Origin of the sequence: Aeromonas sanarellii (genome assembly GCF_000820085.1) — a bacterium.
GTDB lineage: Bacteria > Pseudomonadota > Gammaproteobacteria > Enterobacterales > Aeromonadaceae > Aeromonas > Aeromonas sanarellii.
The window spans coordinates 1-56,469 of record NZ_CDBN01000098.1 but is presented as its reverse complement, the minus strand read 5'-3'; the positions used below and the strand labels follow the sequence as shown (position 1 = coordinate 56,469).

Annotated in this window: 55 protein-coding genes (1 of these 55 only partly in view); 41 read left to right on the top strand and 14 right to left on the bottom strand. The window is 61.7% G+C overall.

Features of this window, described 5'->3' with window-relative positions:
- The 7 genes from ptsP to BN1132_RS18470 all read left to right on the top strand — a co-directional run.
- Positions 1–1,467, top strand: the 3' portion of a protein-coding gene (gene ptsP / locus BN1132_RS18500; RefSeq protein ID WP_042079292.1) for a phosphoenolpyruvate--protein phosphotransferase. It extends 813 nt beyond the left edge of the window; 1,467 of the gene's 2,280 nt are visible here — the last part of the coding sequence; its start codon lies off the left edge, out of view; its stop codon occupies positions 1,465–1,467.
- Between the two features lie 66 nt (positions 1,468–1,533).
- Positions 1,534–2,358, top strand: coding sequence for a prolipoprotein diacylglyceryl transferase (gene lgt, locus BN1132_RS18495; protein ID WP_042079291.1), 825 nt, complete (start codon positions 1,534–1,536; stop codon positions 2,356–2,358).
- On the top strand, positions 2,358–3,152 hold the full coding sequence (gene thyA, locus BN1132_RS18490; protein ID WP_042079290.1) for a thymidylate synthase: 795 nt from the start codon (positions 2,358–2,360) through the stop codon (positions 3,150–3,152). Before lgt ends, thyA begins: the two co-directional genes overlap by 1 nt.
- A 270-nt stretch (positions 3,153–3,422) precedes the next feature.
- Positions 3,423–4,613, top strand: a complete 1,191-nt coding sequence (gene nhaA / locus BN1132_RS18485) for a Na+/H+ antiporter NhaA (RefSeq protein WP_042079289.1) — start codon at positions 3,423–3,425, stop codon at positions 4,611–4,613.
- Positions 4,610–5,014: a Rossmann-fold NAD(P)-binding domain-containing protein gene (locus BN1132_RS18480; RefSeq protein WP_042079288.1), complete on the top strand. Its 405-nt coding sequence runs from the start codon at positions 4,610–4,612 to the stop codon at positions 5,012–5,014. The genes nhaA and BN1132_RS18480 overlap by 4 nt, the downstream gene beginning before the upstream one ends.
- Positions 5,001–5,933 carry a transcriptional activator NhaR gene (gene nhaR / locus BN1132_RS18475; protein ID WP_042079287.1) on the top strand — a complete coding sequence of 311 codons (933 nt, stop codon included), beginning with the start codon at positions 5,001–5,003 and terminating at the stop codon, positions 5,931–5,933. The genes BN1132_RS18480 and nhaR overlap by 14 nt, the downstream gene beginning before the upstream one ends.
- Positions 5,934–5,982: 49 nt before the next feature.
- Positions 5,983–6,285: an ArsR/SmtB family transcription factor gene (locus BN1132_RS18470; RefSeq protein ID WP_042079286.1), complete on the top strand. Its 303-nt coding sequence runs from the start codon at positions 5,983–5,985 to the stop codon at positions 6,283–6,285.
- Positions 6,286–6,334: 49 nt separating this feature from the next.
- On the opposite strand, the gene rpsT is transcribed toward BN1132_RS18470, so the two are convergent.
- Positions 6,335–6,598: a 30S ribosomal protein S20 gene (rpsT, locus tag BN1132_RS18465; protein WP_005308808.1), complete on the bottom strand. Its 264-nt coding sequence runs from the start codon at positions 6,596–6,598 to the stop codon at positions 6,335–6,337.
- Positions 6,599–6,789: 191 nt separating this feature from the next.
- On the opposite strand from rpsT, the gene murJ reads away from it, so the two are divergent.
- The 6 genes from murJ to ispH all read left to right on the top strand — a co-directional run bounded on the left by murJ (position 6,790) and on the right by ispH (position 14,218).
- A complete protein-coding gene (gene murJ / locus BN1132_RS18460; protein WP_042079285.1) occupies positions 6,790–8,352 on the top strand; it encodes a murein biosynthesis integral membrane protein MurJ in 1,563 nt (520 codons plus the stop codon).
- Positions 8,353–8,483: 131 nt separating this feature from the next.
- The gene (ribF, locus tag BN1132_RS18455) at positions 8,484–9,458 is read left to right on the top strand and encodes a bifunctional riboflavin kinase/FAD synthetase (protein ID WP_042079284.1); all 975 of its coding nucleotides are present in this window, start codon (positions 8,484–8,486) and stop codon (positions 9,456–9,458) included.
- Entirely contained in the window at positions 9,458–12,319 is a 2,862-nt protein-coding gene (gene ileS, locus BN1132_RS18450) for an isoleucine--tRNA ligase (protein ID WP_042079283.1), read from the top strand. The genes ribF and ileS overlap by 1 nt, the downstream gene beginning before the upstream one ends.
- The gene (gene lspA, locus BN1132_RS18445; protein WP_042079282.1) at positions 12,319–12,834 is read left to right on the top strand and encodes a signal peptidase II; all 516 of its coding nucleotides are present in this window, start codon (positions 12,319–12,321) and stop codon (positions 12,832–12,834) included. The genes ileS and lspA overlap by 1 nt, the downstream gene beginning before the upstream one ends.
- On the top strand, positions 12,831–13,283 hold the full coding sequence (gene fkpB, locus BN1132_RS18440; protein WP_042079281.1) for an FKBP-type peptidyl-prolyl cis-trans isomerase: 453 nt from the start codon (positions 12,831–12,833) through the stop codon (positions 13,281–13,283). Before lspA ends, fkpB begins: the two co-directional genes overlap by 4 nt.
- Positions 13,283–14,218, top strand: a complete 936-nt coding sequence (gene ispH / locus BN1132_RS18435) for a 4-hydroxy-3-methylbut-2-enyl diphosphate reductase (protein ID WP_042079280.1) — start codon at positions 13,283–13,285, stop codon at positions 14,216–14,218. Before fkpB ends, ispH begins: the two co-directional genes overlap by 1 nt.
- A 201-nt stretch (positions 14,219–14,419) precedes the next feature.
- Here the strand turns inward: ispH and BN1132_RS18430 are convergent, their stop codons facing one another.
- Positions 14,420–14,806, bottom strand: coding sequence for a type IV pilin protein (locus BN1132_RS18430; RefSeq protein WP_042079279.1), 387 nt, complete (start codon positions 14,804–14,806; stop codon positions 14,420–14,422).
- Between the two features lie 87 nt (positions 14,807–14,893).
- Here BN1132_RS18430 and BN1132_RS18425 point away from each other — a divergent pair, with 87 nt between their 5' ends.
- The 8 genes from BN1132_RS18425 (at position 14,894) to luxS (ending at position 22,587) form a co-directional block, all read left to right on the top strand.
- Positions 14,894–15,439: a pilus assembly FimT family protein gene (locus BN1132_RS18425; RefSeq protein WP_042079278.1), complete on the top strand. Its 546-nt coding sequence runs from the start codon at positions 14,894–14,896 to the stop codon at positions 15,437–15,439.
- Positions 15,430–16,041 carry a prepilin-type N-terminal cleavage/methylation domain-containing protein gene (locus tag BN1132_RS18420; protein ID WP_157005494.1) on the top strand — a complete coding sequence of 204 codons (612 nt, stop codon included), beginning with the start codon at positions 15,430–15,432 and terminating at the stop codon, positions 16,039–16,041. Before BN1132_RS18425 ends, BN1132_RS18420 begins: the two co-directional genes overlap by 10 nt.
- Before the next feature lie 4 nt (positions 16,042–16,045).
- Positions 16,046–17,161, top strand: coding sequence for a PilX N-terminal domain-containing pilus assembly protein (locus BN1132_RS18415; protein WP_042079277.1), 1,116 nt, complete (start codon positions 16,046–16,048; stop codon positions 17,159–17,161).
- 14 nt (positions 17,162–17,175) lie between these two features.
- The gene (locus tag BN1132_RS18410) at positions 17,176–19,278 is read left to right on the top strand and encodes a type IV pilus modification PilV family protein (RefSeq protein WP_052447053.1); all 2,103 of its coding nucleotides are present in this window, start codon (positions 17,176–17,178) and stop codon (positions 19,276–19,278) included.
- 156 nt (positions 19,279–19,434) lie between these two features.
- Positions 19,435–21,057 (top strand): NAD+ synthase, encoded by a 1,623-nt coding sequence (locus tag BN1132_RS18405; RefSeq protein ID WP_042079276.1) that lies wholly within the window; start codon positions 19,435–19,437, stop codon positions 21,055–21,057.
- Between the two features lie 9 nt (positions 21,058–21,066).
- Positions 21,067–21,405 (top strand): nitrogen regulatory protein P-II, encoded by a 339-nt coding sequence (gene glnB / locus BN1132_RS18400; RefSeq protein WP_005308848.1) that lies wholly within the window; start codon positions 21,067–21,069, stop codon positions 21,403–21,405.
- Between the two features lie 61 nt (positions 21,406–21,466).
- A complete protein-coding gene (locus tag BN1132_RS18395) occupies positions 21,467–22,060 on the top strand; it encodes a transglycosylase SLT domain-containing protein (RefSeq protein WP_167335726.1) in 594 nt (197 codons plus the stop codon).
- 17 nt (positions 22,061–22,077) lie between these two features.
- Positions 22,078–22,587, top strand: coding sequence for an S-ribosylhomocysteine lyase (luxS, locus tag BN1132_RS18390; RefSeq protein ID WP_042079274.1), 510 nt, complete (start codon positions 22,078–22,080; stop codon positions 22,585–22,587).
- 57 nt (positions 22,588–22,644) lie between these two features.
- On the opposite strand, the gene BN1132_RS18385 is transcribed toward luxS, so the two are convergent.
- Positions 22,645–23,667 carry a GGDEF domain-containing protein gene (locus tag BN1132_RS18385; RefSeq protein WP_042079273.1) on the bottom strand — a complete coding sequence of 341 codons (1,023 nt, stop codon included), beginning with the start codon at positions 23,665–23,667 and terminating at the stop codon, positions 22,645–22,647.
- Positions 23,668–23,800: 133 nt separating this feature from the next.
- Between BN1132_RS18385 and rnr the strand changes: the two genes are divergently transcribed.
- The 5 genes from rnr (at position 23,801) to BN1132_RS18360 (ending at position 29,104) form a co-directional block, all read left to right on the top strand.
- A complete protein-coding gene (rnr, locus tag BN1132_RS18380) occupies positions 23,801–26,194 on the top strand; it encodes a ribonuclease R (RefSeq protein ID WP_042079272.1) in 2,394 nt (797 codons plus the stop codon).
- Positions 26,191–26,940 carry a 23S rRNA (guanosine(2251)-2'-O)-methyltransferase RlmB gene (rlmB, locus tag BN1132_RS18375; protein ID WP_042079271.1) on the top strand — a complete coding sequence of 250 codons (750 nt, stop codon included), beginning with the start codon at positions 26,191–26,193 and terminating at the stop codon, positions 26,938–26,940. Before rnr ends, rlmB begins: the two co-directional genes overlap by 4 nt.
- A 7-nt stretch (positions 26,941–26,947) precedes the next feature.
- Positions 26,948–27,517, top strand: a complete 570-nt coding sequence (locus tag BN1132_RS18370; RefSeq protein WP_042079270.1) for a Crp/Fnr family transcriptional regulator — start codon at positions 26,948–26,950, stop codon at positions 27,515–27,517.
- Between the two features lie 193 nt (positions 27,518–27,710).
- Entirely contained in the window at positions 27,711–28,166 is a 456-nt protein-coding gene (locus BN1132_RS18365) for a GNAT family N-acetyltransferase (RefSeq protein WP_042079269.1), read from the top strand.
- A gap of 101 nt (positions 28,167–28,267) precedes the next feature.
- Positions 28,268–29,104, top strand: coding sequence for a DMT family transporter (locus BN1132_RS18360; protein WP_042079268.1), 837 nt, complete (start codon positions 28,268–28,270; stop codon positions 29,102–29,104).
- Positions 29,105–29,138: 34 nt separating this feature from the next.
- On the opposite strand, the gene BN1132_RS18355 is transcribed toward BN1132_RS18360, so the two are convergent.
- Positions 29,139–29,987, bottom strand: coding sequence for an alanyl-tRNA editing protein (locus BN1132_RS18355; protein WP_042079267.1), 849 nt, complete (start codon positions 29,985–29,987; stop codon positions 29,139–29,141).
- A gap of 113 nt (positions 29,988–30,100) precedes the next feature.
- Positions 30,101–31,324, bottom strand: a complete 1,224-nt coding sequence (locus BN1132_RS18350; RefSeq protein WP_042079266.1) for an Nramp family divalent metal transporter — start codon at positions 31,322–31,324, stop codon at positions 30,101–30,103.
- 236 nt (positions 31,325–31,560) lie between these two features.
- Between BN1132_RS18350 and rpsF the strand changes: the two genes are divergently transcribed.
- The 4 genes from rpsF (at position 31,561) to BN1132_RS18330 (ending at position 33,554) form a co-directional block, all read left to right on the top strand.
- Positions 31,561–31,947, top strand: coding sequence for a 30S ribosomal protein S6 (gene rpsF / locus BN1132_RS18345; protein ID WP_005331771.1), 387 nt, complete (start codon positions 31,561–31,563; stop codon positions 31,945–31,947).
- A 32-nt stretch (positions 31,948–31,979) separates the two neighbouring features.
- Positions 31,980–32,210, top strand: coding sequence for a 30S ribosomal protein S18 (gene rpsR / locus BN1132_RS18340; RefSeq protein WP_005313392.1), 231 nt, complete (start codon positions 31,980–31,982; stop codon positions 32,208–32,210).
- A gap of 52 nt (positions 32,211–32,262) precedes the next feature.
- A complete protein-coding gene (rplI, locus tag BN1132_RS18335; RefSeq protein WP_042079265.1) occupies positions 32,263–32,709 on the top strand; it encodes a 50S ribosomal protein L9 in 447 nt (148 codons plus the stop codon).
- A gap of 101 nt (positions 32,710–32,810) precedes the next feature.
- Entirely contained in the window at positions 32,811–33,554 is a 744-nt protein-coding gene (locus BN1132_RS18330; protein WP_042079264.1) for a ferredoxin--NADP reductase, read from the top strand.
- 12 nt (positions 33,555–33,566) lie between these two features.
- On the opposite strand, the gene BN1132_RS20090 is transcribed toward BN1132_RS18330, so the two are convergent.
- The 3 genes from BN1132_RS20090 to BN1132_RS18320 all read right to left on the bottom strand — a co-directional run bounded on the left by BN1132_RS20090 (position 33,567) and on the right by BN1132_RS18320 (position 34,708).
- Positions 33,567–33,764: a hypothetical protein gene (locus tag BN1132_RS20090; RefSeq protein WP_157005491.1), complete on the bottom strand. Its 198-nt coding sequence runs from the start codon at positions 33,762–33,764 to the stop codon at positions 33,567–33,569.
- 243 nt (positions 33,765–34,007) lie between these two features.
- Entirely contained in the window at positions 34,008–34,391 is a 384-nt protein-coding gene (locus BN1132_RS18325) for a hypothetical protein (protein ID WP_042079263.1), read from the bottom strand.
- Between the two features lie 26 nt (positions 34,392–34,417).
- The gene (locus BN1132_RS18320; RefSeq protein ID WP_052447052.1) at positions 34,418–34,708 is read right to left on the bottom strand and encodes a hypothetical protein; all 291 of its coding nucleotides are present in this window, start codon (positions 34,706–34,708) and stop codon (positions 34,418–34,420) included.
- Positions 34,709–34,951: 243 nt separating this feature from the next.
- Here BN1132_RS18320 and BN1132_RS18315 point away from each other — a divergent pair, with 243 nt between their 5' ends.
- Positions 34,952–35,947, top strand: a complete 996-nt coding sequence (locus BN1132_RS18315; RefSeq protein WP_042079261.1) for a hypothetical protein — start codon at positions 34,952–34,954, stop codon at positions 35,945–35,947.
- Between the two features lie 42 nt (positions 35,948–35,989).
- Here the strand turns inward: BN1132_RS18315 and BN1132_RS19815 are convergent, their stop codons facing one another.
- A complete protein-coding gene (locus BN1132_RS19815) occupies positions 35,990–36,148 on the bottom strand; it encodes a hypothetical protein (RefSeq protein ID WP_167335723.1) in 159 nt (52 codons plus the stop codon).
- Positions 36,149–36,213: 65 nt separating this feature from the next.
- On the opposite strand from BN1132_RS19815, the gene BN1132_RS18310 reads away from it, so the two are divergent.
- Genes BN1132_RS18310 through gshA form a run of 4 tightly spaced genes read left to right on the top strand, consistent with a single transcriptional unit; the run spans position 36,214 to position 42,120 of the window.
- Entirely contained in the window at positions 36,214–37,191 is a 978-nt protein-coding gene (locus tag BN1132_RS18310) for an NADP-dependent oxidoreductase (RefSeq protein ID WP_042079260.1), read from the top strand.
- On the top strand, positions 37,188–37,625 hold the full coding sequence (locus tag BN1132_RS18305) for a YqaA family protein (RefSeq protein ID WP_042079259.1): 438 nt from the start codon (positions 37,188–37,190) through the stop codon (positions 37,623–37,625). The genes BN1132_RS18310 and BN1132_RS18305 overlap by 4 nt, the downstream gene beginning before the upstream one ends.
- A gap of 27 nt (positions 37,626–37,652) precedes the next feature.
- Positions 37,653–40,466, top strand: coding sequence for a M16 family metallopeptidase (locus BN1132_RS18300; RefSeq protein ID WP_042079258.1), 2,814 nt, complete (start codon positions 37,653–37,655; stop codon positions 40,464–40,466).
- A gap of 58 nt (positions 40,467–40,524) precedes the next feature.
- On the top strand, positions 40,525–42,120 hold the full coding sequence (gene gshA, locus BN1132_RS18295; RefSeq protein WP_042079257.1) for a glutamate--cysteine ligase: 1,596 nt from the start codon (positions 40,525–40,527) through the stop codon (positions 42,118–42,120).
- Positions 42,121–42,250: 130 nt separating this feature from the next.
- Here gshA and BN1132_RS18290 read toward each other — a convergent pair whose 3' ends face one another.
- On the bottom strand, positions 42,251–43,570 hold the full coding sequence (locus BN1132_RS18290) for an anaerobic C4-dicarboxylate transporter (protein WP_042079256.1): 1,320 nt from the start codon (positions 43,568–43,570) through the stop codon (positions 42,251–42,253).
- A gap of 128 nt (positions 43,571–43,698) precedes the next feature.
- Positions 43,699–45,141, bottom strand: coding sequence for an aspartate ammonia-lyase (gene aspA / locus BN1132_RS18285; protein WP_042079255.1), 1,443 nt, complete (start codon positions 45,139–45,141; stop codon positions 43,699–43,701).
- Positions 45,142–45,587: 446 nt separating this feature from the next.
- Between aspA and BN1132_RS18280 the strand changes: the two genes are divergently transcribed.
- Complete coding sequence (locus BN1132_RS18280; protein WP_042079254.1) at positions 45,588–46,064, top strand: FxsA family protein; 477 nt, start codon at positions 45,588–45,590, stop codon at positions 46,062–46,064.
- 21 nt (positions 46,065–46,085) lie between these two features.
- Here the strand turns inward: BN1132_RS18280 and BN1132_RS18275 are convergent, their stop codons facing one another.
- Entirely contained in the window at positions 46,086–47,420 is a 1,335-nt protein-coding gene (locus BN1132_RS18275) for an MATE family efflux transporter (RefSeq protein WP_084203110.1), read from the bottom strand.
- A gap of 242 nt (positions 47,421–47,662) precedes the next feature.
- On the opposite strand from BN1132_RS18275, the gene BN1132_RS18270 reads away from it, so the two are divergent.
- The 5 genes from BN1132_RS18270 (at position 47,663) to BN1132_RS18250 (ending at position 52,431) form a co-directional block, all read left to right on the top strand.
- On the top strand, positions 47,663–47,956 hold the full coding sequence (locus BN1132_RS18270) for a co-chaperone GroES (protein WP_005309514.1): 294 nt from the start codon (positions 47,663–47,665) through the stop codon (positions 47,954–47,956).
- Positions 47,957–47,996: 40 nt separating this feature from the next.
- Complete coding sequence (groL, locus tag BN1132_RS18265) at positions 47,997–49,631, top strand: chaperonin GroEL (protein ID WP_042079252.1); 1,635 nt, start codon at positions 47,997–47,999, stop codon at positions 49,629–49,631.
- A 98-nt stretch (positions 49,632–49,729) separates the two neighbouring features.
- Positions 49,730–50,227, top strand: a complete 498-nt coding sequence (locus BN1132_RS18260; RefSeq protein ID WP_042079400.1) for a putative pterin-binding protein — start codon at positions 49,730–49,732, stop codon at positions 50,225–50,227.
- A gap of 25 nt (positions 50,228–50,252) precedes the next feature.
- Complete coding sequence (locus tag BN1132_RS18255) at positions 50,253–52,184, top strand: putative bifunctional diguanylate cyclase/phosphodiesterase (RefSeq protein ID WP_042079251.1); 1,932 nt, start codon at positions 50,253–50,255, stop codon at positions 52,182–52,184.
- A 58-nt stretch (positions 52,185–52,242) separates the two neighbouring features.
- On the top strand, positions 52,243–52,431 hold the full coding sequence (locus BN1132_RS18250; RefSeq protein WP_042079250.1) for a hypothetical protein: 189 nt from the start codon (positions 52,243–52,245) through the stop codon (positions 52,429–52,431).
- 86 nt (positions 52,432–52,517) lie between these two features.
- Here BN1132_RS18250 and rluA read toward each other — a convergent pair whose 3' ends face one another.
- Both rluA and rapA read right to left on the bottom strand, forming a co-directional pair.
- The gene (rluA, locus tag BN1132_RS18245; RefSeq protein WP_042079249.1) at positions 52,518–53,174 is read right to left on the bottom strand and encodes a bifunctional tRNA pseudouridine(32) synthase/23S rRNA pseudouridine(746) synthase RluA; all 657 of its coding nucleotides are present in this window, start codon (positions 53,172–53,174) and stop codon (positions 52,518–52,520) included.
- A gap of 114 nt (positions 53,175–53,288) precedes the next feature.
- Positions 53,289–56,156: an RNA polymerase-associated protein RapA gene (gene rapA / locus BN1132_RS18240; protein ID WP_042079248.1), complete on the bottom strand. Its 2,868-nt coding sequence runs from the start codon at positions 56,154–56,156 to the stop codon at positions 53,289–53,291.
- Between the last annotated feature and the right edge of the window lie 313 nt (positions 56,157–56,469).

The window sequence follows — 56,469 nt, the reverse complement described above, 5'->3', positions numbered from 1 at the left end:
TCCGCGGTCAAGCTCATCAGCGATCGCCTGATCGAACAGTTCAAGGGGATGAAGGATCCCTACCTGAGAGAGCGCTCCACCGATGTGAAGGACATCGCCCAGAGGCTCATCAGCCGTCTGGTGCAGGACGAGCCCGAGCAGCTCACCATAGGAGAGTCCGTGGTACTGGTGGCCGACGAGGTGACCGCCACCATACTCGCCGAGATCCCGCGGGAATTCCTGAGCGGCGTGGTGTCGCTCAAGGGGGGGACCAACTCCCACGCCGCCATCCTGGCCCGTGCCATGGGGGTGGCTGCCATCATGGGGGTGGATCTGCCCCTCGGCGACATCGGCGGGCGCACCCTGGTCATCGATGGCTACAGCGGCGATCTCTTCATCGAACCCAACCAGGTGATCCTGACCGAGTACCGGCAACTGCTGAGCGAGGAGCGGGCGCTGGATACCCTGGTGCGCAGCGTCGACAACCAGCCCTCCGAGACCGCCGACGGCACGCCTGTCTCCCTGCTGCTCAATGCCGGCCTCAGCGCCGATACCGAGATCTCCCTCAACCATCTGGCGGACGGCGTCGGACTCTATCGCACCGAGATCCCCTTCATGCTGCAGGACAGCTTCCCCTCGGAGTGGGAGCAGACGGCGCGCTATCGCGGGATCTTGGAGACCTACCGGGACAGACCGGTCTGCATGCGCACCCTGGACGTGGGAGGGGACAAGCAGCTGCCCTACTTCCCCATCGTGGAGGAAAATCCCTTCCTTGGCTGGCGGGGGATCCGGCTCACTCTGGATCACCCCGAGCTCTTCCTGGTTCAGCTCAAGGCCATGCTGCGGGCCAGCGAAGGGCTGGACAATCTGGCCATCATGCTGCCGATGATCAGTAGCGTCAGTGAGATCAAGGCCTCCCGCCGGTTGCTGGATCAGGCCTGGCGCGAGGTGTCGGAGGAGGCGGCGAGCCGCGATGCGGTGATCCGCTACCCCAGCCTCGGGGTGATGATTGAAGTCCCCTCCGCCCTCTATATCCTGCCTGAGATGGCACCCCTCATCGACTTCTGGTCGGTGGGCAGCAACGACCTGACCCAGTATCTGCTGGCTGTGGACCGTAACAACGCCCGGGTCGCCAGCATCTACGACGCCTTCCACCCCGCAGTGATCCGCGCTCTGCAGCTGCTGGTCGATGCCTCTCAGCGCTACCACAAGCCGGTCTCGGTCTGTGGCGAGCTGGCCGGCGATCCGGTCGGCGTGCTGCTGCTGCTGGCCATGGGCTATCGCCGCTTCAGCATGAATACCCACAATATTTCGCGCATCAAGTACGTGCTGCGTCAATCCGACCTCGGGGAGCTGAAGACGCTGCTGGCCGATGGCCTCAAGCACGACAATCCCCACGTGCTGCGCGGCCTGTTTGCCCGCTACCTGGAAGAACACGGGCTGGGCGGCTTGCTGCGGGCGGGCCACAAGGTCAGGCTGCCAGATTGATATTCAGTCTTGTTCCTGCTGGCGAATGATCGGAGAATGCGGCTTTTCCTATGACTGGGGCCGCTTATGCAGCACGACGGATATTGGATTTTCTCGCAGATTGATCCCGTAGCATTCAGTTTGGGACCACTATCGGTTCGCTGGTATGGTCTCATGTACCTGTTCGGCTTCGCCTTCGCCATGTGGCTGGCGGGCCGTCGCGCCGATGCGCCGAACAGCGGCTGGACCCGCAACGAGGTCTCCGACCTGCTGTTCTACGGCTTCCTCGGGGTCATTCTCGGTGGCCGCATCGGCTACGTGCTGTTCTACAACTTCGATCTCTTCCTCGCCGACCCGACCTACCTGTTCAAGATCTGGACCGGGGGCATGTCGTTCCACGGTGGTCTCATCGGGGTCATCACCGCCATGATCTGGTTTGCCCACAAGACCCAGCGCCACTTCTTCACCGTGGCCGACTTCGTGGCGCCGCTCATCCCCTTTGGCCTCGGCGTCGGTCGCATCGGCAACTTCATGAATGGCGAGCTGTGGGGGCGGGTCACCGATGTGCCCTGGGCCATCATCTTCCCGGAGGCGGGCCCCGAGCCGCGCCATCCGTCCCAGCTCTACCAGTTCGCCTTGGAAGGGGTGGTGCTCTTCATCATCCTGAACCTGTTCTGGCGCAAGCATCCACCCCGCGGCGCCATCTCAGGCCTGTTCCTGCTGTTCTACGGCCTGTTCCGCTTCCTGGTGGAGTTCGTCCGTCAGCCGGACAGCCAGTTGGGCCTCTACTTCAACGAAATCAGCATGGGCCAGATCCTCTCCACCCCGATGATAGTGGCGGGTGCGCTCATGGTCTGGGCCGCCTATAAACAGCCCCGTCTGTTCGGCAATGCGCCCAAGGAGGCCAAGTAATGCGTGCCTATCTCGATCTGATGCAGAAAATTCTGGACGAAGGGGCAGTCAAATCCGATCGCACCGGTACCGGTACCCTCTCCCTGTTCGGCCATCAGATGCGCTTCAATCTGGCGGAAGGATTCCCGCTGGTGACCACCAAGAAGTGTCACCTGCGCTCCATCATTCACGAGCTGCTCTGGTTCCTGAACGGTGACACCAATATCGCCTATCTGAAAGAGAACGGCGTCAGCATCTGGGACGAGTGGGCTGACGAGCACGGTGATCTGGGGCCCGTCTACGGTGCCCAGTGGCGTTCTTGGCCGACCGCGGACGGTGGCGTGGTGGATCAGATCCAGAAGGCGGTGGACGACATCAGGCAAAACCCGGATTCTCGCCGCATCATCGTCTCCGCTTGGAACGTGGGCGAGCTGGACAAGATGGCGCTCGCTCCCTGCCACGCCTTTTTCCAGTTCTATGTGGCGGACGGCAAGCTCTCCTGCCAGCTCTACCAGCGCAGTTGCGATGTCTTCCTCGGCCTGCCGTTCAACATCGCGAGCTACGCTCTGCTGACCCACATGATGGCCCAGCAGTGTGACCTCGAGGTGGGGGACTTCGTCTGGACCGGAGGCGACGTGCATCTCTATGCCAACCACATGGAGCAGACGGCGCTGCAGCTCAGCCGTGAGCCGCGGCCCTTGCCGCAGCTGGTGATCAAGCGCAAGCCGGACTCCATCTTCGACTACAGGTTCGAGGACTTCGAGATCCAGGGCTATGATCCCCATCCCGGCATCAAGGCCCCCGTCGCTATCTGAGGGGCCCCTTGCCCCCGGAGACGGACAGTGAAGACGGTTTGACACTCCTGTTCCATTGGCGCCTGCGGGCGCCTTTTTCATGCCTCATGTGAATTATTATGCAGTTTTTGGCGTAAGGAACTGGGGGAAGGGGAGGGGAAGATGGTGCTTATAGCAGACACAATTCATTTTGCCTTCGGTTTTCTCGTTGTTACTGGCTGTTAGAAACGATTTTTCATTGAACTACTCGACCCCTAGACTGAAAAGATGCAATTTTACGGGTAGTTAGACATGAGCGATGTATTCAAGCGTTTTCTCAAACTGGAGTCCGCTTCCGGAATAATTCTGATCCTGGCCGCCTTGTTGGCCATGGGCCTGGCGAACTCGGCCCTGGCGCAGCACTATCAGAGCTTCCTCAATACCGAGGTGCAGGTTCGTATCGCGGCTCTCGACATCAACAAGCCGCTGCTGCTCTGGATCAACGACGGCTTCATGGCGATCTTCTTCCTGCTGGTCGGCCTCGAAGTGAAGCGCGAGATGCTGGAGGGGGCGCTCTCCTCCCGGGTGCAGGCCACCTTCCCGGCCATTGCCGCCGTGGGCGGCATGCTGGCCCCCGCGATCATCTACAGCCTCTTCAACTACGGGGACGAGGCCACCCGGGCTGGCTGGGCCATCCCGGCCGCGACCGACATCGCCTTCGCCCTCGGGGTGATGGCATTGCTGGGCAAGCGGGTACCGACCAGCCTCAAGGTCTTCCTGCTGGCCTTGGCCATCATGGATGACCTGGGGGTCATCATCATCATCGCCTTGTTCTATACCCAGCAGTTGTCGCTGACCGCGCTGGCGATAGGTGTGGTGGCCACCTTGACCCTGCTCTGGATGAACCGCCGTGGTGAGGACAGAATTGGCCTCTACATGCTGGTGGGGCTGGTGCTCTGGGTCGCGGTGCTCAAGTCCGGCGTCCACGCGACGCTGGCCGGTGTGGTGGTGGGCTTTATGATCCCGCTGAACGGCAAGCGCTATGCGTCACCGCTCAAGCATCTGGAGCATGTGCTGCACCCCTGGAGCGCCTTCCTGATCCTGCCGCTGTTCGCCTTCGCGAATGCGGGGGTCTCTCTGGAGGGGATCTATCTCTCGGCCCTGCTCAACCCGCTTCCCATGGGCATCATACTGGGCCTCTTCGTCGGCAAGCCGCTCGGGATCTTCACCATCAGCTGGCTGGCGGTGAAAACCGGTGTCGCCCAGCTGCCGCAAGGAGTGAACTTCAGACAAATCTTTGCCGTCAGCATCCTGTGTGGCATCGGCTTCACCATGTCGATGTTCATCGCGTCGCTGGCGTTCGAGCATGGCGGACTGGACTACGGCAGCTACTCGCGCCTCGGGATCCTGGCGGGGTCCACCCTGGCGGCCGTGACCGGTTATATCGCCCTGCGGATGGCGCTGCCCAATCGGGAGGCGAATCAAAGCACGGAGGGGTTATGAAACGACTCGGATGGTTAGTCATGCTGGCGAGTCCTGTGGTCTGGGGGAACGGCCTGGCCGATTGCCAGCAGGATGCGGCCTCGGCCGGTTGTTCGGCCTATCTCAACGGGGTGGTCGACAGCGCCCTGATGCTGGGGGACAAGCAGGCCAAGGCCCGGTTTGGCGAGACCTTCGCCGAGCGGGCCCTGAGCAGCCGGGCCGGCGAGCGGGTCAAGCAGTCCAACAAGCGCTACTGCTCCGAGCGGATGCCGGATCCCGTTCGTCTCAAGGCCCATTTGCAGGCGCAGTTCGACGCGAACAAGGTTGACTCGATCAGCGACATGTATGACATTCTGGCGGTTGAACTCAGCTGCTACCGGAGCCCGCCTGGCGCGGGAACCCCATCGGATGTCACACCTTAATTACAATCACCTCTACTATTTTTGGATGACGCAGAAGAAGGGCTCCGTCACGCAGGCGGCGGAAGCCCTCTTCCTGACACCCCAGACCGTCACCGGCCAGATAAAGCTGCTCGAGCAGCGCCTCGGCGGCAAGTTGTTGATCAGAAAAGGGAGATCTCTCGAAGCCACCGAGCTTGGCCAGCTGGTGTTCCGCTATGCCGACAAGATGTTCAGCCTCTCCTACGAGATGCTGGATATCGTCAACTACCGCAAGGAGAGCCAGGTCCTGTTCGACGTCGGCATCGCCGATGCGCTCTCCAAGCGCCTCGCCAGCCGGGTGCTGCTCTCCGTCATCCCGAACGACGGCTCCATCCACCTACGCTGCTTCGAGTCGACCCACGAGCTGTTGCTGGAGCAGTTGAGTGAGCACAAGCTCGACATGATCCTCTCCGACTGCCCGGTGGACTCCAGCCAGCATGCCGGGCTGCTCTCCAAGCGGCTCGGAGGCTGTGGCGTCAGCTTCTTCTGCAAGGCGCCGCTGCCCGAAAAGCCTTTTCCCGCCTGTCTGGAGGAGCGCAAGCTGCTCATTCCCGGTCGCCGTACCGCCATGGGTCGCCAGTTGACCCAATGGTTCGAGCAACAGGGCATCTCTCCCAGCATCCTGGGGGAGTTCGATGATGCGGCCCTGATGAAGGCGTTCGGCTTCTTCAATCAGGGCATCTTCATGGCACCGACCATCTACCGGGAGGAGATCCTGGAGGGGGAGGAGGTGATGCTGCTGGGAGAGACCCAGGATCTGATGGAGGAGTACTACGTCATCTTCGCCGAACGGATGATCCAGCATCCTGCGGTGAAACGGGTGTGCGAGAGCGACTTCTCCTTCCTCTTTGCCGGGCAGGAGGATTTCACCGCCATTCAACCAGCGAGCCTGTCTTTTTAAATCGTCGAGGTCGGGGTTATGATGGCTGTCTTGCAGGAGAGGGGATGAGATGCAGTTGGAAGAGATGGAGGCGAATGCCGGGCGTGCCGTCACCCTGCTCAAGGCGCTGGCCAACGAGCGGCGACTGTTCATTCTGTGTCAGTTGCTGGAGCGGGAGTTGTCGGTGGGGGAACTCAATGAGCGGCTGGGGCTGAGTCAGTCGGCCCTGTCACAACATCTGGCCGTGTTGAGGCGCGATGAGCTGGTGGCGACGAGAAAGGAGGCCCAGACGGTCTACTATTCTCTGCGCAGCCTTGAGGTACGCGAGATGATCGGATTGTTGCACAGGCTGTATTGCAGCGAACCCAAATAAAAAACCGGCACTAAGGCCGGTTTTTTCAGCTTTCATCAGCGGATGCTGATTAAGCCATGGCTTTGATCTGAGCAGACAGGCGGCTCTTGTGACGAGCAGCTTTGTTCTTGTGGATCAGGCCTTTGGTCGCCATACGATCCATGATCGGCTGAGCAACAGCGAAAGCGGCAGTGGCAGCAGCCTTGTCGCCAGAGGCGATGGCAGCGATCACTTTCTTCAGGTAGGTACGGGTCATGGAACGACGGCTGGCGTTGTGCTGACGACGTTTCTCTGACTGAAGAGCACGCTTCTTAGCAGATTTGATGTTAGCCAAGGTAAAACTCCTAAAACTGTCTTAGCGAGTGTATTGAAAAGGCCCGGAAATATGCCTTCCCAACCACATATTGTCAAATGATTTGTGCAAATAAACACCGCCCCCCGGTGGTGTGTCAGATGGGAGACGGTTAAACTGTCGGCCGATTCTAACAGCATTCTTTTCTTTCCGACAGTTCCAGAGGCCTCGTCTTGAGTAAGAAATTGATCAAATCCGGCATGATAGTGTCCGGAATGACGCTGGCATCCCGTGTGATGGGCTTGGTGCGCGATGTGGTCATCGCGAATCTGCTCGGTGCCGGGGTGGCCGCAGACGTCTTCTTCTTCGCCAATCGCATTCCCAACTTCTTGCGCCGCCTGTTTGCCGAAGGGGCGTTCAACCAGGCCTTCGTCCCCGTGATGACGGAGTACAAGAAAAACGGTGACGAGCAGGCGCTGCGCGATCTGCTGGCCGCGGTGGCAGGTACCCTCGGCGGTATCGTCACCGTAGTGACCCTGCTCGGGGTGCTGGGTTCAGGCGTCCTGACGGCCCTGTTCGGCTGGGGCTGGTTCTGGGACTGGCTGCACGGTGGCCCGGCGGCGGAGAAGTTCGAGCTGGCCAGCCTGATGCTCAAGATCACCTTCCCCTATCTCTGGTTCATCACCTTTACCGCCATGGCGGGAGCCATCCTCAATACCTTCGGGCGCTTCGCGGTTTCGTCGTTCACGCCGGTGTTTCTCAACGTCACCATGATAGGGGCGGCATGGTGGATAGCGCCATTGCTGGATCGCCCCGAGATCTCGCTGGCCATCGGTGTCTTCCTCGGCGGTCTGGTACAGTTCCTGTTCCAGTACCCCTTCCTGCGCCAGCTCAACATGCTGGTCTGGCCCAAGTGGGGTTGGCACCATCCCGGGGTGGTGAAGATCCGCACCCTGATGATCCCCGCCCTGTTCGGTGTCTCGGTCAGCCAGATCAACCTGTTGATCAACACCATGCTGGCCTCCTTCCTGGCCACAGGTGCCATCAGCTACCTCTATTACTCGGACAGGCTGCTGGAGTTTCCCCTCGGCCTCTTTGCCGTGGCCATCAGCACGGTGATCCTGCCAGCCCTGGCCCGCAAGCATGTGGACGCGGATCCGGCGGATTTCTCCCGCACCATGGACTGGGGGGTGCGCATGGTGATGCTGCTGGGCCTGCCCGCCATGGTGGGAATCGCCGTGCTGCGCGAGCCCATACTGCGAGTGCTCTTCATGCGCGGCGAGTTCGGCCTGCACGAGGTGAGCATGTCGAGCGCCAGCTTGCTGGCGTCCACCACAGGCCTGCTCTCCCTGATGCTGATCAAGGTGCTGGCACCGGGCTACTACGCCCGTCAGGACACCAAGACCCCGGTGCGCATCGGCATCATGGCCATGGTGGCCAACATGGTGTGCAACCTCCTCTTCATCTATCCCCTGGGCTACGTGGGGTTGGCGCTGGCGACCGCCTGCTCCGGCACCCTGAACGCGGCCCTGCTGTTCAAGGGGCTCTATCAGCAGAACGTCTACCGCCCCTCCCGCAACACCGGGGTGTTCTGCCTCAAGCTCTTGGCGGCAACGGTATTGATGGGGGGGCTTCTGGCCTATCTGTCACCGGATCTCCCCCAGTGGGGCGCCTGGAGCATGGGCAAGGCCAGCCTGGAGCTGACCCTGCTGCTCTGCCTTGGCGGGGCGCTGTACGGGATAGTCCTGCTGGCGCTGGGCATCCGGCCAAGACACCTGAAATCAGATCGCCAATAGGGAGCAACCCCGTCTCCATGGCGTCGGACACGGCATCGGATAGCTGAAATCGGGTCAACGGCAGGGCTGACCCTGATTGCTGCCTGATATATAATCCGCCGATTTCCATGGCAGCAACGCACAAGGCACTGATGGAGCTCATTCGCGGCATTCACAATATCAAGCCCCGTCACCGGGGCTGTGTATTGACCATAGGCAACTTCGATGGGGTTCATCAGGGACACCATGCGGTGTTGGCCCGTTTGCAGGAGAAGGCCGCGCAGCTCGGCCTGCCGGCCTGCGTCATGCTGTTCGAGCCCCAGCCGCTGGAGTTGTTTGCCGGTGCCGCCGCGCCCGCCCGCCTCAGCCGTTGGCGGGAGAAGTACGAAGCGCTCAAGGCCATGCGGATCGACCGCATGCTCTGCGTGCGCTTCACCCACCGTTTCGCCGAGCAGGCGGCCAGCACCTTCATCGAGCAGCTGCTGGTGGAGAAGCTCGGGGTGCATTACTTGGTGGTGGGCGACGATTTTCGCTTCGGTAAGGGGCGGGAAGGGGACTTCCATCTGCTGGAAGAGGCGGGGCGACGCTTCGGGTTCGAGGTGATCAGCACCCAGAGCTTCCAGCTTTCCCGTCAGCGGGTCAGCAGCACCCTGGTGCGCGAGGCCCTCAGGGCCGGGCGCATGGCGGAGGTGGAGCTGATGCTCGGTCGCCCCTATGCCATCAGCGGTCGGGTGGCCCACGGCGACAAGCTGGGGCGCACTATAGGTTTTCCCACCGCCAATCTGGCCCTCAAACGCCAGGTTGTCCCGGTCGGTGGCGTGTTTGCGGTGGAAGTGATATGTTCCGGCAAGACCTTCCCCGGTGTCGCCAATGTGGGTGTACGGCCGACCTTGAGCGGTACACAAGCCAGATTGGAAGTACATCTATTTGATTTTTCTGGTGATCTATATGGTCAGCAGGTCAAGGTGCTGCTTCGCCACAAGCTGCGCGAAGAGCAGAAGTTTGACTCTTTCTCCGCCTTGAAAGAGCAGATCGAACGAGATGCCCTGGCGGCCCGAGCCTGGTTCGGGCTGCCACAATTTCATTTACCCAGCACTCTTTTAGAAAAGAAGGGAACCCAGGACTGATGAGCGACTATAAACACACCCTGAATCTGCCGGAAACAGAGTTTCCGATGCGTGGCGATCTGGCCAAGCGCGAACCCAACATGCTGAAACGTTGGTACGATCAGGATCTTTACGGCGCCATTCGCCGCGCCAAAGCGGGCAAGCCTTCTTTCATTCTGCACGATGGCCCCCCCTATGCGAACGGCAGTATTCACATCGGTCACTCGGTCAACAAGATCCTCAAAGACATCATCATCAAGTCCAAGGGCCTCTCCGGCTTCGATTCCCCCTATGTGCCGGGCTGGGATTGCCACGGTCTGCCCATCGAGCTGAAAGTGGAAGGCATGGTCGGCAAGCCGGGGGAGAAGGTTTCCGCCGCCGAGTTCCGCGCCGAGTGCCGCAAATACGCCAAGACCCAGATCGAAGCGCAGAAGACCGACTTCATCCGTCTGGGCGTGCTGGGTGACTGGGAACATCCCTACCTGACCATGGATTTCGGCACTGAAGCCAACATCATCCGCTCCATGGCGAAGATCGTGGCCAACGGCCACCTGCACAAGGGCTCCAAGCCGGTGCACTGGTGTACCGACTGCGGCTCCGCGCTGGCTGAGGCCGAAGTGGAGTACTACGACAAGAACTCCCCCTCCATCGACGTGCGCTTCAAGGCCGTCGACGAGGCTGCCGTCGCCGCCAAGTTTGACTGCGCCGAAGGCCACACCGGCAAGGGCGTGATCTCTGCCGTGATCTGGACCACCACCCCCTGGACCCTGCCGGCCAACCGCGCCATCGCCATGCACGCCGATCTGGACTACGCCCTGGTGCAGGTGGAGGGCGAGCATCCCGAGCGCCTGATCCTGGCCGCCGAGCTGGTCAAGGACGTGATGGACAGGGCCGGCATCGAGAAGTTCCACAACCTGGGCTACGCCAAGGGCGCGGCGCTCGAACTGCTGCGCTTCAACCACCCCTTCTACCACTTCGATGTGCCCGTGGTGCTGGGTGACCACGTCACCCTGGACGCAGGTACCGGCGCGGTGCACACCGCCCCTGGCCACGGTCAGGAAGACTTCGTGGTCGGTCAGAAGTACGGCCTGGAAGTGGCCAACCCGGTTGGCAGCAACGGCGTCTATCTGCCGGATACCGAGCTGTTTGCCGGCCAGCACGTGTTTAAGGCCAACGCCTCCGTGGTCGAGGTGCTGACCGAGCGCGGCGCCTTGCTTCACCACAAGGTGTTCAACCATTCCTACCCGCACTGCTGGCGCCACAAGACCCCGATCATCTTCCGTGCCACCCCGCAGTGGTTCATCAGCATGGAGCAGAAGGGTCTGCGCAAGCGTGCCCTCGAAGAGATCGAGCGCATCGAGAAAGAGGGCATTGCCCAGCACGGCCAGAGCGGCTGGGTGCCGGCCTGGGGCAAGAACCGCATTCAGGCCATGGTCGAGAACCGTCCCGACTGGTGCATCTCCCGTCAGCGTACCTGGGGCGTGCCCATCTCCCTGTTCGTTCACAAGGATACCCAGGAGCTGCACCCGGATTCCGTCCGCCTGATGGAAGAGGTGGCCAAGCGGGTCGAGCAGTCCGGCATCCAGGCCTGGTGGGATCTGGACAAGGCCGAACTGCTGGGAGCCGACGCCGACAACTACGAGAAGGTGCCCGACACCCTGGACGTCTGGTTCGACTCCGGCTCCACCCATGCCTCCGTGGTCGATGCCCGTCCCGAATTCAACGGCAAGCCAGCCGACATGTATCTGGAAGGTTCCGACCAGCACCGTGGCTGGTTCATGTCGTCGCTCATGATCGGCGTGGCCATGAAAGACAAGGCCCCCTACAACCAGGTGCTGACTCACGGTTTCACCGTGGATGGCCAGGGTCGCAAGATGTCCAAGTCCATCGGCAACGTGGTCAGCCCGCAGGACGTGATGAACAAGCTGGGTGCCGACATCCTGCGTCTGTGGGTCGCCAGCACCGACTACACCGGCGAGATGACCGTCTCCGACGAGATCCTCAAGCGCTCGGCCGACGCCTATCGTCGCATCCGCAACACCGCCCGCTTCCTGCTGGCCAACCTGAACGGCTTCAATCCGGCGACCGACATGGTGGCGCCTGCCGACATGGTGGTGGTGGATCGCTGGGCCGTGGGCCGTGCCAAGGCGGTACAGGCCGAGATCGTGACTGCGTTCGACGAGTACAACTTCCACGGCGTGACCCAGAAGCTGATGCAGTTCTGCTCCATCGAGATGGGTTCCTTCTATCTGGACGTCATCAAGGACCGTCAGTACACCGCCAAGGCTGACAGCCTGGCCCGTCGCTCCTGCCAGACCGCCCTCTATCATATCGCCGAGGCCATGGTGCGCTGGATGGCGCCCATCATGAGCTTCACCGCCGACGAGATCTGGGCTCTGCTGCCAGGTGAGCGTGGCGAATTCGTCTTCACCGAGGAGTGGTACGACGGCCTGTTCGGGCTGGAAGCGGGCGAAGTGCTGAACGACGAGTTCTGGGCCGAGATCCTCGCCGTGCGCGGTGAAGTGAACAAGGCGCTGGAAGTGGCTCGTGGGGAGAAGCGCATCGGTGGCTCCCTGCAGGCCGAGCTGACCCTGTTCGCCAAGCCGGAACTGGCTGCCCGCCTGAACGCCCTGGCCGATGAGCTGCGCTTCGTGCTGCTCACCTCCAAGGCCAGGGTGGTCAGCGCCGATGCCGCCCCGGCAGAGGCCGTGGCGACCGAGCGCGACGACCTGTGGCTGAGTGTTGCCCAGTCAGCCGCCGCCAAGTGCGACCGCTGCTGGCACCATGTGGAAGACGTGGGTACCATCGCGGGTCACGAAGAGATCTGTGGCCGCTGTGTCACCAACGTCGAGGGTGACGGCGAAACGCGTCAATTTGCCTGATGAACATGACTCAGAACGAGATGAACAACAAAACCGGCCTGCGTTGGCTGTGGCTGGCGGTGCTGGCCTTCGTACTGGACCAGGCGAGCAAGCTCGCCGTGGTCAAGCTGCTGCCGTTTGGCTATCCGGGGGTGGAGATCACCCCCTTCTTCAACCTGGTCCACGTCTACAACAAGGGGGCGGCCTTCAGCTTCCTGGCCGATCAGGGCGGCTGGCAGCGCTGGTTCTTCGCCCTGCTGGCGTTTGCCATCTGCGGCCTGCTGATCCACTGGTTGCGCAAGCAGTCGGTGACCCAGCGCTGGAGCGGTATCGCCTACAGCCTGATCATCGGCGGGGCGCTCGGCAACGTGTTTGACCGGCTGGTGCTGGGCCATGTGGTCGACTTCCTCGACTTCTACTGGCAGCGTGCCCACTGGCCGGCGTTCAACCTGGCGGACAGCTTCATCTTCATCGGTGCCGCCATGATCGTGCTGGATGGCTTCCGTGGCGAGAAAAAACAGGACGCGACCTCATGAGCCAGTCGATTGCTGCGGACAGCAGCGTGCTGTTCCATTTCTCTATCAAACTGGAAGACGGCTCGGTGGCCGACAGCACGGCGCTGCACGGCAAGCCGGCCCGTCTGCGGATGGGAGACGGCAGTCTGACGCCGAGCTTCGAGCAATGCCTGCTGGGGCTGCGCGCAGGGGAGAGCAAGAGCTTCACCCTGGTGCCGGAAGAGGCCTTCGGCCTCTCCAACCCCGATAACATCTACCATCTCGACCGCGCCAAGTTCGGTGCAGATGTAGAGCCCAAGGTAGGTACCATCATACTGTTCGACCAGCCCAACGGCAGCGAGCTGCCCGGGATCATCCGGGCGGTGGAAGGGATGTCGGTCACGGTCGATTTCAACCACCCCCTGGCCGGTCACACCGTCACCTTCGAGGTGGAGATCCTGGGGGTTGATGACGAGGAGAAGGTTCACTGATGGATATTCTGCTGGCTAACCCCCGTGGCTTCTGCGCCGGTGTCGACCGGGCCATCAGCATCGTCGAGAGCGCGCTGGAGAAGTTCGGTGCCCCCATCTATGTCCGCCACGAGGTGGTGCACAACCGCTACGTGGTGAACAAGCTGAAGGAGGCGGGCGCTGTCTTCGTCGAGGAGCTGGACGAGGTGCCGGACGACAGCATCGTCATCTTCTCCGCCCACGGCGTGGCCAAGACGGTGCGCGAGATGGCCAAGTCCCGCGCCCTCAAGGTGTTCGATGCGACCTGTCCGCTGGTGACCAAGGTGCACATGGAGGTCCATCGCGCCAGTCGCAAGGGCTCCGAGGCCGTGCTCATCGGGCATGCCGGCCACCCCGAGGTGATCGGCACCATGGGCCAGTACGAAAATCCCGAGGGGGGCATGTATCTGGTGGAGACGCCGGAGGATGTGGCGAAACTCCGGGTGAAGAATCCGGACGATCTCTGCTTCGTCACCCAGACCACCCTCAGCGTGGATGAGACTTCTGACGTCATCGATGCGCTGCGCCAGCACTTCCCGAAGATCCAGGGGCCGCGCAAGGACGACATCTGCTACGCCACCCAGAACCGTCAGGACGCGGTGCGGGAGATGGCCGGGCTGGTGGATGCCATGCTGGTGGTGGGGTCGCGCAACTCCTCCAACTCCAATCGCCTGCGGGAGCTGGCCGAGAAGGTGGGGGCTCGTGCCTACCTCATCGATGATGCCTCCATGATTGAGACACAGTGGCTGGACGGTGTGGAACGTATCGGGGTGACGGCAGGGGCTTCTGCACCCGATGTGCTGGTACAGAACGTCATCGGTCGCCTGCGCGAGCTGGGTGGCAAGATAGTGACCGAACATCCGGGTCGCGAGGAAAACGTGGTGTTTGAGGTCCCCCCCGAACTTCGTATCCTCTAATGGAAATGCCGGCCCAGCGCCGGCATTTTTGTAGGCAGAGCGAGCAACTCCAGCATCGAGGCTAAAGGCTCTTCCGGGGAAGGGCCATGATTGACACAGGCTTCACTTTCTTCTTATTTCTGTGTTTTGCCTATCCATGACCTAAGCATGAGAGGTATTCCTCTCAGGTATCTTCAACTGGGTGCTGATGGTTATGAAGGCTCACTTCCAGCAGTCGGCAGGCTCCTTCACATCGGCCTTGGTGATGGTGAGCAGGGTACAACCGGTATCATTGCTCTGAGCTCCGCTGGCCTGAGCTTGCAGCTTGTAGGTGGCGGCACTGGTCGAGGCTGCAACCACGGAAAAACTGTAATAGTTGCTGCTGGGGTTGCCAAGATCCGCTAGGTTCGTGCTGTAAGCGCTGCTGGTGATTCGATACTCCTCCTGTTTGAGTTGCATGGTCATCAGAGTCTTGAATGCATCGGCGCGTCGGGAGTGTAACAATCCATTCTGGAAAGAGGGATAGGCGATGGCGGCAATGATGGCCACGATGGCGACCACGACCATCAGTTCAATCAGCGTAATTCCTCTTGCGAAGCGTATTGGCATCGGCATGGTTCCATAAGTGAGTTGAGACTATCATAGGATAGTACTCGCCAGCCCAAGAACGGGCTATAGACAGGAGTCTGGGCAAACATGGAAATGCGGATCAGGCCGGTGTCCGGCTTTACCCTGATAGAGCTGATACTCGCCTTGGCACTGGTGGCGATCCTGGTTGCCGTCGCTCTCCCCAGTTATCAGTCATTACGACAGGAGCAGATGGTCAGAGCTGCGACACAGGCCATCTATACCGATGTCATGCTGCTCAAGTCCGAGGCGGTCAAGCGCGGTGTGCCGTTGACGCTCAAACTCTTCAATGTCGGTCAATCAAACTGGTGCTATCGCATTGCGATTGATGGGACATGCAATAGCTGTGCAGATCAATGTTCTAGTATTGAAGGGAGAAAAGGAGTCAATGCAGACGAATTTGGAAGCGTGATTCTGGACTCCAACTTTACCAAGTCGGGTACGGCTATCGCGCTCGAGTTCAATAACCGTCGCGGAGACTTTCGAAGTCTTTATGGTGGTGTCAGTAATGGTTCCATTTGCCTGAAGATTGGAGAACATGAATACGCGTTGATTGTCTCCAAGATTGGGCGTGTCCGGAGTGATGTTGTGACAGGAACATCGCCATGCGCTTAAGCAAATCTAAGGGCTTTAATTTGGTTGAGCTGATGGTTGCTATGGTGGCGGGCTTGCTGCTGGTTGCGGCTGCTTCGGCGCTCTTTGCTAGCATACTCAAGGCCAACAAGACGGCCATGCAGGTCAGTCGTCTCAATCAGGAACTTCAGTCGATTACGGACATGATGGCTCGTGATATTCAGCGTGCGGGCTATGACGGCAGTGCAGCTGCACATACGTTGGTTTCTGGTGCGACCTCCCCATTCTATTTTGATCCGGCCACAGATCTGGTGAGCGGCTGCATCAAGGTGAAATACGACGACAACGCGGATGGTGTGTTGGACAACACCTCTGCGGCCGGTGAGACACGGTTTTATAACTACAGCAGTGCCGATAAGGCGGTGAGGCTGGGGCAAGGTAGCACAGCTAATTGTTCGGCAGGTAGCAAGCTCAGTTCAGAAGATACGATAGCGGTCAGTGCGTTGAGCTTTAGCATGATCTCCGGTTCTGTCTCAACGGGGGTCAGAACCATCAGACTTACTATCACGGGCAACGATATTAAATCCCCGGCCCTGGCGCTCACTCTGCAGCGGGATATCAAGCTGCGCAACGACGGGTTTTAATGCCATGAAACGTCACGCCGGTTTCACCACCTTTACGGTTACCCTGCTGCTTATCCTTATCCTTGTTGGAGTTTCCCTGCTGGTGGGGAAATTGATGGTGGCCGATCGCAAGGTTAGCGTCAACGAGGTTCAATATCGGCAAGCCTTGGCGCTGGCTGAGCTGGGCATTACTGATGGTCTGAGTCGGCAGGACGCCGGTATTGCCATCCCCAGCGGCGGTTTGACGGTCAGCTCGGCACAAGGCACTTATCTGCTCACTACGACCAACACAACGCCGATCACGGTCGGCTCACCCCCCAATACTCTTGATGTGACCCCGGTGGAGTTGGTGTCCACCGCCACCTTGCCCAGCAATCTGGGAACAGCCACAGTGCGGGTTCAGGTGGCGGCCTATCATCTGCTTTCCGCAGCCAAAGCTGTACCTCTGATGGTCGCGGGAGGGGCCTCTATTGGGGGAAACTTCACTGTGGTTGCCAATCCAAACGGTGGGGGGCCAGGGGTACCGCTATCGGTCTGGTCTGATCAGGCTGTAGGGGGTAGTGGATCCTGGCAGACGTGTCACCAAGGGGATTTTAGCGGCGGCAGCTGCAGTACTAATCTCAGCGATGATAATGATATCGGGCCGGATATAAAGGCAAGTGATCCCACCTTCCCAGACGATCTGCTCTGGTATCTGTTTGGAGAGCCGGATACAGATGAAGGCTGGGCCAACATGTTCGATAACGGGGCGATTTCTATCCCCAATTGCAGCTCTCTGGGGGCGACATCGACCGGGATATTTATTGTCGATGTCGGCGTCGATTGTGACTTCACCGCGAGTCCGATTGGAAGTGCGGGGGCTCCCGTTGTGCTGATTGTCCGGGATGGTGACCTGACGATGAATGGCGGCTTGGTATTCAACGGCATCATTTTCGCGCATTCGGATGATCCGAGTAATCCTCCGCGGGTGAAAGCAAATGGTACGGCAACGGTGAATGGCTCCCTGATTGCCAATGCCCCTATCGATATCACGAGCGGTACTTTCAATGTCAAATACGATCAATCCGTGCTTGACGGTGTTCAACAGGGCGCCAGTTTTCAGACCACAAAGATGGTGCCCGGTAGTTGGCGGGATTGGTAGGGCGAGGAACGCATATGAAAAAGCAGAAAGGATTCGGTCTGCTGGAGATCCTGATTACCCTGGTGCTGCTCGGGGTGGGGGTGGCAGGGCTGGTCTCGCTGGCGCGTGGCATGTTGAGCACGGCCCGGGAAGGAGGGCGGTACGAGATAGCCATGCGATTGGCCGAGTCCAAGCTCGATGAGTTTCGCAACTTCAACGAAGTACGCACTGCGATCCCGCCACTCACCGCTTATAAGGATATTGCCACCGGTAGCGGCAGCCAGTCACTCTCGAACGACAGTTATGCTGTGAACTGGACGGTCACAAATCAGTATCTGAATGGTGGTGTCTGGTCGGCAACTCCGCCTGCCGCTTATCCTTACGACTACCCCGAGCGTAAGCAGATATTGGTTAGGGTAACTTGGGAGGATAACAGTGGCGATGACCGTTCATTAGAGCTAGTTGGCGCAATTTCCCCTACAGGTTCCTTCACCAGCGAAGAAACCGGAGACGGTCTGGTCAAACCTCGTGAAAGTCCCACGGTTGACTATACGCAGGGAAGCGTGCCGGACGTGGTTTCAGTCGCGCTGGGGAATGGCAGTAATAAAGAGACGAGCAAGCCTTTACCCCATATATCGGGAGGATCCAGTTCCAGCCGAACCATTCAATTTGATACGGCGACTTACCAGACTATAGGAACCGGCAGTCAGCGACAGTCGGTTCAGGATACTGCCACGGTTTATTGCAGCTGCACTTTTTCCGGTGGCACAGGAACGGCTTATTTGCCCACACGTCCCTATTATATCGAGTCCGATGATCTGCAATATTGGAAGTCAGGTATACAGTTGAGCAAGTCTGTCGGGGTGCTGAAAGGCAATGCCAATCAGCAGGAAACACTCTGCTCGACTTGTTGCAATGAACATTATGATGTAAGCGCCCAAGGATTTGCCGGCTATTACGCACCACTGAACACGAGCAGGGGCAGATACCAAGCAAGCGGGAGTAGCCTGGTGGCGGCCAGCACAGGTGATTATCTGGATGCCTGCCGGTTTATCCGTATCGATGGTTTCTACCGCCCCGCACCGGATTGGCGCCTTGCGAGCCTAACCAGTTTCTCCGCCAGCTTTCTGAACGATGCCACCAATCTGGCGAACTATCAGGCTTATGTGGTCTATGTGGTGACAGAGCATGCCAAATGGCAGAAAACGGCTTTCGCTGGGACAACTGACAGCAGTTGGTCTGCCCCCAACTCCTCCCCGGCGATCCAGTCATTCAATAGCTGGCTGGCGGCGAACCGGGCTGGTGACAGTACCACGGCCCTGTCGACTTCGATAGGCTCGAGGCAATTGATCAGCCGTGGCATCTACGTGGATATCATGCCCCCCAGCTATCTAAGCGATGAGGTCTTTAAAGGGGGAGTGAGCGAACCGATTCTGGCCAAAATCCCGTTTCAGGATGTGAACATGACGCTGCTAAGCGAATGGAGCAGCAGCGACACCAACAAGGGTACCGTGACGAGTCAGCCGATAGCCACTATCGTTGACCCGGACAACAACTATTACGGTACCTATAGCCGGGGGGTGCTGACGGCCAAGAGTACGACCTTCTCTGGCACTCCGCCAGCCGATAGCCCAATCACCATCACGGTGAAAAGTTATCAGGGTAATTCGGGGGTTGTGGGGTCACCCGTCCTACCTGAAGATGTCACTGCGGCCATGACATCCACCATGCTGGTCAGTATTCAAGATCAGCCGGTTGCCAGTATTCACGGGATTGTAGAATGTTTGCAGCTGAAGACGACGGGCAACGGTAACGGCTTGAAAAACACCTCAGTCTCTTGCGATGCCACCTCTATTGGCCTGACCGTTGGCGTCAACAATGCCAATGTAACCTGTCAAGTGTTGGACCTGGGCAAACCGGCAAAACCAAACTATTCGTGCAGTGGCGTACCAGGCAGCAGCTTTACGCTGACCCTCTCCAAGAGCGGTTACCAGATCACGCCGGCCTCCCAGACATTTACCCTGCCAGCCAGCGGTACCTCGGTGGGAGGGTGTGTGATGATGGTACAGGAGACGTTGCTGACCGCATCACCTGCACCGACGCCGACGCCGACGACGACGTGCACCACAGTGCCTTAGCCTGATGTGCTGTGATATGGAGGCATGTGTATATCCGTCATCCGTCATAGGTAGCGTGATGGAGTAATAACGGATGCCCTTCTCCCCAAGGCGCTGGCACAGCCAGCGCCTTTTCTTTATCATTCCCCATCATTTTCGAATTCAAGATGCATCGCCATGGCAAAAGCCCTCTCTCTGATGCTTGCCCAGTTGAATCTGACGGTAGGCGCCATCGAAGATAACTGTGACAAGGTGTTGGCGGCCGCCGCCGAGGCTGACCAACAAGGTGCCGACCTGCTGGTCTGCTCCGAGCTGGCCCTGACCGGCTATCCGCCGGAGGATCTGCTGCTGCGCGCCGACCTGATGATCCGGGTAGAGGCGGCCCTGGCCCGCATCGCTGCATGGCAGGGGGCTTGCGCCATCCTGGTGGGCCACCCCTGGCGCGAAGGGGAGGCTCTCTACAATGCCGCCTCTCTCTATGAGCATGGCCAGCTGGTGGAGCGCTACTTCAAACAGGATCTGCCCAACTACGGGGTGTTCGACGAGAAGCGTTATTTCACGGCGGCGAGCGAGACCTGCGTGGTGCCGTTCCGTGGCCATCGACTGGGGCTGCTCATCTGCGAGGACTTGTGGCAACCCGGCCCAGCGCTGGCCGCCAAGGCGGCGGGGGCCGATGTGCTGATCACCATCAACGCCTCTCCCTACGATCAGGAGAAACCCTGGATCCGCCGCGAGCTGATGACCGAGCGCTGCAATCAGACCGGGTTGCCGCTGGTCTACCTCAACCAGGTGTGCGGCCAGGACGAGCTGATTTTCGACGGCTGTTCCAAGGTGTTCAACAGCCGGGGCGAGCTGACCCACAAGCTGGCCCCGTTTGCCGAAGAGATGGCGCTGGTGCGCTTTGCCGATGGTCAGCCGGTGAAGGAGCGTGAGCCGGTCGCGCCGCTCGAGCCGCTGGCCGAAACCTATCAGGCGCTGGTGCTGGCGGTGCGCGACTATGTCACCAAGAACGGTTTCCTGGGGGCTGTGCTGGGGCTCTCCGGCGGCATCGACTCGGCGTTGACCCTGGCCATTGCAGCCGATGCCATCGGGGCGGACAAGGTGCAGGCGGTGATGATGCCGTTCCGCTACACCGCGCAGATGAGCGTGGAAGACGCCAAGGAGCAGGCCGAGCGCATGGGGGTGGAGTTCAACATCATCTCCATCGAGCCCATGTTCGAAGGCTTTATGGCTCAGCTGGCGCCGCTGTTTGAAGGCACTGCCCGCGACACCACCGAAGAGAACCTGCAGGCGCGCTGCCGCGGGGTGCTGTTGATGGCTCTCTCCAACAAGCGCCGCCGCATCGTGCTGACCACGGGCAACAAGAGCGAGATGGCGGTGGGTTATGCGACCCTCTATGGCGACATGGCCGGGGGTTTCGACGTGCTCAAGGATGTCCCCAAGACCCTGGTCTTCAAGCTGTGCGAGTATCGCAACAGCGTGGAATACGTGATCCCGCAGCGGGTCATCGATCGTCCCCCGTCGGCCGAATTGGCGCCGGATCAGGTGGATCAGGACAGCCTGCCTCCCTATGACATCCTGGATGCCATCCTCAAGCGCTACGTGGAAGAGGATGCGTCCGTGGCCGACATGGTGGCCGAGGGCTTCGAAGAGGCGGTGGTGCGCAAGGTGGTCCGTCTGGTGGATCTCAACGAATACAAACGCCGTCAGGCGGCGGTCGGCCCCCGCATCACGGCCCGCAACTTTGGTAAGGATCGCCGTTACCCCATCACGTCCGGGTTCGGCAAACAGAACTGGTAAGGAGTCACCATGAAGAAGATTGAAGCCATCATCAAACCGTTCAAGCTGGACGATGTGCGCGAGGCCCTGGCCGAGATCGGCATCAACGGCATGACTGTCTCCGAGGTCAAGGGGTTCGGCCGCCAGAAGGGCCATACCGAACTCTATCGCGGCGCCGAGTACATGGTCGATTTCCTGCCCAAGGTGAAGGTGGAGCTCGTGGTGCAGGACGAGGATCTCGACGCCTGCCTGGAGGCGATCCAGAACACCGCCCGCACCGGCAAGATCGGGGATGGCAAGATCTTCGTCTGCGAGGTGGAGCGCGTCATTCGTATCCGCACCGGTGAAGAGAACGAAGACGCAATCTGATGTGGTGGATGTATCTCGTGATGACAAACGACGCTGAGGGCCTGTCCCTCTGATGACCCGGATGCGTTTCAGGGTGGCGGCCGCTCTGTTGATGACGCTGAGCGCCTGCAGTACCCGGCCGCCCGCCCAGCCGGAAAACCTGTGCCAGATCTTTCGCGAAAAGCCGGACTGGCACAAGGCTGCGCTCAGGATGAACGAGCGGTGGGGCACGCCGGTGCACGTGGTGATGGCCATGATGTATCAGGAGTCCTCCTTCGTGCACGATGCCCAGCCGCCGATGCAGTACTTCCTCTTCATCCCGACCGGGCGGGCGAGCTCCGCCTACGGCTATGCCCAGGTGAAGGACGAAACCTGGGACGATTACCAGCGGGAAACCGGCAATGGCTGGAGTGATCGCGACGACTTTGCCGACGCCATCGATTTCATGGGCTGGTACACTCACAAGGCCCAGCGGCTCAACGGCACTTCCAAGTGGGATGCCTATGGCCAGTATCTCAATTATCACGAAGGCTGGGGTGGCTACCGGCGTGGCAGCTACCGCAGCAAGGGGTGGCTGATGAAGGTCTCCCGCAAGGTGGAGGCCCGCGCCCAGCGCTACGGTGCCCAATACAGACAATGCAAGGATCGGCTTCCCAGCGGGGGCTGGTTCTCCTAACCAATCAGGAGTCAGAAATGCCGTTATTGGACAGTTTTACCGTCGACCACACCCGCATGGCAGCCCCTGCAGTGCGGGTGGCCAAGACCATGCAGACCCCGAACAAGGACACCATCACGGTGTTTGACCTGCGTTTCTGCGTGCCGAACCAGGAGATCCTCTCCGAGCGTGGCATCCATACCCTCGAGCATCTGTTTGCGGGTTTCATGCGAGATCACCTCAACGGCAACGGGGTGGAGATCATCGACATCTCTCCCATGGGATGCCGGACCGGCTTCTACATGAGCCTGATCGGCGCGCCGGATGAGGCCCGTGTCGGTGCCGCCTGGCAGGCCGCCATGAGCGACGTGCTGGCCGTGCAGGAGCAGGGCAAGATCCCCGAGCTCAACGAATATCAGTGCGGCACCTACAGCATGCACTCCCTGGAAGAGGCGCACGCCATCGCCCGCCAGGTGCTGGAGCGCGGCATCGGCGTCAACCGCAACGACGAGCTGGCCCTGCCGGAAGAGAAGCTGAAAAGCCTCTAAGTCGAGATGGAAAAAGGAAGGCCGGTCATTGACCGGCCTTCTTGCGTTCTGGTGTCCTCAGGAGGGCAGGGGCATCACCCGGTTGCGCCCCAGCTCCTTGGCCTTGTAGAGCAGCTTGTCGGTTCGCTCTATCAGGGCATCCGCCGTCTCCTGGCCATTGTATTCCCCCACCCCGAACGAGGCGGTGATGTGATCGATGCGCCGGCCGGACTTGCGATCCAGAATCGACATCCGCTCGATGACGCGGCGCAGGCTCTCCGCCATCTGCCGGGTCAGTGCCAGGGCGCGGCTCGGCACCAGCAGGGCAAACTCCTCGCCTCCCAGGCGATAGGCCGTGATGCCCTCCTTGCTGGCCTCCCGCAGCCGCTTGCCGACGATGCGCAGCACCTGGTCGCCGAGCAGGTGGCCATATTCGTCGTTGAAGTTCTTGAAGCGATCGATATCGGTCATGATCAGCGAGAAGGGTTGCTTGCTGCGGATCAGGCTCTCCATCTCCAGGTCGAAGGCGCGGCGGTTGAGCAGGGAGGTCAGGGGGTCCTCGGTCGCCATCTTGCGGGTCTCGCTCAACGCCTGCTTCAGCTCCTTGATCTCCTTCTCGGCGCTGCTGAGCTGGTTGCGAAAGTGCAGGGTGGACATGCGCACTTCCCTGGATTCGCGCACCAGTTCCCGCAGGATCCCCATGGTGTCCTCCAGGCTCAGCCCCTCGTCATCGATGAGGCTCAGCTTGTCGAAGCTCTTGTCGAGCATGGCCTGGAACTGGCCAGTATCCATCAGGGCGTCCTGCATGGAGTTGCCGAGCTCGTTGGCCATGGCCGCCAGATTGAGTTTCATCGCCTCGAGCTGCTGCTCGTCCTGGCTGGCGAGGTGTTGATGATAGAGGCGCTCGCAGGTGGTGAGGGAGAAGGTGCCCTGCAGTTTTATCGCCTGATCGACGGCCTGATTCAGCTCCGGCATGCCTCCGGAGACGTAGCTGTACCAGAGGTGGTAATTGTTCGGTGTGGTGGGGATTTGATACTTGATCATCAGGGGGACCGCCTGTTTCAAATAGGCGGCCGATTGGGCGAACGAGTCCTTGCTCATGAGTTCCGAGTCTCACATACCTGCAAACTGTGGCCAGTATGACAGAGAGATTGGCCAAAAGGCAGTCGATGGATGCCATTAGCTCCCCCCTTCGATATAATGTCTGCGTTACTACCTACCCTAAGGCCTGCTTATGTCTCAAAAAGATCCTTTCCTCCAACGCGAGGCCGAAAAATACGAAAACCCCATTGCCAGCCGCGAGATGCTGCTGGAGCTCATCAAGGGCCATGAAAAACCCATGTCCCGTGAAGAGCTGGCCAAGGTCCTCAAGCTGACCGAAGAAGAGCCGTTGGAAGCCCTTCGCCGCCGCCTGCGCGCCATGGAGCGCGATGGACAGCTGGTATTCACGCGCAACCAATGTTACGCCCTGCCGGATCGCCTGAATCTGGTCAAAGGCTATGTGCTTGGCCACAAGGATGGATTCGGTTTTCTGCGCCCCGAAGGTGGTGGACCGGATCTGTTCCTGAACAACCGCGAGATGCAGCGCCTGATGCACGGCGACTATGCCCTGGTGCAGCCCACCGAGATCGACCGCAAGGGGCGCCAGGAGGCGCGCCTGGTGCGCCTGCTCAAGGCCCGCGAGGCGGACATCGTCGGCCGCTACTTCGTCGAGAACGGCGTCGGTTTCGTGGTGCCCGATGACAGCCGCATCGGCCAGGACATCATCATCCCGGAAGGGGAGAACAAGGGCGCTCGCCAGAGCCAGGTGGTGGTCGTGCGCATCAACCAGCGTGCCACCGCCCGCTTCAACGCGGTCGGCACCGTGTTGGAAGTGCTGGGCGAGAACATGGCGCCGGGCATGGAGATCGAAATCGCCCTGCGTACCCACGGCATCCCGCACACCTGGCCGGAGGAGGTGACCAAGGAGGTCGCCGGCCTGGGCGAACAGGTGCCGGAGAAGGCCAAAGAGGGGCGCATCGACCTGCGTGCCCTGCCGCTGGTCACCATCGACGGGGAAGACGCCCGCGACTTCGATGACGCCGTCTTCTGTGAAGCCAAGCGCGGCGGCGGTTGGCGCCTCTGGGTCGCCATCGCGGACGTCTCCGCCTATGTGAAACCGGGCACGGCCCTCGACACCGAAGCCTACCAGCGCGGCAACTCCGTCTATTTCCCCGAGTTCGTGGTGCCCATGCTGCCTGAGGTGCTCTCCAACGGCCTCTGCTCGCTCAACCCCCAGGTCGACCGCCTCTGCATGGTTTGCGAGATGACCATCTCGGCCGCCGGCCGCATGTCCGGCTACAAGTTCTACGAAGCCGTGATGAACTCCCACGCTCGCCTGACCTACACCAAGGTGGCCGCCATTCTTGACGGGGATCCCAAGCTGCGTCAGCAGTATGACCCCCTGGTGGGCCATATCGAGGAGCTCAACAACCTCTACAAGGCGCTCAAGCATGCCCGCCATCAGCGTGGCGCGGTGGAGTTCGAGAGCGAGGAGACCCGCTTCATCTTCAACGCCCAGCGCAAGATCGACCGCATCGTGCCGCTGGTGCGCAACGACGCCCACAAGATCATCGAAGAGTGCATGATCCAGGCGAACGTGGCTGCCGCCCGCTACATCGAGAAGAACGAAGCCTCAGCCTTGTTCCGGGTGCACGACCGTCCGGGTGAGGAGCGGTTGACCGGCTTCCGCGACTTCCTGGCCGAGCTGGGCCTGGAGCTCAAGGGCGGGCTCGAGCCCGAGCCGAAGGACTTCGCCGAGCTCGCCGCCAAGTTCGAAGGGCGCCCGGATGCGGAGCTGCTCTCCACCATGCTGCTGCGCTCCATGCGTCAGGCCATCTATCAGGCCGACAACATAGGTCACTTCGGGCTGGCGCTGAAGTCCTATGCCCACTTCACCTCGCCGATCCGTCGCTACCCCGATCTCATCCTGCATCGCGCCATCAAGTACCAGACGGCCAAGGAGCAGCAGGGCAACCTGCGCCACAAGTGGACCCCGAGCGGTGGTTACCACTACCAGCTGGACGAAGTGGATCCCATGGGCGAACACTGCTCCATGACCGAGCGCCGGGCCGACGACGCCACCCGCGACGTGGCCGACTGGCTCAAGTGCGAGTACATGCTGGATCACGTGGGTGACGAGTTCGACGGCGTCATCGCCAGCGTCACCGGCTTCGGCTTCTTCGTGCGCCTGGCCGAGATCCACATCGACGGTCTGGTGCACGTCAGCACCCTCACCAACGACTACTACCAATTCGACCCGCTGCACCAGCAACTGATCGGCGAGAACTTCCGCCGTCGCTACCGCCTGGGTGACAAGGTGAGGGTCAAGGTGATGGGCGTGAATCTGGATGATCGCAAGATCGACTTCGTGATGGTGGAGGAGCCCCTCCAGATCTCCGGCAAGAATGCCAAGCAGGCGGTGCGCAAGATGGCCGAGATCAAGAAGGAGAAGGCCAAGAGCGCCGAGCGCCACGAAAAACGCAAAGAGGACAAGGACCACGGCAAATCCGCCAAGGGCGGCCGTGCCAAGTCCAGCAACAGAAGACCGAGCAAGAAGGCTCGCGACAAGGCCAAGAGCACTAAATGAGTACTGAACTGATCTACGGCATTCACGCTGTCTCCGCGCTGCTGGAGCGTACCCCGGAGCGTTTCATCGAGGTGTGGGCCCTCAAGGGCCGCGAGGACGAGCGGCTGCAGCCCCTGCTGGCGGAGCTGGAGTCCCTCGGCATCAGAGTGCAGAGCGTGAACCGCAAGACGCTGGATGACAAGGCGGAAGGCAATAATCACCAGGGCATCATGGCCAAGGTGATCGAAGCGCCCAAGCTGGCCGAGCACGACCTGGCCAGCCTGCTGGACGGTCTGGCCGAGCAGAAGGCTGAGCCTTTCCTGCTGGTACTGGACGGGGTGACCGATCCGCACAACCTCGGCGCCTGCCTGCGCAGCGCCGATGCGGCCGGGGTGCACGGGGTGATAGTGCCGCGGGACAAGGCCACAGGCCTCACGTCCGTGGTGCGCAAGGTCGCCTGCGGCGCCGCCGAAGTGGTGCCGCTCATCCAGGTCACCAACCTGGCCCGCACCCTGCGCGAACTGCAGGAGCGCGGGGTCTGGATCGTCGGGACTGCCGGCGAGGCGGATCACGACCTCTATCAGGCGAAACTCACCGGCCCCCTGGCGCTGGTGATGGGGGCCGAGGGCAAGGGCATGCGCCGGCTGACCCGCGAGCACTGCGACGAGCTGGTGAGCATCCCCATGGCGGGGGCGGTCTCCAGCCTCAACGTCTCGGTGGCGAGCGGTGTCTGCCTGTTCGAAGCCGTGCGCCAGCGCCGCGGCTGACAAGGCGATGACCGACAGACCCCCCTTTGTCTGGGAACGGGTCACAGATGAGCAGGAGGCCGAGCGCCTCCTCTCTTTTGCCCGGCCGTTGACCCTCGCTTCCAAATCTTGTCTCTGGCATTCCGGCGACAGTCCGGCACTTCTGGTCAGGGTGGAGGAGGGGTTGCTGCGGGCCAAGGTGGTGCTGGCGGATGGCCGCGAGTACATCAAGGAGTTCTACTGGGAGGGGGACGAGTTTCTCGACTTCCACCACCTGCTCAGTGGTGAGCCCGCCCGCTACAGCGTGGAGGCGCTGGAGCCTTGCCGACTGCAGCTTTTCCCGCTGGCGGATCTGCGCCGACTCCCTTGCTGGCCCGCCTGGTATCACCACCTCCTTGAAGTGCAACTGCGCATCAAGGAGGAGAAAGAGCTGTTGCTGCTGACCGGGAGCCCAGAGGCGCGCTATCAGCATTTTCTGCGAAGCTTCCCCGCGCTGGAGGCCAGGGTACCGGATCACCAGATCGCCGCCTACCTCGGCATCACCCCTATCAGCTTGAGCCGCATCCGCAGGCGATTGAAGGCGCGTGACCAGGGGTAATCCCTGCTCGAAGTGGCGCGTGCAGGCTGGCAGATGCAGAGCGTGATGCCGGCGCCAGGCTCTAGGTTCTGTGCACGCCTGTGCGCCAGCCTGAGCCGTATCTGCAGGCCGCTCAAGCCTCTCTTAACCAAGGTTAATGCCGGCGCCGGTTCGAGAGTCTATGCTGGCGGACCGGATCCATGAGGAGTGATCGATGAACTGGAGTCTCAAGCCCTGGTGTGAACTCACCACGGACGAATTGTATGAGCTGCTCGCCCTGCGCGCCGAGGTGTTCGTGGTGGAGCAGACCTGCCCCTTCCAGGATCTGGACGGGCTGGATCGCCGGGACGGCGTACTGCACCTGCTCGGTTATGAGGAGGAGCAGCTGGTGGCCTATGCCCGTATCATGGCCCCCGGCATAGGCGACGAGCAGGGCGCCGCCATCGGCCGGGTGGTCACTTCACCTCGGTCGCGAGGGGGCGGGCTGGGCCACAGGTTGCTCGATGAGGCGGTGACCGCCTGCACGGTCCGCTGGCCGGCGCACAGCATCTGGCTCGGCGCACAAGCTCACCTGCAGGGTTTCTACGGTAAGCACGGCTTCGTGGCCGAAGGGGAAGGGTATCTGGAAGATGACATTCCCCACATGGGCATGCGCAGACAGCCTGCCTGATCAGCCACATGGCCGGGGAAGCGGACGGCCATGAGCGGGCTCTCGCACCACAGTGACGCAAACGGGTATGATGGCGCTCCCTTGCTGATCGGAATCCCGTCGTGACACTCTCCATCTTCGCCGCCATTCTGCTGGCCGCCCTGCTTCACGCCCTGTGGAATGCGCTGGCCAAGCGTCAGGCCGCGGGGCGGGTCAGCGTGCTGCTGGTCTCGCTCTGCTCCGGGTTGTTCTGCCTGCCCTTCCTGCCCCTGGTGGGGCTGCCCGCATCGGCCGAATATCCCTGGCTGGCGCTCTCCATTCTGCTGCACAGCGGATATTGTCTCTTCCTGGGCCGTGCCTATCGGCTGGGGGAGTTTGGCCAGGTCTATCCGCTGGCCCGGGGCTGTGCTCCCCTGATGACCCTGTTGTTCGGTGCCCTGCTGCTCGGCGAGGTGCCAGGGGGGGTGGCAGTGATCGGGGCTCTGGTGCTGGTGGGCGGAGTGCTGTTGATGGCGTGGCGCGGCGGCATCCGGCTGGCACCGGCCGCCCTGCAGGCGGTGCTCATCACGGCGCTGTTTACCGCCGCCTATACCCTGTCTGACGGCATGGGGGCCCGCTCGGCCGGGGAGCCGGTGCGCTACACCCTCTGGCTCTTTACCCTGACCGCGCTGGTGATGCCGCTGCTGATGAGATGGCAGAGCCGCACCGCCTTGCGCACCCTGACCCGGGCCGACTGGTACTCGGGGGCGTTGGGCGGCGCCCTCTCGCTGTTGGCGTACGGTATCGTCATCTGGGCCATGACCCGGGCCCCCATCGGACTGGTGGCGGCGCTGCGCGAGAGCAGCGTGTTGTTTGCGGTGCTGCTCTCCTGGGGCTGGCTGGGGGAGCGGTTGGGGCGGATCCGGCTGGTGGCCGCCCTGGTGATCCTCTGCGGCGTGCTGCTGATCCGCCTCGGCTAGGGCGAGGCGGCAGCAGAGCGCAGGGCTCGGTGGGTCAGGGGCTGACCCGGGTGGTGAGGATGAACCCCTCTTCCCAGGGGGCCAGTTGCACCCGCACCCGGCCCAGTTCGGCCAGGCTGGCGGCATGGGTGCCGCCACAGGGGATGGTGACCTCCCGGCCGTCCAGGGTGCAGTGCCAGTAACGGGAGTCGATGATGGCCTCGCCGGCCCGGCTGCGGCGGATCTCGTCCCCTGCGGCCAGCCAGTCGGCCAGCTGCCGGTTGATCCGCTCTTCTACCTGCGCCAGTTCCGCCAGCAGGGCCTCGGCGTTCACTCCCTTCTTGCGCAGACTCTTGCCGATGCGGTACTGCTCCCGCGAACCACGGGGCTCGACCCGGGAGCGCTGGATGGCGAGGCGATCGAAGTCGGGTTGATCCAGGGCATCCCGCTCGCCGACCTCCTTGCGCCAGTAAGGCATCAATGTCCGGTTCAGGGCCAGGGCCACCAGATGGCAGGCGCTGTGACCCAGGCTCAGGGCGTGGCGCGCCTCGGCGTCCACCCTGAGCTCCACCGGCGTGCCCGCGGCCAGGTCGAACGCACCGGCGAGAGGATGGACCACCACGAAGGCCCAGCCCTCGGCGCCTCGCTTGACCGGGATGGCCAGATCCACGAACAGCGCCCCCTCCGGGCTGATGGCCCCCATGGCGCAGGGCCCGACCACCGCCTCGCCGCCCTCCCAGCGTACCCAGCCCACATCACCGGGCTGATCGGGCCAGAGGTGACTCTGGGGATGGAAGGGGGTGAGATCTGTGACCAGCAGGGTGGGGTCTCCCCGCTCGCAATAGAGGACGCTGGCCGCTTCCTGATGTTGGCCCAGCACGAAGCTGACCCGGGTATGTTCCATGGCAGGGCTCCTGCAACGAGAAAAGGAGAAGGAAAAGCGGCAGCATACGCGAAAGTGCGAAGAGGCTCATCAACCTGGGTTAATGAGCCTCTCTGTTTTGTTGCGGCAGCTCGCTAGATCAAGGCGACCAGCAGGTAGGCGTTGAGGCCGATCACCAGGGCGACGATGAGGCGGCCGGCGGCCTGAGTCACGGGGTGGTTGCGATGCGCCCCCATCAGGGCGCGATCGCCGGTCAGCATCAGCAGGGGAATGAGCGCGAGCGCGATGCCGAAGCTCAGGATCACCTGGCTCAGCACCAGGATCTCCGTGGTGTTGAGGCCCATGGCGATCACCACGAAGGCGGGGGCCATGGTGATGACCCGGCGCAGCCAGAGCGGAATGGTGAAGCGCACGAAGCCCTGCATCACCACTTGCCCGGCGAGGGTGCCCACCACGGTGGAGGAGATGCCGGAGGCGACCAGGGAGAGGCCGAACAGGGTGGCGGCCCCTTGGCCGAGCAAGGGGGTCAGGGTCTGGTAGGCCGACTCCAGCTCGGCCACCTGTGAGTTGCCGGTGCCGTGGAAGGCTGCCGCGGCCATGGCCATCATGGCCAGGTTGACAAAACCGGCGATGGTCATGGCGATGGCCACATCCACCCGGGTGCCGTGCAGCCGCTGGGACACTGTGCCCTGATCCTGGGTGTGCTGGGTCAGCGCCGAGTGCAGATAGATGACGTGAGGCATCACGGTCGCCCCCAGCACGCCGGCCGCGAGGTAAACCGCGTCGCCGTTGGGCAGACCGGGGAAGAGGGCGCCCTCCAGCAGGCTCGGCAGGTGAGGGCGGGAGAACACCAGCTCGACGAGGTAGGCCGCCGCCACGAACAGCAGGAGGCCGCCCACCGCGAATTCCAGTGGCTTCTGGCCGCGGGATTGCAGCATGAGGATGCCCCAGGTGAGCACGGCAGTGATGCAGGCGCCTTCCAGCAGGGTGACCCCCAGCAGCAGCTTGAAGCCCACCGCCGCGCCGATAAATTCGGCGAGATCCGTGGCCATGGCGATGATCTCCGCCTGTACCCAGTAGGCCCAGACCGCCGGCTTGGGCAGCTTGTCCCGGATATGTTCCGCCAGATTCTTGCCGGTGACGATGCCGAGCTTGGCGGACAGGGTCTGTACCAGCATGGCCATCAGGTTGGCCCAGACCACCACCCACAGCAGCTGGTAGCCGAAGGTGGAACCCGCCTGGATATTGGTGGCGAAGTTGCCCGGATCTATGTAGCCGATGGCGGCGATGAAGGCGGGGCCGAGCAGGCTCAGCTTGAATTTGCGGGCCGGGATGGCCGTGGTCAGCGCGGGTTGCATGTCGTCATCCTCCATGGGGATATGACGAGAGCATAGATCTAAATGATAATTGTTATCAATTGAAGTTTTGTATCAAGCCCATCGACAAAAACATCTGCTGACGCCGGTTGCAGTGGCAGGGGGGATTTCGTACAATACGCCGCCCTAGAAAGCAGCGTCAAAACACCACTATGTTCCTTGCCTCCGAGGTCTGGCTGCACCTGGGCAGAGGCTGAATTAATCCGTAAGGAGCTAAAATGCGTCATTACGAAATCGTCTTCATGGTTCATCCGGACCAGAGCGAGCAAGTACCTGGCATGATCGAGCGTTACACCGGCGCTATCACCACCGCTGGTGGCACCATCCATCGCCTGGAAGATTGGGGCCGTCGTCAGCTGGCTTACCCGATCGACAAGCTGCACAAGGCTCACTACGTTCTGATGAACGTTGAAGCCGAGCAGGCCGTTATCGATGAGCTGGAAACCAACTTCCGCTTCAACGATGCCGTTATCCGCAACATGATCATGCGCACCAAGCACGCCGTGACTGAAGTTTCTCCGATGGCCAAGGCCAAGGAAGAGCGCTTCACCCGTCGTGACGACGAGCGCCGCGAAGATGCTGTTGAAGCGTCTTCCGAAGAGTAATTCTTAAGATCATTCCATAGAGGATAAAGGCCATGGCACGTTATTTCCGTCGTCGTAAGTTCTGCCGCTTCACCGCCGAGAACGTTACCGAGATCGACTACAAAGATATCGTTACTCTGAAAAACTACGTCACTGAATCTGGCAAGATCGTACCGAGCCGTATCACCGGTACCCGCGCCAAGTATCAGCGTCAGCTGGCACGCGCCATCAAGCGTGCTCGTTACCTGGCTCTGCTGCCGTACACCGATCTGCACAACAAGTAAGAATCGGTCCGGCGCTTACGCCTAACTCAACGAAATTTATAGAGGAAAGGTAATGCAAGTTATCCTGCTCGATAAGATCGCCAAACTGGGCGGTCTGGGTGACCAAGTTTCCGTTAAAGCTGGTTATGCCCGTAACTACCTGATCCCGCAAGGCAAAGCTGTGATGGCCACCAAGGCCAACATCGAAGCCTTCGGTGCTCGTCGCGCCGAACTGGAAGCCAAGCTGGCTGCCAACAAGGCCGCTGCCGAAGAGCGCGCTGCCAAGCTGGCCGAACTGGCTGCCGTGGTCATCGCCTCCAAGTCTGGCGACGAAGGCAAGCTGTTCGGTTCCATCGGTACCCGTGACGTGGCTGAAGCCATCACTGCTGCCGGCGTAGCCGTTGCCAAGAGCGAAGTCCGCATGGGCAACGTTCTGCGTAACACCGGTGAGTACGAAGTTGTTGTTCAGCTACACGCTGACGTCAAGGCAACCGTACAAATCCAGGTTGTTGCTCTGTAATAGCGTTTCGCTTTGCAGAAAAAACCCGCGCACATGCGCGGGTTTTTTATTTTCAGATCAAGGGGTAAATTGAAGGTCTGTTCCTCTGGAGGAGAACCTTTATGGCTGCCTGGGTTGAAGGTCGGGTCATCGAGCGCATCGAGTGGACGCCCACTCTGCTCTCCCTGCGCGTGGAGGCGGAGCTTGCCCCCTACAAGGCGGGACAATTCACCAAGCTGGCCCTGCAACGGGGCGAACAGCGGATCCAGCGGGCCTACTCCTTCGTCAATCCTCCCGGCACGCCCTATCACGAATTCTATCTGGTCGAGATCCCGAACGGGGAGCTGAGCCCCTCCCTCGGCGCCCTGCGGCCCGGGGATGCCGTGCTGGTGCAGTCCCAGCCCACAGGTTTTCTGACCCTGGACGAAGTCCCGCCGGGACGGGATCTCTGGCTGCTCTCCACCGGCACCGCCATCGGTCCCTTCCTCGCCATGCTGGCGGAGGGCGAGGCCTTCGAGCGCTTCGAGACGCTGGTGCTGGTGCACGGGGTGCGCAGGGGGGAAGAGCTGACTTATCAGGCCCTGATTACCAGCCTGGTCGAGCAGTATGGTCCCCGCTTTCACTATGTGCCCTTCGTCAGCCGGGAACCCTGGCCCGGCGCCATGGCCGGGCGGATCCCGGCCGCCATCGCCAGCGGCCAGCTGCAGGCGCGGGTGGGGCTCGCATTTTCACCCGAACACAGTCAGGTGATGATCTGCGGCAACCCGGCCATGGTGAAGGAGACCCAGCAGACCCTGCTGGAGCTGGGGCTGGCCAAGAACCTGCGCCGGGCCCCCGGCAACATCAGCATGGAGAATTACTGGTAAGCAGGGGGGAGGCTAGCGGCCGTCATCTCGCCGCTTGCCGTCATCCGATGGCGCCTCGTCATGGGGGGCACCAGGGCGCGGCCATCCCGCTGCCTGCACCGTTTGAGAAGCCGCTGCCTGACGATCCGTGCCGTTGTGGTGGGTGGGGGCGTCGAACGCGGCGCCACTGTTGAGCAGTCGGGAGAGCAAGTGGGAAACGGGTTTGTGCATGGGGGCCTCGATGACAGCAGGACGCTCATTTTATGGTCGCCAGGCTGAACGAGAACGGAACCCCGGCGCCATTTCACCGACCTGGCTGTGGTCTACGCACCGGACTCGATCCTGTGACTGACAGCCTGGCTGCGAGGGGAAAGGCGACCCGGATTGCCAGGGTGAGGTGCCATGCTCTGCTCTCCATTGTGCATGCTCCCCACTTGGGCCGAGACAATTCAGGGGCCCCTGGCCCCTGAATTGTCACTTGTTCTTGCCCTTCCCGTTGCCGTTTCCTTTCTCCTTGCTCTTGGCGTTGTCATTGTCCCAGCCGCCCTTGTCGTGGCCCTTGCCCGGGTTGTTGCCACTGTGAATGCTGCGGTTGTAGTGGTCGCGGTATTTGCCATCCATGTTGTCGCAGTTGAGCTGGATGCGGCTGGTCCGGGTGCTGACATCCAGGCAGTTGTCCTGCCACCATTCGTACTCCTTGTCGTCCCAGTCCAGGCTGATCTGGCCCCGGTCGGTGGAGATCTGGATGTCGTCGCTGTGCTTGGAAGGGGGCGCGGCGAAGGCCACCCCCTGCACCAGGAGCAGGGGGAGCAGCAGGAGGCCGCGGTGGGTCATGGTATTGCGCTTGGGATGGGTCATGGCAAGGATGCTCCTGTCGTGGTGGATTATTGCTCTGGTTGCGTGCGGATCTGGTTGGTGCTGGGAGGCTGGTTGCGGTGCACCTCCTCCTCCGGCTCGATATCGATGCCCTTGCAGTCGGCGGACATGCCCTCACCGACCCCCAGATCGAGACAGTGGTTCTGTGACCAGTCAAATTGGGTGTCATTCCAGTCCAGATTGAAGGTGACTTCATCGACGGAGAAGGTCTGCTCCCCCTCCTCCTGGGCCTCGGCGGTGGAGAGAGATGTGCCGGTAATCAGACAAAGAGAGAGCAGCAAAGCAGTCGTTCTGTTCATGATGGCCTCAAGTATGGCAATGGGAAACAGTGTAGTGCCGCGGGCTGAACCCGGGCATAACCGTGGATGTCCTTCAGGTCTGGGTGGATTGTAGTGTTTTTTTGCTGCCGATTTGCGCGTTTTGGTCGCACTCTGGGCAGCCGATCGCCCATCTGCAGGAATTCGGGGGATGCCCCTTCTCTCCGATGCCCCGGTGACTATAATCGGCAGCCAACTTTTCCTGCATATCACGCCCTCTTCATCATGACCACACAGGCTTTCGCCACATTGCGCTACCCCAAGGGGTGGTTCGCCCTGACCACGGTATACAGTTTTACCGGGCTGGCCATCCTGGCGTCCATCGTCTTCTCCCTGCTGCTGTTTCTCTCCATCGACGAGAATCCTCTGATGAAGTGGCTGTTCGGCGGGCTCGCCATCATCTTCGAGCTGGGCAAGTTCTACGTCTGGTATGAATACGGGGAGTGCAAGGCACGCCGCGATCTGGCTGGCGCCTTCTGGTCGTTGTTGTTCTACGGCGTGCTGGCCGCCATCTCCATCGGCGGCAGCATAGGCGGTATCAACAGCGCCACCAATACCATCCTCAATCAGCAGGCACGCCATGAGCGGGAAATCGCCCGCTTCGACGAGCAGATCGCCAGCATAGAACGGCAGATCCAACTCAACGAGGAGGCGGCCCGCAAGTACATCGAGATGGCGCGCATCTCCAGCGGCGTCAGCGGCCTGCAGCAGGCCAACACCAAGCTGAGGCTGCGCCAGGACGAGCTGCGTCAGGAGCGGGACGCCAGGCCCCTGGGGGAGCAGTCCTCCATGCTGGGGTTGATGAGCAGCCTGGCGGACGGGGTGGGGATGAGCATCGGCCAGGTGCAGTTCCTGCTGGTCTGCTTCCTCTCCGTGCTGCTCGATGCGTTTGGCGCCTATTTCGTCAGCCTGATCGGCGAGGAGAACCGCTTTCGCCGCAGCTGGCAGTGGCAGCGGGAGAGGGAGCAGGCCGAGAGCGAGCGGGTCCAGCCAGCCCCGGCGCCCGCGGTAGCGAGCAGGCCGGAACCCGAGCCGGCGGTAGTGGCTCAGGTGCGCAGTGCACTGGAGCGCGGCGAGCTCAAGTGCAGCAAGCGCGGGGTGGCGGAGGCATTGTCACTGTCGCTGGAGGAGGTAGACCGGGTGTTCCAGCATCTGCTGGCCCAGGGGGTACTGGGGCAGGGCAGCAACCGCCACTACCATCTCAGCGCGCAGGGGAATTGATCTTCAGGCCACCTCTGGGTGGCCTTTTTGTTGCCGGCAGCGTCAATGGGTGAGCACCATCATCAGGCTGAGGAAGGCGGCGATCCCGCCACCGATGCCGATGATCCAGTAAAACCCCTTGGCCCCCTGCTTGAGCGGGATGCGGAAGTAGAGCAGAAACGCCCACCACCCCAGGGCCAGCAACAGAGGAATAAGAAACATTCGAGCCATGGTGTCCTCGCTGTTATTCTGTTGACCCTTGATCAATCAACAGGATGGATTGTGCAATGACGCAGCTACAGATTACCGCATTCGGTGACCCCTCGGTACTTCGGCTCAACCCTTCCCAGGACAAGGTGCCCGCAGAGGGGGAGGTCCGGGTGCGCATCTGCTTTGCGGGGGTCAACCCCATCGATGCCAAGACCCGGGCTGGCCTCGGTTGGGCGGCGGCCCAGAACAAGGACAAGCTGCCCTGGACGCCGGGCTACGACGTGGCCGGGGTGGTGGAGAAGATAGGCCCCAATGTCACCTTGCTGGCCGAGGGGGACAGGGTATGCGGCATGGTGGGTTTCCCGCTCTCGGCTGGCGGCTATGGCGAAACCGTGGTGGTGGCCGAGGGAGAGCTGGTCAGGCTCGACGGGATCGGCCTCAGACAGGGGGCGGCGCTGCCGCTGGCGGGGTTGACCGCCTGGCAGGGGCTGTTCGAGCACGGAGCCCTCAAGGCCGGGCAGCGGGTGCTGATCCTGGCCGCGGCTGGCGGGGTGGGCCACCTGGCGGTGCAGTTTGCCAGCGCCTATGGCGCCGAGGTGGTGGTCACGGCGAGTCGCGACAACCACAGCTTCCTGCACGGGCTGGGGGCCAGCCAGATGGTGGACTATCACGACGCCGACTGGCCTGCCCAGATCCTGGCTGAGGGCGGCCCGGTGGATCTGGTGCTGGATCTGGTGGGGGGCGAGAGCGGCAAGGCGGCGCTTGCCTGTGTCAGGCCCGGTGGCCGGCTGGTGACTGTCCCCACCATCACGGCCCAGCAGATCAAGGAGGCGGGGGCTGCGCTGGGGGTCGAGGTGCTCGGCATGCTGGTGCACCCCGATCACAAGCAGCTGACCCAGATGCTGATGCTGCTGCGCCAGGGGGAGGTGCAGATCACCGTCTCCGGCGAGTTCCCCCTGGCGGAAGGCGCCCTGGCCCACAGGGCCGTCGAGGGCGGTCATGTGCGGGGCAAGCTGCTGCTGCGCATGCCCGCCGCCGATGGCCAGCCTGGATGAACGGCATCGCCGAGATGGGGCTCGGCTGGCTGTTTCTGAGCGCCTTCACCTCCGCCACCCTGCTGCCCGGCAGCTCCGAGGTGCTGCTGGGGGCCATGGCGACCCGGGGGGAGTGGAGCATGACCAGCCTGTTGCTCTGGGCGACGCTCGGCAATACCCTGGGCTCCATGACCACCTGGTGGCTCGGCCGGCTCGCCACGCACAAGAAAAAACCGGAAGATTTTCAAGGCCGTGGGGAACAAAAGGCGCTCGCCTGGCTCAAACTCCATGGCCACTGGTGTCTGCTGCTCGCCTGGACGCCTGTGGTCGGCGATGGTCTCTGCCTGCTGGCCGGCTGGCTGCGCCTCTCCTTCTGGCGCTCCCTCATCTTGATCGGGCTCGGCAAATTGCTTCGTTATGCCCTGGTGTTTCTGCTGGCCAGTCAGGTCTTCTAGCCCTTTTTTGTCACTCACGAGGTAAGCGTGAACAAACTCATTCCATTAAGCCTTCTCCTGGGCTTCACCCTGCCCGCACTGGCGGCCCCGACCCTGGTGTCCGAGCAGGTCAGGCAGGAGGGCAGGCTCGGCATTCCCTACCAGATGTACAGGCTGGACAACGGCCTGACCGTGATCCTGGCGCCCGACCGCTCCGATCCTTTGGTGCACCTCGACGTGACCTATCACGTGGGTTCGTCCCGGGAGACGGTGGGCAAGTCCGGCTTCGCCCACTTCTTCGAACACATGATGTTCCAGGGCTCCAAGCACGTCGGCGATCAGGAACACATGCGGATCATCAACGAGGCGGGTGGCGAGATGAACGGCACCACCAACAAGGACAGGACCAACTATTTCGAAACCGTGCCGGCCAACCAGCTGGAGAAGGTGCTCTGGCTGGAGGCGGATCGCATGGGCTTCCTGCTCGACGCTGTGAGCCAGAAGAAGTTCGAGATCCAGCGCGCCACCGTCAAGAACGAGCGGGCCCAGCGCATCGACAACCAGCCCTATGGCCTGGTCGGAGAGAAGGTGGGGGAGGCGCTCTATCCGCGCACTCATCCCTACTCCTGGCAGCCCATCGGCTATGTGGAGGATCTCGACCGGGTCGACGTGAACGACCTCAAGCAGTTCTTCCTGCGCTGGTACGGGCCGAACAATGCCACCCTGACCCTGGGCGGCGACTTCGACAGCAAGCAGGCGCTGGCCTGGATCGAGCAGTACTTCGGCCCCATCCCGCGCGGGCCGGACGTGGCCGAGCCGACCCCTGAGCCGGTGACCCTGTCCGAGACCCGCTATGTGACGCTGGAGGACAAGGTCCACCTGCCGCTGCTCTATGTCAGCTACCCCACGGTGTCGCTTGGCGACCCCCGGGAACCGGCGCTGGACATCTTTGCCGACGTGCTCGGCGGCTCCGCCAGCTCCATGCTCTACCAGGCCCTGGTCAAGACCGGCAAGGCCGTCGAGGTCGGTGCTTCCCACTCCTGCGAGGAGCTGGCCTGTACCCTGGCGATCTACGCCTACCCCAATCCGGCGGTGGACGGCAGCCTCAAGACCCTCAAGGGGGAAGTGGACAAGGTGATCGGCGACTTTGCCCAACGTGGCATCAAGCCGGCGGATCTGGAGAAGGCCATCAGCAGCTATCGCGCCGCCGCCATCTGGGGGCTCGACAGCATTGAGGGCAAGGTGAGCCAGCTCGCCATGGGCCAGGTGCTGGCCCGGGATCCCGACTATGTGTTCAAGAACCTGGATGCCATCGGCGCGGTCAAGGCGTCGGACGTCAAGGCCGCCTACGACCAGTTCATCGCGAACAAGCCAGCCGTGGTGCTGAGCGTGGTGCCCAAGGGCAAGGTGGACTGGCAGGCGGGCACACCGAACTTCACCCCCGCCGAGCGGGAGCTGCCGGACTACAGCAAGCACGGGGAGGTACTGGCCGAGCGACCGGTGAAAGACCACTTCGATCGCAGCGTGCAGCCCAAGTCCGGTGAGGCGGTCAGCGTCAAGGTGCCGGCCATCTGGCACGGCAAGCTGGACAAGGGGATCGAGATCATCGGCACCCACAGCGACGAGATCCCCGCGGTCTCCATCATGATCGCCCTGCCGGGCGGCATCCGTGCCGAAGGCAAGGGAGAGCTGGGGCTCGCCAGCCTCACCGCCGCCATGCTGGAACAGGGCACGGTGCGCCTCTCCGAGGCCGAGCTCAGCGACGAGCTGCAAAAACTCGGTGCCAGCATCAGCGTCTCCACCGCCCAGTACAACAACCTGATCACCATCAGCAGCCTGACCGACAAGCTGCCCCAGACCCTGGCGCTGGTGCGCGAGGTGTTGATGCGCCCCGGCCTGCGGGAGGCGGACTTCGAGCGGCTCAAGGCGCAGATGCTGCAAGGGATGAAGCAGAACGAGCAGCAGCCCGAGTGGCTGGCGGGTCAGGCGTTCCGTCAGCTGGTGTATGGCAAGGACAATCGCCTCGGCCAGCCCACCGACGGGGTGCTCACCGACGTGGAGAAGCTGACCCTGGCGGACGTGAAACGCTTCTACCAGGACTACTACAACCCGACCAATGCCAAGGTGGTGGTGGTGGGTGACGTGACCCAGACACAAGTGGAGGATCAGCTCGGCTTCCTGACCCAGTGGAAGGGCGCCGCCCCGACCCTGGGGGATCTCAAGCCCAGGGGGGATCAGGCCAAGCCGGGCATCTACCTGGTGGACAAGCCGGGGGCGCCCCAGTCGGTGATCCGCATCGGTCGGCGCGCCATGGCGTTCGACACCACGGGAGACTACTTCGTCGCCAACCTGATGAACTTCAACCTGGGGGGCAACTTCAACAGCCGCATCAACCTCAACCTGCGGGAAGACAAGGGCTACACCTATGGCGCCAGCTCGGGCTTCCAGGCCAACCGCGAGGCGGGCGTGTTCGCCACCGGCGCCAATGTGCGGGCCGATGCGACCGTGGACGCCATCCGCCAGTTCCTCAAGGAGATGGACGGCTACCGTGCGAGCGGACCGACCCCGGTGGAGCTGGCCTACATGCGCAGCGCCGTCTCCCAGCAGGATGCCCTCTCCTACGAGACCCTGGGGCAGAAGGCGGGCTTCCTGCTGCAGATGATCATGTACGACCTGAAGCCGGACTATGTGCAGGCCCAGAGCAACCTGATCAAGACGGTGTCGTCCGAGACGCTCAAGGCGAGCGCGGCCCGCTGGCTCGACCCGGCCGACATGGTGATTGTGGTGGTGGGGGACAAGCAAAAGCTTGAAAAACCCCTGAGCGAGCTTCATCTTCCCATCTATCCACTGCAACTGCCCTGAGGGGCGCTGCAAAAATGAGTGCCGCCCCAGGTGGGGCGGCCATACATGAGCCGTGAATATGACCACTACTAGCTTGTCGCTCACCGAGTTGCTGGCTGCGCTGGGAACCCCGGAGCGCGTGACAGCCCTCAAGGGGATCCGGCGCGGGATCGAGCGTGAATGTCTGCGCATCACCCCGCAAGGGACCCTGGCCCAGACCGATCACCCCAGAAGCCTGGGGTCGGCCCTGACCCATGCCAACATCACCACCGACTACGCCGAGAGCCTGCTGGAGTTCATCACCCCGGCCACCGACTCCATCGAGAGCCTGATCGAGCAGCTCGGAGACATCCACCGCCACACCATTCACCACCTGGGGGAGGAGCGGATCTGGCCGCTCTCCATGCCCTGCTTCGTCGGCGACGAGGAGAGCATCCGCCTGGCCCAGTACGGCAGCTCCAACATAGGCCGGATGAAGACCCTGTACCGTCAGGGGCTGAAGAACCGCTACGGCAGCCTGATGCAGGTGATCGCCGGGGTGCACTTCAACTTCTCCATGCCCGACAGCTTCTGGTGCGAGTGGCAGGATCTGGTGTGCGAGGGTTGCTGCAGCCAGCGTTTCATCTCCGACAAATACATGGGGCTGATCCGTAACGTCTACCGCTTCGGCTGGCTGGTGCCCTATCTGTTTGGCGCCTCGCCGGCCATCTGCGACTCCTTCCTCAAGGGGCGCAAGAGCGACCTGCCGTTCCAGAAGACCGGCAAGGGCACCCTCTACCTGCCCTATGCCACGGCGCTGCGGCTGTCCGATCTCGGCTACACCAACAGCGCCCAGGCGGGGCTCAAGATCAGCCACGACAACCTGCCGGCCTATGTCAGTAGCCTGCGCCGCGCCATCAACACCCATGACCCCGAGTTTGCCAAGATCGGCGTCAAGGTGAACGGCGAGTACCGCCAGCTCAACGACAATGTGCTGCAGCTGGAAAACGAGCTGTACGCCCCGATCCGGCCCAAGCGCACCCCACGCAGCGGCGAGAAGCCGTCGGATGCGCTGGAGCAGCGCGGCATCGAATACATAGAGCTGCGCACCGTGGATGTGAACCCCTTCACCCCGTTCGGCATCGAGGTGGATCAGATCCGCTTCTTCGATCTCTTCCTGGTCTGGTGCCTGCTGCGCCCGTCCCCCGTGCTGGGCGACGAGGAAATCGCCCGCAATCGCCGCAACCAGAACAAGGTGGTGCTGGAGGGGCGCCGCCCCGGCCTCGAGCTGGAGGACGAGCAGGGCAACCCCATCGGCCTCAAGGAGTACGGCCTCAAGCTGTTCGACGAGCTGGGCCAGGTGGCCGAGCTGCTGGATCGCTGCTGCGGTCGCAACCGCTACCGCGAGACGCTGGCCATGCACCGCGAGAAGCTGCTCGACCCCGAGCTGACCTACTCCGCCCGCCTGCTCAAGCAGTTGCTGGAAAGCGGTCAGGACAACGGCTGCTTCGGCGACGAGCTGGCGAGCCGCTACCGGGAAGAGATGCTGGCCGGCGAACTGCAGTACTGGGACCAGGCCTACTTCGCCGGCGAGGCGCGGGAGTCGCTGGCCAAGCAGCGGGAGCGTGAGCGCAGCGACAGCCTGTCGTTCGACGACTTCCTGGCCGACTATTTCGGTACCCGGCAGACCACCTGAGGATCCACCCCCCGTTGACGCGAGCCGCTCCCTTGAGCGGCTTTTTCATGGGGGCTCAGAGGGATGGCCGCGGTGGCCGGAGATAAAAAAACGGCCCCGAAGGGCCGTTTTGCATGGGGCGTTTCCTCGGTCAGAGGATGAGGCCGCCGAAGAAGAAGCCCAGGGCAACTGCCATGGCGATGGTGGCCACACCCGGGATGAAGAAGGGGTGGTTGAACACGGCCTTGCCGATGCGGGTGGAGCCGGTGTCGTCCATCTCGACCGCGGCCAGCAGGGTCGGGTAGGTCGGCAGCACGAACAGGGCGCTCACGGCGGCGAAGGAGGCGATGGCGGCCAGCGGGCTGACGCCGAGCGCCAGGGCGGCGGGCATCAGCGCCTTGGTGGTGGCACCCTGGGAGTAGAGCAGCATGGAGGAGAAGAACAGCACCACGGCCAGCAGCCAGCTGTACTGGCTCAGCAGATCGCCGGCGAAGGCCTGGATCTCGACCATGTTGCCCTTCACGAAGACGTTGCCGAGCCAGGCCACGCCCAGCACGCAGATACAGGCGGACATGCCGGACTTGAAGGTGGGCATGTTGGTGATCTGGGCGGCGTCCAGCTTGCAGAACAGCACCATCAGGGTGGCGGCGGCGAGCATGATGCCCATGATGGCGCCGTCACGGGGGATGGGCGGGCTGGTGATCAGGCCCACGTTGCCGGAGATGGCGGTGGCATAGGCCATCACGGCCACGATGGCGGCGACGAAGATGCCGACGGAGAGCTTGGCATAGGGCTTGATTTCAATCTGGCTGGTACCGCGCAGCTTGATCAGACCCTTGGCCTTGCGCTCCAGATAGACCTCGTCCTGCTCCAGCGGCTTGCCCAGCAGGTTGGCGATGAAGGCCCCCAGCAGACAGGCGATGAAGCTGGACGGGATGCAGATGGCCAGCAGGGTCAGGTAATCCACCCCGAGCGGCTCCAGCATGCCGGAGAAGGCGACCACGGCCGCCGAGATGGGGGATGCGGTGATGGCGATCTGGGAGGCGACGACCGCGATGGAGAGCGGACGGGAGGGGCGTATGCCCTGCTCCTTGGCCACCTCGGCGATCACCGGCAGGGTGGAGAAGGCGGTGTGACCTGTACCGGCCAGCATGGTCATCAGGTAGGTGACGACCGGGGCGGCGAAGGTGATGTGCTTGGGATTCTTGCGCAGGGCCTTCTCGGCCAGGTGCACCAGATAGTCCATCCCGCCGGCCAGCTGCATGCAGGCGATGGCGCAGATGACGGACGCGATGATCATGATCACGTCCCAGGGCACATAGGTCACCAGCTGATCGCTCGGGATGGGCATGCCCAGCCCCCAGGTCAGCACCAATACCCCCAGACCACCGGCGAAGCCGATGCCGATGCTGCCTATCCGGGCCCCCAGATAGATAGCGGCGAGCACCACAAGTAACTCGATTCCAATCATAGCGAACACTCCATTTTCCAGTTTTTTTAGGTTTTATTGGGCTGAAAAGCCAATTCCCGATGGGGCTTGCAGGAGGCCGCTCGGGAATTGACTCTATGGGCCGGGATAACCCCGGCCCATCTGCTCGCTTATACGGTGGCTTCGCGGGTGTAACGCTTGGCCTTGTATTGCGGGTTCATCAGGTTCTCGATGGAGAGGATCTCGTCCAGCTGTTCGGCGGTCAGCAGGCCGCGTTCCAGCACGACTTCGCGGACGTTCTTGCCGGTCTGGGCGCAGATCTTGCCGACGATGTCCCCTTCATGGTGGCCGATGAAGGGGTTCAGGTAGGTCACGATGCCGATGGAGTTCAGCACGTGGTTCATGCAGATTTCCGGGTTGGCGGTGATCCCTTCCACGCACTTCTCGCGCAGGGAGATGCAGGCTTTTTCCATCAGGCTCAGGGATTCGAACATGGCCTGACCAATGACCGGCTCCATGACGTTCAGCTGCAGCTGACCGGCTTCGGCGGCGAAGGTGATGGTGACGTCGTTGCCGAATACCTTGAAGCAGGACTGGTTGACCACTTCCGGAATGACCGGGTTGACCTTGGCCGGCATGATGGAGGAACCGGCCTGCATTTCCGGCAGGTTGATCTCTTTGAGCGCGGTGCGCGGACCGGAGGAGAGCAGACGCAGGTCGTTACAGATCTTGGAGAGCTTCATGGCCATGCGCTTGATGGCGCCGTGCAGCATCACGTAGGCGCCGCAGTCGGATGTGGCTTCGATCAGATCCTCGGCCGGTACGTAGGCACGACCGGTGATCTCGGCCAGGCGCTTGATGGCCAGGGCGGAGTACTCGGGCGGGGTGTTCAGACCGGTACCGATGGCGGTGGCGCCCAGGTTCACTTCCAGCAGCAGCTCCTGGCAGCGCTTGATGGACTTGATCTCCTCGCGCAGGGTGACGGCGAAGGCGTGGAACTCCTGGCCCAGGGTCATGGGCACGGCGTCCTGCAGCTGGGTACGGCCCATCTTCAGGATGCTCTTGAACTCCTTGGCCTTGACGTCGAAGGCGGCGATCAGCGCTTCCAGAGCGTGCAGGGTGGTGTCTGTGCTGTTGACCACGGCCACGCGGAAACCGGTGGGGTAGGCATCGTTGGTGGACTGGCACTTGTTGACGTGATCGTTCGGGTTGATGACGTCGTAGCGGCCCTTCTCCAGCCCCATCAGCTCGAGGGCGATGTTGGCAAGCACCTCGTTGGTGTTCATGTTGACGGAGGTGCCGGCGCCGCCCTGGTAGACGTCGACCGGGAACTGGTCGAAGCATTTGCCGGTGTTCAGCATCAGGTCGCAGGCTTCGATGATCTTGTCGGCGATCTCGGGACGAATGGTCCCCAGCTCACCGTTGGCCAGTGCGGCGGCCTTCTTGGTCAGGACCATGCCACGGACGAATTCGGGAACGTCAGAAATCTTCTGAGTGCTGATCTTGAAGTTCTCGACGGCGCGCAGGGTGTGCACTCCGTAATAGAGGTCGTTGGAAACTTCTTTGGTGCCCAGCAGGTCTTCTTCAATGCGGACGTTCTTGATGTCGCTCATTGTAATGCCTCAGAAATCAGATAAATGGAAACGATCCTCACCGAGTGGTCGCGATTTCCCTACGCACATTTCATCCTGAAGCACCACACATCGGGTGGGGCAGTTGGGAGCCCGTGCTCCCTGTGCAATGACTGGTGTTGATCTTACCTCAATCGGGGTATCTGGTATTAGACCTGGATCACTAAATTTGAGGCGACCCCAAATTTCTTGTGGTCATTAAACAGATATTGCAATCGAGCGATTAACTGTGACAGAACAATCATTTCGATCCCAGTTGGCAAGGAAAATATTTTTCCGGATCCCGGGCGGTGAGGCGGGACGGGCTTGAAAAATGGCCAGATGTCCCCACCTTGATGTCAGGAGACCCGTTCCGCTGCCCCCACAGGAGCCCTGCTCCGCCGACGGCATCCCGTTCGGGACCATTCATTCATTGCACTGAGGTTGCTATGGGCAAGTTGTTACTGTTGTTGGTTGGCCTGGTATTGCTGGAGCTCACCGTGATGATCGAGGTGGGGTCCGTGATCGGCGCCTTGCCGACCGTGGGCTTGCTGGTGCTGACCGCAGTGCTGGGCTCCTCCCTGGTGCGCAGCGAGGGGATCAAGACCCTGTTCAGCGCCCAGCAGAAGATGCAGCAGGGGGAGATGCCTGGCCGCGAGGTGATGGGCGGCATGATGCTGGCGCTGGCTGGCCTCTTGCTGATCATCCCGGGCTTCGTGACCGACTTCTTCGGCATACTGCTGTTGCAGCCCTGGCTGCGCAACCGCCTGGCCGACAAGCTGATCGGCAGCAACCAGTTCAGGATGCAGATGGGGGGCTTCCAGACCCGCCAGCAGCCGTTCGAGCCGGCGCCAGGGGATGACAGACCCGGACAGCCCCCGCGTGGCGGCAACACCATCGAAGGGGAGTTCGAGCGCAAGGAGTAAACCTCCCTCCACAGCGTCACCTCAGGGCGCCCCCTGATGACACAGTCGCTCGAACCGGCGGTGGGCATAGCCCCAGGCCAACAGGCCCGCCGCTAGGTTCGCCAGCAGTATCCCCAGATAGATCCCCTGTTCTCCCCCCAGCCTTGCCCCCAGCCAGGCCCCTGGCAGCAGGAAGCCAAACAACCTGATGCCGTTGATCAGCAGTGACACAGTGGAGGCCCTGACCCCGTTGAGCGCCGAGGCCAGCAGCATCACCATGCCCTGAAAACCGTAGCCGATGGGTACCAGATGCAGATAGAGCACGATGAGGCGCACGACTTGCGGATGATCGCTGAACAGCTCGGCGATGGTGGGGGCCAGCGGCCAGACGAGGCCGTAGACTCCGAGCTGGAACAGCAGGGCGAAGCGCATGCAGAGCAGCAGGGCCGCCTTGGCACGGGCCGGATTGCCCGCCCCGCAGTTCTGCGAGACGAAGGGGGCCAGCACGGAGGAGAGCGCCATCATCACGATCAGCAGCAGGGCCTCGACCCGGGATGCCGCGCCGTAGGCGGCCACCACCTCGGTACCCAGGCCGGCGAAGATCACCATCAGCACGGCGTTGGCCAGGGGATTGAGCATGTTGGTGAAGGAGGCCGGCACCGCCACCTGCAGCAGAGCCCGCCAGTGGGCCAGCAGTTGAGGGCGGGGGGAGAGGCGCCAGGTCAGCAGCTTCTCCCGCTTGCGCAGCAGATGGAGGCTGACCAGCATGGCCATCAACCAGGAGAGGGAGGTGGCGATGGCGGCCCCCCGTATGCCCCATTCGGGGAAAGGGCCGGACCCGAAGATGAGCAGGGGATCCAGCACGCCGTTGACCAGGCCGGCCACCCCCATCACCAGGCTGGGGGTCTTGGTGTCCCCCGTGGTCCGGAGGGCGGCATTGCCGACCATGGGCACGACCAGCAGGGGGACGGTCAGGTACCAGATCAGCATGTAGTCGTGAATGAGGGAGATGAGCTCGGCACTGGCCCCCAGCAGGCTGAACAGCGGGGTAATGGTCAGCGCCCCCAGCAGGGCGAGCAGGGTCACCAGCACGACGGCGAGGAACAGGCAGTCTGTGGTGATGCGGGCCGCCTCGTCGTGGCGACCCTGGCCCAGGGCATGGCCGAGCAGGGCGCACAGGCCCGCCCCCAGCCCCATGGTTAGCGACGTCACCACGAAGGTGACCGGGAAGGTGAAACTGATGGCCGCCAGCGCCTGGGTACCCAGCATGCCGATGAAGAAGGTATCGACCAGGTTGAAGGCCAGGATGGCGATGATGCCGAGGATCATGGGGCCCGTCATGCGCAGCAGTACTGGCGTCATGGGGGCGATCAGCATGGGATTGGGTCGGCTCAAGGCAATGTCTCTACGTGCTTTGGGCCTGAATGCTGGCCGTGTCCATCCGCCTTCCTGATTGGGGGTGGGTGATCAATCAAAGGCGTTCATAGTACGTGAAAATATTTTTTTTGTATTTGCCCTTGAAGGGCTAACCAGATTGCCCCAGATCAGGGGCATAACAAATTTGGCCGACTGCGGCCATTCCTCAAGCAACACAGAGACTCATTTTGGGAGAGTTATCGATGAAAATTCGTCCACTGCACGACCGCGTCATCATCAAGCGCATCGAAGCTGAAGCCAAATCCGCTGGCGGTATCGTCTTGACTGGCACTGCGGCCCAGAAGTCCACCCGTGGTGAAGTTCTTGCCGTGGGGACTGGTCGAATTCTGGACAATGGGGATGTCAAGGCCCTCGCCGTCAAGGTGGGTGACAAGGTGATCTTCAACGAAGGCTACGGCGTGAAGACCGAGAAGCTGGATGGCCAGGACGTGCTGATCCTGTCCGAGACCGACATCCTGGCGATTGTCGAAGAGTAATCACTCCCCTTTTCCCGAATTGATTTAAGGATTGAAGAACATGGCAGCTAAAGAAGTTAAGTTTGGCAACGAAGCCCGCATCAAGATGCTGGAAGGCGTGAACATCCTGGCCGATGCCGTCAAGGTGACCCTGGGCCCGAAAGGCCGCAACGTGGTACTGGACAAGTCCTTCGGCGCCCCGACAATCACCAAGGATGGCGTCTCCGTTGCCCGCGAAATCGAACTGGAAGACAAGTTCCAGAACATGGGCGCCCAGATGGTCAAGGAAGTCGCTTCCAAGGCCAACGATGCCGCCGGTGATGGTACCACTACCGCCACCGTACTGGCTCAGGCCATCGTCAACGAAGGCCTGAAGGCCGTTGCCGCCGGCATGAACCCCATGGATCTGAAGCGCGGCATCGACAAGGCCGTGACCGCCGCCGTCGCCGAGCTGCAGGCGCTGTCCACCCCTTGTGCCGACAACAACGCCATCGCCCAGGTCGGGACCATCTCCGCCAACTCCGACGAGAAGGTGGGCGCCCTGATCGCCGAAGCCATGGACAAGGTCGGCCGTGACGGCGTCATCACCGTCGAAGATGGCCAGGGTCTGGAAGATGAGCTGGCAGTCGTTGAAGGCATGCAGTTCGACCGCGGCTACCTCTCCCCCTACTTCGTCAACAAGCCGGAAACCGGTGCCGTCGAGCTGGATGACCCCTTCATCCTGCTGGTGGACAAGAAGGTCTCCAACATCCGCGAAATGCTGCCGGTGCTGGAAGGCGTGGCCAAGGCGGGCAAACCGCTGATCATCGTGGCCGAAGACGTGGAAGGCGAAGCGCTGGCGACCCTGGTGGTCAACACCATGCGTGGCATCGTGAAAGTGGCTGCCGTCAAGGCACCGGGCTTTGGCGATCGTCGCAAGGCCATGCTGCAGGATATCGCCATCCTGACCGGCGGTACCGTGATCTCCGAAGAAGTGGGCATGGAGCTGGAAAAAGCGACCCTGGAAGACCTGGGCCGTGCCAAGCGCATCGTCATCACCAAAGAGAACACCACCATCATCGATGGCGTGGGTGATGCCGCCCTGATCGAGAGCCGCGTGGCCCAGATCCGTCAGCAGATCGAAGAGACCTCTTCCGACTACGATCGCGAGAAGCTGCAAGAGCGCGTGGCCAAGCTGGCCGGCGGTGTTGCCGTGATCAAGGTGGGTGCCGCCACCGAAGTCGAGATGAAAGAGAAGAAAGCCCGTGTCGACGACGCCCTGCACGCGACCCGTGCCGCCGTTGAAGAGGGTGTGGTTGCCGGTGGTGGTGTGGCGCTGGTGCGCGTGGCCGCCAAGCTGGCCTCCCTGCGCGGTGACAACGAAGACCAGAACGTGGGTATCAAGGTCGCCCTGCGCGCCATGGAAGCCCCGCTGCGTCAGATCGTCATCAATGCCGGTGAGGAAGCCTCCGTCATCGCCAATGCCGTGAAGAACGGCGAAGGCAACTTCGGCTACAACGCCTACACCGAACAGTATGGCGACATGCTGGCCATGGGTATCCTGGATCCGACCAAGGTCACCCGTTCCGCCCTGCAGTTCGCCTCTTCCGTGGCCGGCCTGATGATCACCACAGAGTGCATGATCTCCGAGCTGCCGAAGAAAGATGCCCCTGCCATGCCTGATATGGGTGGCATGGGTGGCATGGGTATGATGTAATCCTGCCTGCCATAGTTATCGAACGGCTCGCTTTTGCGGGCCGTTTTTTTTAGTGCTACTAAGCTGAAGTTATTGATAGTGAAATGATTGAGGTGAACATGCGATATTTAGGTCTGTTGCCGTTACTCTTCGCCCTTGTCGTGCCTGGCGTGACCCTGGCCGCCCCGCAGGGGCCGGTGATCCTCAAGGTGACGGGGAACCTGGATCCCTCCAACCCGGCGGATGGGGAGGTGCTGCTCGACATGGCGATGATCCAGGCGCTGCCACAGCACGAGATAGTGACGAGCAATCCCTGGGTGGACAAGCCGCACAAGTACGTGGGGCCCAGGTTGGCGGATGTATTGACGGCCGTGAAGGCCAATGGCAAGAGCATCACGCTCACCGCCCTGAACAGTTTCCAGATACGGATCAACTGGGATAAGGTCAGGCAATACGATCCCATCCTGGCCTGGCAGGACGACGGGGTGACCATGCGGGTACGTGACAAGGGGCCACTCTGGTTTATCCTGCCACTGGATCAGCATCCCGAACTCAAGCGTTCCGAGTTCACAGACATGATGATCTGGCAACTGAGTGCGATCGATATTCAGCAGTAGAGACGGTGGTTTACGGGAGTCATGGGTGAAAGCGAAGACCAGGGCCTGGCCCTTACTTGGCGTTCTTTATCTATCCATTCTGTTGTTCACGGGTAGCACTCTGTATTGCCTGGTGCAGATACAGAATGCGACCCGGGTGATGGAAAAGTACACCTATGACGTCTCCTGGGCCCTGATGCAGCTGCAGCTGGAGCTGGGCCGATTTCTCAATGCCGTCGAGATTTACCACTATGGCGGACTCGATCACGAGTCCCTGCTGCTGCGCTATGACATCCTGTGGAGCCGAACTCCCATTCTGCTGGGCGGGCAACTGCGCAAGAGCCTGGGGGACAATCCGAAGACGCTGCGGCTGGTGCAGCTGACCGAGAGCAGCATCCGCAAGCTGGAGCCTGAGCTGACCAGGCTGAAGCCGGGGACGCCGGACTACCAGCAGATCATGATGACCCTTGCGCCCTTGCAGGAGCCGCTCTCCTACTCCCTTGCCTCCATGATGCAGAAGAACATCAACGTCTATTCGGGCAATGACAAGCGCTTCGGCCAGCTGCGCGATGCGCTGTTGTTCATGGTGCTGGGCCTGGTGATCTCCGTTATTCTGCTCAGCGGTCTGCTGGTGCGGGAGGCGAGGCGCCATTTCCGGATGGCCCGGGTCGACGCACTGACCGGATTGCCGAATCGGCTGGCCCTGCTGGAGAAGATGGAGTCCTATGTCACCCGCGATACCTCCTTCGGTCTGGTGCTGGTCGATATCAACGATTTTCGGGACATCAACAGCAAGTTCGGCTACAACACCGGGGACATCCTGCTGCAAGAGCTGGCGAAGCGGCTGCGAGCCCTGTGCGAGAACGGCGAGTGGGTGGCGCGTCTCGGGGGCGATCAGCTTGCCATGCTGCAACGGGAGGGCAGCGATCTGCGCCAGGTCAGGGAACTGGTGGCCAGAGTGCTCCACTCCATCAAGCAAGACATCATCATCGACAACTATCCCTTCCGGCTGGAGGTGGGCATAGGCATCGCCTTCTTCCCCACGGACAGCAACCAGACCCAGGAACTGCTGAGCCGGGCGGAGCAGGCCCTGTCCCACAGTCGCAAGACCCATGTCCCCTACGTCATTTACGACAGCTCGCTGCTCAACGAGACGGCCAGACGCAAGCACCTGGCCTCCGATATGGTGATGGCGCTCGAGCACAATGCCCTCGAGCTCTATTACCAGCCCATCGTCAATCTGGAGAGCGGACGCTGCGAGGCCGTCGAGGCGCTGCTGCGCTGGCGCCACCCCGAACTGGGCTTCATCCCCCCCAACGAGGTGATCCAGGTGGCGGAGGAGTTCCAACTGGCCGAGAAGCTGGGGAGCTGGATCCTGAACACGGCGTGCGAGCAGCTCCATCAGTGGCAGCACTTGGGGCTGGTGGATCTGCAGATGTGCGTCAACATCTCTCCCGGCATGTACCAGCGCAACCTGCTGAAGCTGGTGGCCCGGGCCCTTATGGAACACCACATCCCCGCCGCCAGCCTGGTGCTGGAGGTGACGGAAGACACCACCATGCGCGAGGTGAAGAACTCCCTGCAGTTGATGCAGGACCTCAGCCAGCAGGGGGTGCACTTGGCGCTGGACGACTTCGGAACTGGCTACTCCTCCCTCAGCTACCTGCAGAAGCTGCCGGTGAGCAAGGTGAAGATAGACAGATCCTTCATCCAGGGCATCGATACCTCCATCGAGGCGGCCGAGCTGGTGGCCAACATCTGCCGGATGGGCTCCATGCTGGGCAAGAAGCTGGTGTGTGAAGGGATCGAAACCCAGGGCCAGCTCGACGTGCTACGCTCCCTGACCGATATCCACCTGTACGGCCAAGGTTATCTGTTCAGTCGCCCGGAGCATGCTGAAAAGGCCTATCAGACCTTGCTGGAGATGGAGGAGCGCTGGCTGGCGCGGCGTTCGCCGGACAAGGCATATCTGCGCTGAGCGATATGGCTCATGTCTCACCGGGCCCGGCCGATAGTCTCTTGGCAGGAGGTACACAATGGATATTTCTAGCTCTGCAAATGCGTCGTTCGGTTCTGCTCTGATGGTGGCCAGCCTGGCCAAGAAGCAGCAGACCCAGGAGGGCGAATCCGCACTGAAACTGCTGGAAACGGCAGCGCAATCCGCACCGGCAGTGCCGACATCGGCCAGCGCTTCCCTCGGAAGCAGGATCGACATTCGCGTCTGATCTGAACGAAAAAGCCCCCATCTCTCGATGGGGGCTTTCTTTTTTTATTGGGCTTTACCAGACGATTTCCCTGAGTCGGTCGATGTTCAGACCGGGAAGGGAGCCGGCGCCTCGAAGGTCATCCGCTCGCCGCTGCGGGGGTGGCTGATGGTCAGACTGGCCGCATGCAGATAAAGGTGCGGTGCCGCCGCCAGCGCATCCGGGTTGGCGTAGAGGTTATCGCCGAGGATGGGGTGACCCAGCTCCAGCATATGAACCCGCAGCTGATGGGAGCGACCGGTAATCGGGGTCAGCTTGATCAGGCTGTTGCCATTCTCCACCTTCAGCTTCTGCCACAGGGTCAGGGCATGGCGCCCCTCCTCAAAATCCACCTTCTGCTTCGGCCGGTTGGGCCAGTCGACGCAGAGCGGCAGATCCACCTCACCCGCATCCTGTTCCGGTTCACCCCACACCCAGGCGAGGTAGTGCTTCTCGGTTTCCCGCTCGCGGAATTGCCGGCTCAGCTCCCGATGGGCGTTGGGATTGAGGGGGATAACCAGCACGCCTGTGGTCGCCATGTCGAGACGATGGGCCGCCGCCGCCTTGGGGTGTTGCTGCTTCACTCGATGGAGCACGCTGTCTTCATTCTCGGGGCCGCGCCCGGGCACGCTCAGCAGGCCGGTGGGCTTGTTGACCACCATGATGTCCTTGTCCTTGAACAGGATATCGAGCCAGGGTTCCAGGGGCGGTGAATATTCAAACATAGCGTCTCGCATCTTCAATCAAGGGGCGAACCCCATCAGTTATGGGTAACCGCGATATAGCGGCACTGGGTACCCAGCTTGAGCTGAGTCTGGCCGCCGTCGATCGGCTCCTTGTCAGTTATGGGTGACCACAATAAAGCGAATGGCATCCAGCTTGAGCTGAGTCTGGTCGATCAGGTGGTGCAATTCTGCCTGCAGATTGCGCAGATAATCCAGCTCGCTGTCGCGCACATTCGGATTGACCGCCTTGAGCGCCTCCAGACGATCCAGATCCTGCAGCAGGGTCTGCGCCATCTGGGCACGGGCCTTGTCGACAATCCCGGCCTTCAGCCCTTCGGCAATGGCCTGACCCTGGCCGATGAGGCCGTGGATCACCGGCTGGGATGCGGTGACCAGCTTGCTGCCGAGGTGGCGGTTGACCGGCGTCAACTGGCGATTGAAGGCATCGAATGCCACCTTGTCGCCCAGGTTGTTGCCGCTCTTGTCCATCAGCAGCCGGATCGGGGTCGGCGGCATGAAGCGGTAAAGCTGGGGATGAGCCGCGGACTCGGCGACGAAGATCAGCTCCAGCAGGATGGAACCGACCGGCAGCGCCTTGTTCTTGAGCAGAGCCACCGAGGTGGCACCGATCTCGGAGCCGAGGATCAGGTCGATACCGCCGCGCATCATGGGGTGATCCCAGGAGAGGAACGACATATCGTCCCGCGACAGGGCGGTGGTGCGATCAAAGGTGATGGTCATGCCGTCTTGCGGCAGCCCCGGGAAGCTGGGCACCAGCATGTGATCGCCCGGCATCAGCACCAGGGCATTCTCGCCGCGATCGTCCTGATTGACGCCGATCTCGTCGAACATCTTGAGAGCAAAGGAGATCATGCCGGTGTCGTCATCTTCGGCGGCCAGCTTCTCGACCAGCTGTTTGGCGGCTTCGCCACCGCTGGAGTGGATCTCCAGCAGGCGATCGCGGCCCTGTTCCAGCTTGGCCTTGAGCGGCTCGTGTAACTCGCGGGTGCGGGTCAGCAGCGCTTCTAGGGGCGCCTGATCACCGGTATTGGCAGCCAGCAGCTCGAACAGCTCGTCACACACCGCTTCAAACACCGGGCGGGCGGTCGGGCAGGTCTGCTCGAACGCATCCAGACCATCGTGATACCAGAGCTGCAGGGCGCGCTGGGAGGTGCCCTCCAGATAGGGAACGTGGATTTCGACGGTGTTCTGCTGACCGATGCGATCGAGACGGCCGATCCGCTGTTCCAGCAGATCCGGGTTGAGGGGCAGATCGAACAGTACCAGATGGCTGGCAAACTGGAAGTTGCGACCCTCGGAGCCGATCTCGGAGCAGAGCAGCACCTGGGCGCCACCCTCCTGCTGGGCGAAATAGGCGGAGGCCTTGTCTCGCTCGAGGATGGACATCCCCTCGTGGAACACGGCGGCGCGGATCCCCTCGCGGGTACGCAGCGCCTCTTCCAGGGCGATGGCGGTGGCCGCTTCGGAGCAGATCACCAGCACCTTCTTCTGACGGGCGCCGAGCAGCAGCTCCAGCAGCCAGTCGACGCGCGGGTCGAACTGGGTCCAGCTGGCGTTGTCACCTTCGAACTGCTGGAAGATCTTCTCGGGATAGAGGTAGCGCAGGGCGCGGGTCTGCAGATCACCGCCGTTGCCCCCCATCATGCCCATCACCTTGATGGCGGTCTTGTACTGTTCCGGCAGCGGCATGGGGTAGACGTTGAGATGGCGCTCGGGGAAGCCCTGGATGTTGGCGCGGCTGTTGCGAAACAGCACCCGGCCGGTGCCGTGTTGATCCAGCAGCTTGGCGACCGCCTGTTGGCGGGCGGCGGCATCGCTCAGATCCAGTCCTTCCAGCTGGCTGGCGAGGAGCTGTTTGGCTTCATCGCTCAGCGTCTCGCCATCCAGCAATTCCTGGGCGGCGCTCGCGACCTGACCATAGGCCTGCTCCTCGGCGAGGAAGGCGTCGTAGTCGTAGAAGCGCTCCGGGTCGAGCAGGCGCAGACGGGCGAAGTGGCTCTGGTGGCCCAGCTGATCCGGGGTGGCGGTGAGCAGCAGCACGCCAGGCACCTGTTCGGCCAGCGCCTCCACCATCTCGTAGGCACGGCTCGGCGCCTCCTCGCTCCACTCCAGATGGTGCGCCTCGTCGACGACCAGCAGATCCCACTCGGCTTCCAGCACCTGCTCGAAGCGACGGCGCTTCTTGCGCAGGAAGTCGAGGCTGCAGATCACCAGCTGTTCGGTCTCGAAGGGATTCTCCGCATCGGCGAACGCCTCGACGCAGCGCTCCTCATCGAACAGGGAGAAATGCAGGTTAAAGCGGCGGAGCATTTCGACCAGCCACTGGTGCTGCAGGGTTTCGGGAAGCAGGATGAGCACGCGATGGGCACGGCCGGAGAGCAGTTGCTGATGGATGATCATACCCGCTTCTATGGTCTTGCCCAGGCCCACCTCATCGGCCAGCAGCACGCGCGGGGCGTAGCGGTGACCCACTTCGTGAGCGATATAAAGCTGGTGCGGGATCAGGCTGACTTTACCGCCCGCCAGGCCGCGAGTCGGGTTGCGACGACGCTGGTGCTGGTTGACCAGCGCCTCATAACGCAGGGTGAAACGGGACATGCGGTCGATTTGACCGGCGAACAGACGATCCTGCGGCTTGTTGAACTTGATGAAGTTGTTGAGAAACACTTCCTTGAGGACGACAGGCTCATCGGTGTCGGTGCGCGTGCCGACATATATAAGCAGGCCGTCTTTCTCCTGCACTTCTTCGACCGTCATGGTCCAGTCTTCGTGACTGGCTATCTGATCGCCCACATTGAAGCTGACCCGGGTCACCGGCGCCTCTTCTTTGGCATACATGCGGTTTTCACCGGTAGCCGGAAACAACAGGGTAACCATGCGTCCTTCAACAGCAACGACTGTTCCCAAACCCAGATCCGTCTCTGTATCACTGATCCAACGCTGGCCAAGTGCAAAAGGCATTAAACTCTCCAAAGCCCAAGAGTGTGAGAATCGCAAAGGGGCGCTATGTTACCCGAAGGCGGGAGCCCGATCATCATGGTTATGGCGTTCTGAAAAGCCAATTCGATACAACCTTGATCCGTCGACATCACTTATCCCCCTATAAATATAAAACGCGAGCGAATGGCACCCTTATTGGCTGCCAGTACAGCACATTGCTGCATTAGTGAGCGAACGAACCGTGAGTGTCATCTTTTTGCAATAATCTCCTTGCCAGAACAAATCCGCTCCCTATAATGCGCCTCCATCGACACGGCAAGCGGCAACGCAAACA

Bases quoted from the DNA above. Each gene is read 5' to 3' on its own strand.
- lgt (WP_042079291.1), top strand. From the start codon at position 1,534: ATGCAGCACGACGGATATTGGATTTTCTCGCAGATTGATCCCGTAGCA.
- thyA (WP_042079290.1), top strand. From the start codon at position 2,358: ATGCGTGCCTATCTCGATCTGATGCAGAAAATTCTGGACGAAGGGGCA.
- nhaA (WP_042079289.1), top strand. From the start codon at position 3,423: ATGAGCGATGTATTCAAGCGTTTTCTCAAACTGGAGTCCGCTTCCGGA.
- BN1132_RS18480 (WP_042079288.1), top strand. From the start codon at position 4,610: ATGAAACGACTCGGATGGTTAGTCATGCTGGCGAGTCCTGTGGTCTGG.
- nhaR (WP_042079287.1), top strand. From the start codon at position 5,001: ATGTCACACCTTAATTACAATCACCTCTACTATTTTTGGATGACGCAG.
- BN1132_RS18470 (WP_042079286.1), top strand. From the start codon at position 5,983: ATGCAGTTGGAAGAGATGGAGGCGAATGCCGGGCGTGCCGTCACCCTG.
- ribF (WP_042079284.1), top strand. From the start codon at position 8,484: ATGGAGCTCATTCGCGGCATTCACAATATCAAGCCCCGTCACCGGGGC.
- ileS (WP_042079283.1), top strand. From the start codon at position 9,458: ATGAGCGACTATAAACACACCCTGAATCTGCCGGAAACAGAGTTTCCG.
- lspA (WP_042079282.1), top strand. From the start codon at position 12,319: ATGAACATGACTCAGAACGAGATGAACAACAAAACCGGCCTGCGTTGG.
- fkpB (WP_042079281.1), top strand. From the start codon at position 12,831: ATGAGCCAGTCGATTGCTGCGGACAGCAGCGTGCTGTTCCATTTCTCT.
- ispH (WP_042079280.1), top strand. From the start codon at position 13,283: ATGGATATTCTGCTGGCTAACCCCCGTGGCTTCTGCGCCGGTGTCGAC.
- BN1132_RS18430 (WP_042079279.1), bottom strand. From the start codon at position 14,806: ATGCCAATACGCTTCGCAAGAGGAATTACGCTGATTGAACTGATGGTC.
- BN1132_RS18425 (WP_042079278.1), top strand. From the start codon at position 14,894: ATGGAAATGCGGATCAGGCCGGTGTCCGGCTTTACCCTGATAGAGCTG.
- BN1132_RS18420 (WP_157005494.1), top strand. From the start codon at position 15,430: ATGCGCTTAAGCAAATCTAAGGGCTTTAATTTGGTTGAGCTGATGGTT.
- BN1132_RS18415 (WP_042079277.1), top strand. From the start codon at position 16,046: ATGAAACGTCACGCCGGTTTCACCACCTTTACGGTTACCCTGCTGCTT.
- BN1132_RS18410 (WP_052447053.1), top strand. From the start codon at position 17,176: ATGAAAAAGCAGAAAGGATTCGGTCTGCTGGAGATCCTGATTACCCTG.
- BN1132_RS18405 (WP_042079276.1), top strand. From the start codon at position 19,435: ATGGCAAAAGCCCTCTCTCTGATGCTTGCCCAGTTGAATCTGACGGTA.
- glnB (WP_005308848.1), top strand. From the start codon at position 21,067: ATGAAGAAGATTGAAGCCATCATCAAACCGTTCAAGCTGGACGATGTG.
- BN1132_RS18395 (WP_167335726.1), top strand. From the start codon at position 21,467: ATGCGTTTCAGGGTGGCGGCCGCTCTGTTGATGACGCTGAGCGCCTGC.
- luxS (WP_042079274.1), top strand. From the start codon at position 22,078: ATGCCGTTATTGGACAGTTTTACCGTCGACCACACCCGCATGGCAGCC.
- BN1132_RS18385 (WP_042079273.1), bottom strand. From the start codon at position 23,667: ATGAGCAAGGACTCGTTCGCCCAATCGGCCGCCTATTTGAAACAGGCG.
- rnr (WP_042079272.1), top strand. From the start codon at position 23,801: ATGTCTCAAAAAGATCCTTTCCTCCAACGCGAGGCCGAAAAATACGAA.
- rlmB (WP_042079271.1), top strand. From the start codon at position 26,191: ATGAGTACTGAACTGATCTACGGCATTCACGCTGTCTCCGCGCTGCTG.
- BN1132_RS18370 (WP_042079270.1), top strand. From the start codon at position 26,948: ATGACCGACAGACCCCCCTTTGTCTGGGAACGGGTCACAGATGAGCAG.
- BN1132_RS18365 (WP_042079269.1), top strand. From the start codon at position 27,711: ATGAACTGGAGTCTCAAGCCCTGGTGTGAACTCACCACGGACGAATTG.
- BN1132_RS18355 (WP_042079267.1), bottom strand. From the start codon at position 29,987: ATGGAACATACCCGGGTCAGCTTCGTGCTGGGCCAACATCAGGAAGCG.
- BN1132_RS18350 (WP_042079266.1), bottom strand. From the start codon at position 31,324: ATGCAACCCGCGCTGACCACGGCCATCCCGGCCCGCAAATTCAAGCTG.
- rpsF (WP_005331771.1), top strand. From the start codon at position 31,561: ATGCGTCATTACGAAATCGTCTTCATGGTTCATCCGGACCAGAGCGAG.
- rpsR (WP_005313392.1), top strand. From the start codon at position 31,980: ATGGCACGTTATTTCCGTCGTCGTAAGTTCTGCCGCTTCACCGCCGAG.
- rplI (WP_042079265.1), top strand. From the start codon at position 32,263: ATGCAAGTTATCCTGCTCGATAAGATCGCCAAACTGGGCGGTCTGGGT.
- BN1132_RS18330 (WP_042079264.1), top strand. From the start codon at position 32,811: ATGGCTGCCTGGGTTGAAGGTCGGGTCATCGAGCGCATCGAGTGGACG.
- BN1132_RS20090 (WP_157005491.1), bottom strand. From the start codon at position 33,764: ATGCACAAACCCGTTTCCCACTTGCTCTCCCGACTGCTCAACAGTGGC.
- BN1132_RS18325 (WP_042079263.1), bottom strand. From the start codon at position 34,391: ATGACCCATCCCAAGCGCAATACCATGACCCACCGCGGCCTCCTGCTG.
- BN1132_RS18320 (WP_052447052.1), bottom strand. From the start codon at position 34,708: ATGAACAGAACGACTGCTTTGCTGCTCTCTCTTTGTCTGATTACCGGC.
- BN1132_RS18315 (WP_042079261.1), top strand. From the start codon at position 34,952: ATGACCACACAGGCTTTCGCCACATTGCGCTACCCCAAGGGGTGGTTC.
- BN1132_RS19815 (WP_167335723.1), bottom strand. From the start codon at position 36,148: ATGTTTCTTATTCCTCTGTTGCTGGCCCTGGGGTGGTGGGCGTTTCTG.
- BN1132_RS18310 (WP_042079260.1), top strand. From the start codon at position 36,214: ATGACGCAGCTACAGATTACCGCATTCGGTGACCCCTCGGTACTTCGG.
- BN1132_RS18305 (WP_042079259.1), top strand. From the start codon at position 37,188: ATGAACGGCATCGCCGAGATGGGGCTCGGCTGGCTGTTTCTGAGCGCC.
- gshA (WP_042079257.1), top strand. From the start codon at position 40,525: ATGACCACTACTAGCTTGTCGCTCACCGAGTTGCTGGCTGCGCTGGGA.
- BN1132_RS18290 (WP_042079256.1), bottom strand. From the start codon at position 43,570: ATGATTGGAATCGAGTTACTTGTGGTGCTCGCCGCTATCTATCTGGGG.
- aspA (WP_042079255.1), bottom strand. From the start codon at position 45,141: ATGAGCGACATCAAGAACGTCCGCATTGAAGAAGACCTGCTGGGCACC.
- BN1132_RS18280 (WP_042079254.1), top strand. From the start codon at position 45,588: ATGGGCAAGTTGTTACTGTTGTTGGTTGGCCTGGTATTGCTGGAGCTC.
- BN1132_RS18275 (WP_084203110.1), bottom strand. From the start codon at position 47,420: ATGCTGATCGCCCCCATGACGCCAGTACTGCTGCGCATGACGGGCCCC.
- BN1132_RS18270 (WP_005309514.1), top strand. From the start codon at position 47,663: ATGAAAATTCGTCCACTGCACGACCGCGTCATCATCAAGCGCATCGAA.
- groL (WP_042079252.1), top strand. From the start codon at position 47,997: ATGGCAGCTAAAGAAGTTAAGTTTGGCAACGAAGCCCGCATCAAGATG.
- BN1132_RS18260 (WP_042079400.1), top strand. From the start codon at position 49,730: ATGCGATATTTAGGTCTGTTGCCGTTACTCTTCGCCCTTGTCGTGCCT.
- BN1132_RS18250 (WP_042079250.1), top strand. From the start codon at position 52,243: ATGGATATTTCTAGCTCTGCAAATGCGTCGTTCGGTTCTGCTCTGATG.
- rluA (WP_042079249.1), bottom strand. From the start codon at position 53,174: ATGTTTGAATATTCACCGCCCCTGGAACCCTGGCTCGATATCCTGTTC.
- rapA (WP_042079248.1), bottom strand. From the start codon at position 56,156: ATGCCTTTTGCACTTGGCCAGCGTTGGATCAGTGATACAGAGACGGAT.